This window comes from Glutamicibacter sp. NPDC087344 (assembly GCF_044744225.1).
Taxonomy (GTDB): Bacteria; Actinomycetota; Actinomycetes; order Actinomycetales; family Micrococcaceae; genus Glutamicibacter.
Genome location: NZ_JBIUXY010000002.1, coordinates 132,652 through 189,818, shown reverse-complemented (window position 1 = coordinate 189,818; position 57,167 = coordinate 132,652). Strand labels below are relative to the sequence as shown.

Sequence of the window (57,167 nt, the reverse complement as noted above, 5' to 3'; positions counted from 1 at the left end):
GGTGCGCAGGTTCTTCATGGCGACCACGGTCTGGACGGTGACCGCGCCGAACACGGCGGCCAGGATGTACAGGCGTGCCACGGTGATCATGGATTCTGGCAGCAGGCCCAACAACCAGGTGCCCAATATGCCGACAAAAATGATCAGTGTGATGATGTGGACCGTTGCGGCGCCAATGATGGCCGCTCCGGCAATCAGCTCGGCACGGCGGGTGCCTGGCTTTTCCTTCAGGTCGGTCTGCGCGATGATGGCCGCCGGCAGCAGCTTGTTGGCGATATTGCCGATCATGAACGCCTGGTACATGGCCGAGCGTCCAAGAATCGGATAGTAGGAGATCGGTTCAACAATGGCGATGATGCCGAAGGTGGCGAACACAATGGCGAAAGCCTGCCAGACTTCCTGTCCGGTAATACCCAAGCCGGTACCGAAGGCGGCAAACAACGCCGCCGCAAGGGAGATCAGGAAACCGAGTCCCAGGGTAATAGGCCCCCAGATGGAGGTGGTGCGGTCGAATTGGGCGAGCCCGGACAAGTTTGAGTTCTGAGTAGACATGAGTTTTTCTCCAGGGCTCGGTTAGGCGGTAGCCAGGAAGGCGGCGGCAAGGGCAACAAAGATCGCGATTCCCAGGCCCCATTCACGCAGCCAGGGTTTGTTCAGGTACTTGGCTCCGAGCAGGCACAGGGCCATGACGGCGCCGGAGACCAGCACCGTGAGCAAGTGATTTCCGGACTTGACGGTTTCGGCGAACATCAGGGTGAAGAAGGCGGCAAGGATCGCAGCGGTTGGGACCACCGTCATGATGGCTGGATTAACCTTGCGAAGGGTTTTGTCGCCCTTGGCCATCAGCGGGGTGAGCACCAGCGCGGTGAGCATCCACACCAGGCCGCCAAGTGTCATCGCCGCGAAACCGATGGCGAAAACCTTCTGGGTGTAGGTCGGGCCGCCCAGCTCGGCGCCCAAGCTCTGCGCCGCCAGGCCAGCGGCGGCCACGTCGAATGCCGCGGAGCCGACCAGGCCGATACGAGTCAGTACCGCCGGGGTGCCAAACAGCGGAAGAAGTGAAATGGCAACAAGGGCCACGGCCAGCGAGGGGCCAATGGCGGCGATGCCGCCGCGGCGTACCGAGCTTTTGATCTGCTCATCTGTGAGGTCTGCCGCGGAGGCCGCCTTGCGGATGGCGCGCAGGTAGATGATCGATTGGAGTGCGATGACGGCGAAAACCGCGACGGCGCAGATCCAGAGAACAGGATGAAAATACACTGGGCCGAGGTCAGTGGAACCCGGGTCTACGGCGAAGCGTTGCATTCGCACTCCTTGAGCTTGTGATTTATTTGTAACACGACGGAAACAATATGTGATCTACGTCATTTCCGATTAACCCAATGAAATGCCGCTCAGTGCCCATAAGTCAAGATTACGAGCGTAATAATGTCGATTTTTTCTTTTTTGAGCTGATTTGAGGGCCCGGTGAGATCAGCCGAAGACCGCAAAAACTCTTTAGATCCGCGTCATCTCGGGGTGTGGAATCGGGTTCCGTGCTAGAAGATGGATCTGCACGCCAACACACCCCTTGGCTACCATGGGAATGACTCCGTCTCACCGGGCCCATCCCTGCGACAGCGCTCACCGCATCCACCGCATCCCCCGAGGTCCATGAAAACCATCCGCTCACGCCTTGAAATTCCAGTCCTGCTCGGAACTCAAACCCTGTTCAACATTGGTTTCTACGCGGTGGTGCCGTTTCTGGCGGTGGTGCTCACCGAAGATTTCCTGCTGGCCGCCACAGCGGTGGGGCTGATCCTCGGCATCAGGACCTTTGCGCAGCAGGGATTGTTCCTTGTGGGAGGCAGCCTCGCGGACCGCTTCGGGGCGCGAAGCATGATCCTCATTGGCTGCGCGGTGCGCGCAGCCGGGTTCTTCACGTTGGCCGCCTCATTATGGCCGGCCACCCCGAAACTGTGGATGTTCATCGTAGGAACACTGCTCACCGGCTTCGGCGGTGCGCTGTTTTCACCGGGCCTGAACATCCTGGTTGCCACGGCCCAGAACAACCGCGACAGCCAGCTGCCGACAGGTGCCAGAAGGGCGACACTATTCGCCTGGTTGAGTATTTGCGGAGAGCTCGGCGCGGTCACCGGTCCGCTGATCGGCGCAGCCTTGTGGGGCTGGGGCTTCTCCACCGTTGCAAGTTTTGGCGCGATATTCTTTCTTGCGGTGGGTCTTTTCCTGGCCGTGACCCTTCGGCGTCGCACCGGCCCGAACCATCACCGGCAACACGACACGGCTGCATCCTCCCACCCGGGAAGCCTGCGTCGATGCCTGTCCGACCGGAAGTTCGCGGCGTTCTGCGCACTGCATGCCTCGGATTTACTGGCCTACAACCAGCTGTACCTGGCTATCCCGTTGGAGCTGGCGCGGTTGGGGCAACCAACCCAGTGGCTAGGGCTGGTTTTTGCTTGGATTTCCATCCTGACCTTGGGACTGCAGTTACCGGTGGCATGGCTGGCGGCCCGGCTAGGTGCTGCCAGGACCTTGCGGTGCGGTTATCTGCTCAGTGCTACGGGTTTCATGGTCATTGCTTTTGTCCCGCCAGCAATCTTTGGGCGGCTTGACGCACCAGTTCACCTGCTGGTCGCCATTACGTTCCTGACGTTGGGGCATATGAGTGTGCATCCCACCGCATTGTCGCTAGTCCCCAAATTCGCTGGTTCCAACGCCACCGGTTCCTATTTCGGCCTGCTCTCCAGCTGCGGCGGCCTGGCAGTATTGCTGGGAAATATCGCCATTGGCTGGTTGCTGAGCCAGGCCGCGCTTGGCACGGTACCTGGCTCGATCCCCTGGCTGGTTCTCGCCATCCCCTTGGTTCTGGCCGCGTGGGGCGCAGCCCGGATAGTGCGTCACCGTGAGTTGGCTTCGGCGCCCGGGCTAAAAGGCAATATATGACATCAATGTCAGAGCAAACTTCCATGCGCCTCACCAACTGAGCACTACTCACCGGCGGGTCTTAAACCAGGACGCGCTGGCAGGGTTAGCGCCCCGCGTTAGCCTCCACACGTACTGGATAAATCAATACTCACTTAGGGTACGCTTACGAAGGCTCTAACGCTTTAGTAGCCGCTTCATCACGTAATACCTAAGGATTTCCATGAACACTGGACGTTTGAGTGTCGCCGCCGGCATAGCGGCCGTCGCCCTCGCCCTGACCGCCTGCAGCTCGTCCACAACGAGCGCTGCTCCCTCGCAATCCGCGGATCCGGAGGCCCGCGCAGTGGTGGCGAATTTCCGTGCGCCGGTGTCCAACTGGGCTTTGGAAAGTGATGACGCCTACGTGCTGTCTATCGCTGGATGCTTGGAAACCCTCGCGAAATACGACCAGACCGAGCAAAAAGTCGAGCCAATGCTGGCGGAATCGTGGACCCAGTCCTCGGATACCGAATGGGACTTTGAACTTCGCCAAGGTGTCACCTTCCAGGATGGCACCGCCATGGATGCCACCGCCGTAGCCGCCTCGCTGAACCATGTGCTGGAGGCAACCGCTCCGGCCCGCGCGGTTAATCCGAAAACCATCAGCAGGGTTGAAGCACTGGACGCAGATACCGTCCGGATCACCACCCCTGCAACCGACCCGTTGCTTCCCTACCGGATGGCCAGCGTCAATGCGGGCATCCTGGCTCCTGCCGCCTACACCGCCAAGGGTATCGACCCCTTCGGCAAGTGCACCGGCCCCTTCACTCCGATCTCTGAAAAAGCCGGTCAGTCCTTGACCCTTGACCGCAATGAGAACTACTGGGATGGCGAGGTGAAACTGGCTGGCGGCGAAATCCGCTACATCACCGAGGGCGCCACCCGTGCAACCCAGGTCCAGACAGGTGAAGCCGACATTTCAATGTCCATCCCGGCTACCAGCTTGGCCACCCTTGAGGCAGATGACGCAGTGAACGTGCTCAAGGCCGATTCACCGCGTACCGCTACGCTGTACCTGAACAATTCCCGCGCTCCATTCGACAACGTGGATCTGCGCAAGGCCGCAACCATGTCGCTGGATCTTCCGGCCATCGCCGCCAGCATCTACGAAGGCGCCGCCCAGCCGGCCACCGGCCCCTTTGCTCCCACCGAGCCTTGGGCCAACACCGAGCTGAGTGTTCCAGCGGTCAACATCGAGGAAGCCAAAAAGCTGGTGAGCGAGTCCGGCTACCAGCAGGAGAAGCCGTTGGAGATCATCGCCATCACCGAGCGCGCTGAGTTCGCCGGGGTAGGCGCCATCATCCAGGAACAGTTCAAGCAGATCGGGCTGGAAGCCAACGTGGTGACCAAGTCCTACGGTGCGGTCGAGCCCGAGGTCCTGGCCGGCAACTACGACATGATCCTCAGCCAGCGCAACCGGATGATCGATATCGCCGATCCGATTGGATTCCTGCAGGCCGACTACACCTGCGACGGCGGCTACAACCTGAGCCACTACTGCAACAAGGACTACGACGCGCTGATCGCCCAGGCACTGGTGGAAGGCGATCAGGCCAAACGCCACGATCTGTACCGCCAGGCCGGAGACATCCTGGCCGCAGATGCGGCCAACGTCTGGCTGGTCAACGAGCAGGCAATCGACGGGGTGGGCAATTCGGTTCAGGGGTACGTGCAGGACCCGCTGACCCGCTACGTGCTGACCAAGGATCTGGCGAAGACCCAGTAACTTGTTGCCCGTCACCGCTGTGCTGCGCCGAATCCTGGGACTCGGCGCAGCAGTCCTCGTGGCATCCCTCGCGGTTTTCCTAGTCCCATTCCTCTCCCCCGGAGATCCGGTGCGCTCGTTGCTGCGCGCCCGCATGGATATTGGGGCGGCGGATGAGGAAACTGTTGCGGCCTATGCCGAGCAGTTCGGCCTGCACGACCCCATGCTGGTGCAGTTCGGCCGCTGGCTCGGCCGGTTTTTCAGCGGGGACATGGGGATCTCCCACATCAGCGGGACGCCGGTGGCCGACCAGGTACTGCCTGCCATCGGCGTCACTCTGGCGCTGGCCGGCAGCGCGCTGCTGGTAGCCGTGGTGGTTTCCATCTTCTTGGGAGTTCTTGCCGCCACCCGGGCCGATCAGTGGCCGGATAAGGTGATCACGTCTGCAACCCATGCACTGATCGCCATCCCCGAATACGCACTGGCGCCGTTGCTGGTTCTGCTCTTCGCCGTGAGGCTCTCGCTGCTGCCTTCGGCCGGTTTCGATTCCCCGGCCTCATTGGTGCTTCCGGTGTTTGTGCTATGCCTGCGCCCCATCAGCTTTTTCACCGTTGCCGTGCGCTCCGGTGTGCGTCAAGCACTGGATTCCGAACATGTTCTGGCGGCGCGTGCTCGCGGGCTGAGCAGCACCCGGACCCTGATTCGGCACGTCATTCCGCACGGCTTGCTGCCCCTATGGACCATGGTGGGTGTGTGGTTTGCCGGCCTGCTGGGCGGCTCGGTTATTGTTGAAGTCATTTTTGCCATTCCGGGAATGGGACGGTTGATCTTCGACTCAATCGTTGACGCCGATATTCCGGTGGCCCAGGGCGGGGTTGTTGTGGTGGTTGCCTGCGCGGTCCTCGCCACCGGATTGATTGATCTGGTGCACAAGCTCAGTGATCCAAATGTGAGAATCGGAGCACGCCATGACTAGAAAAGCCGTCAAAGGCATCCTTCTCTCCGCTCCGGCACTCATCCTGCTGGCAGTCGTGTTCCTGACCATCGCAGCACCCTGGATTTCACCCTACGACCCGGATGCGCAGAGCCTGGTTGACCGGTTGCAGGGTCCCAGTTGGGCGCACTGGCTGGGCACCGATGCACTGGGCCGCGACACCTTGAGCCGAGTCTTGCATGGCGGCCGTTTCTCCTTGTCGGTGGCCCTGATCACCACACTGTTTTCTTTGCTGGTTGGAACACTTCTGGGTTTGCTCAGTGCGCTGCGCGGCGGGTGGCTGGATGAGTTTTTCCTGCGTATCAACGACCTGCTGCTGGCCTTGCCGGAAATCGTGATTGCGCTGTTGATCATTGCAGTGATGGGCCCGGGCTTTGGCACCATGGTGCTGTCCGTGGGAGTGGTCTCGTGGACCCCCACCGCCCGGTTGGTTCGCTCCATGGCGGCCCAAGCCCTATCCACACACCACGTTGAAGCCTCGCACCATGTGGGTGCCTCCCGCTGGTTTATCCTGCGCCACCACGTGCTGCCCTTTGTGGCCGGCCCGGTGCTGGCCCAAGCGGCGCTGCGTTTCGGCCTGCTGCTGGTGCTGCTCGGATCATTGTCCTATTTGGGAATCGGCGTCCAGCCGCCGCAGTCGGACTGGGGTTCAATGCTTGCCGAAGCCCAGCCGCACGCTATCCGTTCTCCGTGGGGACTTATTGCTCCCGGGGCGGCGATCTTCATGGTGAGTTTCTGTGTCACCCTGCTGGGCAACCGGATTACCCAGTCGCTGAACGGACAGGATGTGCTCGCCACCGAGGCCAAGGCGGAAACCCATGACTAGAGAATTAGTATTCACCGACCTTTGTGTCACCAGCGCCCGCAAGTCCCTGCTGTCCACGGTGAGCGGCAGCCTGCAAGCTGGCGAGCTGGTGGCCGTTGTGGGTCGTTCTGGCTCCGGGAAAACCATGCTCACCAAGGCGATCATGGGGCTGCTCCCAGCCCAGCTGGAGTTGACCGGACAGGTAGTGCTTGATGGCCAGCGGATAGACCAGCTCAAGAGCCAAGACATGGATCAGGTACGCGGTCAGCGGATCGGCATGCTTTTCCAGCAGCCCAAACGGGTGCTGAATCCTCGCCTGAGCATCAGGGCGCACATGCTTGAAGCCTTGGGTGCCTACGGCTGGGGCAAGTCGCGTCTCCACGAAGCCAAAATCCATTCGCTTCTTGAAGAAGTGGGCCTGTTCCCCGCGGCGGAGATTGCCGGCAAACTCCCGGACCAGCTCTCTGGCGGTATGGCCCAGCGGGCCATGTTGGCCATCGCCCTGGCCGCGGACCCTGATTTCATCTTGGCCGACGAGCCGACCTCGTCGCTGGATTCCACGTTAAAGGCCGAGGTGCTTCAGCTGCTGCGCAGCAAACAGCAGGAACGGTCCTTGGGTGTCCTGCTGATTACCCACGACATCTCCAGCATCCGTTCAATTGCTGATCGTGTGGTGATGGTCAGCGACGGCGCAATCGTTGACCAGTGCTCCACCACCGAATTATTTGCCGAGGACCGGCACCCGTTGACCCAAGAATTGGTTCAGGCAAGCCTGCCCGCCACGCACCCTGGGCGGGAGGTTTCCGCTACCGCCCTCCTGCAATCGGTGGAAGCGGGGAAAAACTACACCCGCAAGGCCAAGGGACCGGCGGCCCTGGCCCCCACCACCCTGACCCTGCACACCGGCGAAATCCTTGGTGTGGTGGGCCGCTCCGGCTCGGGAAAAAGCACCTTCGCAAGGTTGCTGGCAGGCCTGGAAAAGCCGAGCACCGGGCAGATCATTGCCCCCGAGGGGACAACCGAAATTCCTGCGGTCCAGGTGATTTCCCAGGAACCTTATGCGTCTTTTGATCCGCGTTTGCCCCTGCGCACCGGGTTGCTGGCCGCGGTGCACCGATTGCCGGCCGAACAGGCAACGGATGAGATCATGCAGGCGCTCGCCAAGGTTGGCCTGCCTCCCGAACTGCTGGAGCGTAAACCCGGCCAGTGTTCCGGTGGCCAGCTGCAGCGAATGTCCATCGCCCGAGCGCTGCTGGTCAAGCCGCAGGTGCTCATCTGCGATGAGTCGACGTCCGCCCTGGACTCGGTGGCGCAGCGCCACATCCTGGATCTGCTCCTCGAACTGCGTGAGCAACTGGGTGTGGGGCTGGTGGTCATTTCACATGACCTGGAAGTGATCCGTTACGTCAGCGACAGCGTTGCGGTGTTTTTCGAGGGCAGGTTGGTGGAGCACCGGAGCTTGGGAGATTTCCTGTCCTCCCCCGAACACCCGCACAGCAAGGACCTTGTGGCGGCCTTGGACCGGTCCGGCCCGGTGCAGCCAGCACGCTGAGCATCACCGGCCGGCCCGCCCACCTCCATTGGCTGTTTTCCATCTAGTGCATGTGGCTGCCGCCGTTGATGTCAATCGTGGTGCCGGTCAGGTAGGACGCTCCGTCCGAGGCAAGGAATCCAATCACCGAGGCGATCTCGGCAGTTGTTGCGGTGCGCCCGATCGGAATACCCGCGGCGATGGCGGCTTCCTGCGCATCGGTGCTCCCCACCCGAATGTTTGTATCCACCGCACCGGGGGCAACGGCGTTGACGGTGACCCCGGATGCCGAGATCTCGCGAGCCAGCGCCTTGGTGAAACCAAGAATTGCGGCTTTCGCCGAGGAATAGGGCACCTTGCCGAACACTCCGCCGCCACGTTGCGCGGAGACCGAGGACATGTTGATCACCCGGCCCCAGCCGTTGTTGATCAGCTCAGGCAAAAATGCCTTGGTTACCAGGTAGGTACCGGTCGCGTTGACCGTCATGATCTTGTTCCAGATCGCCAAGGTGGTGTCGAGGAAATCCACGGGAGACGTAATCCCGGCAATGTTGATCACGGCACCGGTAGGCGGCAGGTTTCCCAAGGCCACCTGGGCCGCGACCGCCTCCTGGGCGCTGGCAACAGAATCTTCATCAGCCACGTCGATCTGATGGCCGAAGGCCGGAACGGCAAACTCTTCGGCGATCTCGCGGGCGACCCGTACCGAGGCTTCCTGATCCAGGTCCAGGACGACGATCCCCCATCCTTCGCTGGCCAGGTGGCGTGCGGTTTCCAGGCCAATCCCGGAGGGAGAGGTGGCGCCAGTGAGAACGGCGGTGCGCTGGGTTTGATTCATTGGTTTCCTGCTTTCTGCTCAACTTCCCGTCCGGTGAATCGGGTAAGTTCATTCGCTGCGTTGTTCAACTCCGAACAAGCACCTCAAAAAAATCTGTGGTGCACACCACCATAGTAATGTTCACTGTTAACAGTCAACTGTTAAATTTCTCTTGACAATTGTTGTGCTGGCGCTCACACTTCTATTAGTGTTGACTGTCAACAATGAAAGTTCATTTGATCCACCAACCTACGAAGGGATCCACTCATGAGCAGCGAAGCTTTAGAAATGCGTGGCCCGATCCACGGCACCAAGGACGCCAAACGCGTCGCGGTCGGTTCCAGCGTCGGAGCCACCATTGAAACCTATGACTTCATCGGCTTCGGTACCGCCGCAGCACTCTATTTCGGCCACGCATTTTTCCCCGGCACCGATCCGCTGATCGGGACACTCGCGGCCTTCGCCACCCTGGGTGTCGGCTTTGCGGCCCGGCCGCTGGGTGGCATCATCGGTGGCCACCTGGGTGACAAGATTGGCCGCAAACCGGTGCTGGTCACTTCGCTGATCGTGATGGGTCTGGCAACGTTTTTCATCGGCCTGTTGCCAACCTATGACCAGGTCGGAGTTCTGGCCCCGATCCTCCTGGTGATTGTCCGCATTGTCCAGGGTCTGGCGTTCGGCGCCGAGTGGGGCGGAGCAATCCTCATGACCTACGAACACGCACCGTGGAAACAAAAGGGCAGGTTCACCGGCATCGTCCAGTCCGGCTTCCCAGTGGGGCTATTGCTGGCCAACCTGGTATTCCTGGTCAGCGTGCAGCTGCCTGGCGATTGGGGATGGCGTGTGCCATTCCTAGCCAGCCTGCTGCTGGTCATTGTGGGTCTGATCATCCGCTCGAAGGTCCCCGAATCCCCGGTCTTCGAGGACGTGAAAAAGTCCGGGGACATCGTCAAGTCCCCCATCAAGGAAGTTATTCGCACCGACTGGCGCAATATCCTGCGCGGCATTGGACTTCGTATCGCCGAAACCGCAGGTTATGCGGTTTCCGTGACCTACATGATCTCCTACCTGCACACCACCGGCCTGGCAGCCAACTGGGAAACCCTGACGGCCCTGAGCATCGCCTCGGCCATTGGCATCTTCGCCACCTACGGATGGGGACGGCTCACGGACAGAATCGGCCGGCGCAGCGTGTACCTGTTTGCCTGCACCTTTGCGGCCCTCTTCGGAATCCCCATGTTCCTCATGGTGAACACCGGATCATTCTTGATGATCATCGCGACCATCATCGTTTCCTACGCCATCTGCCAAAACTCGATGGCAGGGTCCCAAGGGGCTTGGTTCCCGGAACTATTCCAGGCCAAAACCCGTTCTTCCGGGGCCTCGCTGGCCTACCAGATCTCGGCCATGGTCTCCGGATTCACCCCGTTTATCACCACCTTGCTGTACATGCAGTTCGGCTGGATGGGCCCGGCCGTGTTGTTTATCGCTTACGCGCTCATCGGCCTGTGGGCAGCGCTGCTCACCAAGGAAACCTGGGGCGCACGGGAGAGGAAACTGGCAGATCAGGCCATCGCCGCCGATGCCCAAAAGTGCGACGCCTAAACGGCCCAACCGCATTGACCCCTGTGAATCATTGAAAGGACCCACCGTGGCAACCACCGCCATCAACCATCAGAAGCTGGATCTCACGCAGCGAACTGCGAAGGTCCGCGAGGCCGCCTACCGCATCCGCCACCATTCCTTGAATATGGGCGAAGTCCAAGGCCAAGGCTACGTAGGCCAAGCGCTGGGAGCAGCGGATATGCTCGCCGCCGTATTCACCGAGCAACTGAACTACCGCCCGGCTCAACCAGAGTGGGAAGAGCGGGACCGCTTCCTGCTCTCCACCGGGCACTACGCCATTGGGTTCTATGCGGCATTAGCCGAAGCAGGCATCATTCCGGTTGAAGAGCTGGAAACCTACGGTTCAGATGACTCGCGGCTACCGATGTCGGGCATGTCCACCTACACCCCGGGCATGGAAATCTCCGGCGGCTCGCTGGGCCATGGATTGTCCATCGCGGTAGGAATGGCGCTGAGTTTCCGCTATCAACACAAGAACCAACGGGTGATCAACTTCCTCTCCGACGGCGAGCTGGATGAAGGATCCACGTGGGAAGCGGCCATGGGCGCCTCGCACCACCAGCTGGGGAATCTGACCGCCTTGGTGGACATCAACGCGCTGCAGGCCGACGGGGCGACCGCCGGGGTGCTGCGCACCGAACCGGTCAGTGAAAAATGGGAAGCCTTCGGCTGGTACACCCAACGGGTTAATGGAAATGACCCCGAGGCGTTGCTGCAGGCATTCGATAATATCTCCGCGCAGTCCGCCAGCACCGGGAAGCCTTCGGTCATCCTTTGCGACACCAAGGTAGGCCGCGGGGTCCCGCTACTGGAGCAACGCGAAAAAGCTCATTTCATGCGCATTGAAGAAAACGAATGGCAGATCTGCCGAGACCAACTGACCGAAGGATTCCAAGGGAGCAACTCCTAATGTCTACCACCGCAAAACCACGCCTGAAGACCTCGGCCATGATCGCCTCATTCGCCGAGCCCGGTCAGAAAACCGCCCCGGCACCCTTTGGCCATGCCCTGGCGAAGGCCGCTGACGAAGATCCACGCATCGTGGGGTTGACCGCTGATCTGGGCAAGTACACCGATATGCACATCTTCGCCGAGCAGCACCCGGACCGTTTTTTCCAGATGGGGATGGCCGAACAGCTGCTTTTCGGGGCCGCCGCAGGTTTTGCCGAGACCGGGATGGTTCCCTTCGCCTCGACGTACTCGGTCTTCGCAGCCCGCCGTGCCTACGATTTCCTCTGCCTGGATATCGCCGAGCCAAACCTGAACGTGAATATTGTCGGCGGTCTGCCCGGATTGACCACCGGCTACGGCCCCAGCCATCAGGCCACCGAAGACATGGCGATCTTCCGGGGGATGCCCAACCTGACGATCGTGGACCCCTGCGATTCGATCGACATCGAGCAGGCAGTACCTCAGCTCGCCAAGTCCGAAGGACCGAGCTACCTGCGCCTGCTGCGTGGCAAGGTTCCCACGGTCTTGGATGAGTACGATTACACCTTTGAACTGGGCAAGGCCAAGGTTTTGCGCGGCGGGACCGACGTGGTGTTTGTCTCCAGCGGGCTGATGACCATGCGGGCGCTGGATGCCGCAAAACAGCTGGCCAAGCACCACGTGGATGTTTCGGTAGTGCACTCGCCCACCATCAAGCCGTTCGACTCGGAAACCGTCCTGAAGGAAGTAGCCGGCGACCGTCTTGTGGTGACCTTGGAGAATCATTCGGTCATTGGCGGGTTGTTCGAGACCCTGGCTTCAACCATGGTTCGTGGCGGAATCTCCAACAAGGTGGTTCCCATTGCCTTGCCTGATGAATTCCTTGATGCTGGCGCGCTTCCAACCCTGCACGATCGTTACGGTCTGTCGATCAACGCGATTGTCGCCAAGGTTCTCTCAGAGCTCGGCTAAGGCCTGGCGTGAACTTTGATGCCCGGTTCAAGGTGAGGAACTCAAACCCTCATCCCTGAACCGGGTATTCCCGTCTGATCCTGTCGACACGCTAGAATCAACTGTTAACAATCAACATCTGAATCTACTTCTTAGGGGCACGCCATGGCCATTGCCGATTCCTCCCTCGTGGGACTTCGCAAGAAAAGCCTGCGCGAACAGGCCTTGATCGCTCTGCGCCGGGCCATCACCACCGGTGAACTGGGCCAAGGCACCCACCTGGTGGAGACGGAGTTATCCGCTTCGATGCAGATCAGCCGCGGGACCTTGCGCGAAGCCCTTCGCCAGTTGGAGCAGGAAGGGCTTGTTTCCGCCGGCGAGCGCGGGCGTTTGTCGGTTCGGCACCTGGATAACAAAGAAATCCAGGATATTTTTGCCGTCCGGGCATCACTCGAAACCCTCGCGGCCATCACCTTGCTGCAGCGTGATGATCTCGACAGCGCGCTGGCTCAGCTGCGTGCCGCGGTGAGCCGCATGGATGACCTGTCCGGCAACGACATTGAGGAACGTATCGAGGCAGACCTCGAATTCCATCGCACACTTTGCCGGCTCTCGGAAAATGACACCTTGCTCCATTCGTGGGAGCAGCTCGAAGGCTCCATCCGGATGTCCATCATGTTTGGCGGTTTCGAACGTGGTGTCAAGAATATGGATGTCGCACGGCATTTCAAGCTCGTGGATACCATTGAGTCCGGGGACAGCGCCGCGGTGAACACGGAAATTGCCGAGCATATGCGTATCGCCGCGGAAACCCTCATGACTCCATAACCTGGACAGCCCGCAACAGCGAACAAAACCATCGGCTGCCCTCCACACGCCTGAAAGCGTGCGGAGGGCAGCCGATGTCAGTTGAGAACTGAACGGTTCAGTGGCTTAGTTCTGCCAGAAAGGGTAGTCCGTGTAGCCCGGTGCTCCCTCGGTGTACAGGGTAGAAGCATCCAGCTCATTCAACGGCAGCTCGTCGCGCCAGCGGCGAACCAGATCCGGGTTGGCAATGGCTGGGCGGCCAACCACCACGGCTTCTCCCCAGCCTTCGGCAGCCACGTTTCTGGCTTCTTCATACGTGGTGATGCTCTGGAAACCGGTGTTCAGCAGGACCGGGCCGGCAAAGGTCTTGCGCAGGGACTGCACCAGTTCTCCAGACGGGTCCTTGTGCAGAATGCTCAGGGCGGCCAGGCCCAGCGGGGCAATGCCTTCCAGCAGTGCGGTGTAGGTGGCGGCCACGTCCGCGGCATCCAGTTCCAGGACGTCCTGGATGTTGTGTTCCGGCGAAATGCGCAGCCCGGTTTTGCCCGCTCCAATGGCATTTGCCACCGCGGTCGCTACCTCGATCACGAAACGCGCACGGTTCTGCGGCGAACCGCCATAGGCATCGGTGCGGGTATTCGAGGTTGGGGCCAGGAATTCATGCAGCAGGTAGCCGTTGGCTCCGTGCAGCTCAACACCGTCGAATCCGGCGGCGATGGCGTTACGCGAGGCGGTGACAAACTGCTCGATGATTTCCGGCAGCTGTTCTGCGCTGAGTGCCCGAGGCACCGGATACGCATGCTTGCCGGTGTAGGTGTGGGATTCGCCGTTGATGGCGATGGCGCTTGGAGCCTCAACATGATCGACGCCGGTGGTTTCCGGGTGGGTCACGCGTCCGGCGTGCATTACCTGGGCCACGATCAGCCCGCCCTCGGCATGGACTGCGTCGGTGACCTTTTTCCAGCCGGCAATCTGTTCTGCGGTGACCAGGCCTGGCTGGCGAACAAAACCCTGTCCGGTAACGCTGGGGTAGGTGCCTTCGGTGACAATCAGACCCATGGAAGCACGTTGCCGGTAGTACTCGACAACTTCTGCGGTCGGCACACCGTCCTTGGAGGAACGGGAACGTGTCAAGGGTGCCATCACCAGACGGTTGGAGAGCTTAAGATCGCCGAGGGTCAGCGGGGAGAACAAATCCATGGGTGGTGCCTTCCTGGGGGTTGCGGATGCTTGGTGCAACCGGACTGGACCCTCAGGTATTCCACCATGACCTCGAAGGTGAGGTGGCTAACTGATCTCGGGGCAGCTCCGCTTCCCCAAACTGGGCTTAAAAACAGACACGCCACGGTACCGGGTTGCGGTCCGTGGCGTGCCTGAAACCCTGCTAGATTGCGGTGTAGCCGCCATCAACCAGGTGGTAGCTGCCGGTGATGAAGGAAGCGGCATCGCTGACCAGGAAGGCTACCAGCGCGGCAACCTCTTCTGGCTGGCCCAGTCGGTTGATTGGGTGCTTGCTGACCAGTGCGTCATAAGCCTCCTTTGGCATCTTGCGAAGCAGCGGGGTGTCGATGAAACCTGGAGCAACGCTGTTCACGCGCACGCCTTCGGTGGCGTATTCAATGGCGGCGTTTTTGCTCAGGCCAACCACTGCGTGCTTGGTGGAAACGTAGGCAGAGCTGCCGGCGAAACCCACCGAGCCGAGGATCGAAGCCATGTTCACGATCGATCCGCCACCGTTTTCGCTCATGACGTTAGCCTGTGCGCGGGTGCCGCGGAAGACTGCGTTGAGGTTGACCGAGACAACCTTTTCCCAGTCCGCGTCGGTCAGCTCGCCAACCTTGGCCGAACGACCGCCGATGCCGGCGTTGTTCACGCCGATCTTCAGCGGAGCCATGGCGGTTGCCGCCTTGATGGTTTCTTCAACAACTTCGGTTGAGCTGGCGTCACCGGACACGGCAACTGCCTGGCCACCGGCGGCGTTAATGGTCTCAACGGTGGCCTGAGCGGCATCAGCATCTAGATCCTGGACAACAACCTTGGTGCCATTCTCCGCCAAGAGAATAGCAATAGCATGTCCGATTCCGGAGCCAGCCCCGGTGACGATTGCTGAACGATCCGCTACATCATACTGAGCCATGATGAACCCACTCTCTGCTGGAAGTTAGTCACGGTGTTTCCGTTGACCTCTGATCTTTGACGTTACTCCGATTTAGCCAAAATATCGATGACGCGTCAATCAAAAGCGTGTGCGGTTGGCCACAAGAAGTGAGCAGCGCTGTTCTGCACCTGGAATCACGTTTATTTCCTTGAAGGTTAACAGAATGCTGCTGCTCGATGCGTTCATCCGCACTAACTCAAGGCTTCATTGGGTCGTAGATAGTCGAACAAAGCTGTGTCGATTCCTTCTTCAAAGTGCAGACTCATATGAACAACGTCCAGCGCTTCACCGTTTTTCCCTGGCATAGTGCTTTGAATTGCGTTCCTCGCTTCTGCCTGCCCTAGGTAGAAAAACTCTGTTCCTTCTGCATCGTCTTTCTTCACGAATACGTGTAGGTCGACGCTGTTGGCAACGATGGCTTTCACTTCGCCACTCTGTAAAGTGCGGCGCGAACGAGTAAACCATCTCATTTGAGAAGGGTCGATAAGTTCGTCTTGATACGCGGTGCTCGCGGACACCTCATCCGATTTGTGAAGCGTGACAAAGATTGGACAAACCGCTAGCTCTTCAACAACCCTGTATCCATACAACGTAGATGTCCATTTGCGTGGAAGGTCAAGAAGCCGCGTTACTTCCTTACGCGAATACTGAGCACCAACTACGAACGGTTTATCACCCGGATACCGGTCTTGAACTATGGCCAAGCCGGTTTGAATAATGTCGTCAACTTCGACGGTGAAATCTCCGTTACCTTGGTATGCATCGAGAAACCTCTCATCACCCAGGATCTCGTCACCCTCGCAATCTATAAGCGAGATCTTGTACCTTTGTTGATCAGTCTGCCCATGTTCTGCCAACGTGAAAGTATCAATGGCGCTTTGAATCTGAGAATCGGATGCGGGGTAGCCTTCAAGCTCGATCTGTTGCTGCAGATACTCCCTTGTTATCACTCGATGCTGAACTAGCTCTCGCAACAAAATGAGTTCATGCGGACGCTTCGCCGGCAGTACTTCGTGAGACAGCAACGAAAGCGCACTAAATTCAAACGCATTGAATTGATGCTCAGATTTCAAAAGCGTCTGAACCAGTGCAGGGTAGTTCTCTTTCTTAGTCGCAAGAAGTATCGGGTCTACCGATTGGAACCTGTAAAAGTCAAAGAGCCTAGGCACCTCCCCTACCCGGTTACGCATTGCCTGCATAGCACCCTTGAGTCGCAGGATACTGTCTAACGATGTAGTCCGGATAGATTCAAGCACACGTTGCTGCGATATCTTGTCGAAACGAACGCTCGACAAACCAGCCAAGACGCCAGCTTGCTCACTCGCAATCATCTTTTCTTTGAGGGATTCCTTGTTCAAAGACTCATCACCAAACAAAGCAATCGGAATCATGTAGTTATTCGTGTAGTTGCCTATGAAGTCGATGACTACCAGATAATCTTTCCGCGGCGCCTTGCGCAGCCCGCGCCCTAATTGCTGAACAAACACAATTGCGGACTGCGTCTGGCGCAGCATCACAACCTGATTGACGCTGGGGATATCTACACCTTCATTAAAGATATCGACAGTGAGTATGTAGTCGATTTCCCCGCGTTCTAACGCAGCAACGACCTTTTCCCTGCGCTCGATGGAATCTTCACCACTGAGGCTAACCGTTCGAAGTTTTTCTCCCCAAACCCTATGCTCGTTAAGCGCTACAGATAACTGACGGGCTTCTTCCTTTCGCGAACAGAAGATTAGACCCTTCGTTTTAACCCCGGCCTGTCCATACTTTCCCAATGCGTCAACTACGTGCTCGATGCGATCAGCCGAAACCAGATGCCGTAGATCATCAGTCGCGTCTAGGTTTGTCAGGTCATCCAGTTCAATATCGGCAATCCCGTAATAGTGAAATGGGCTAAGCATATTTTCTTCGAGGGCGTTCCCAAGCCGAATTTCGTATGGAACGTTGTAGTCAAAAAACTCAAAGACGTTGAACCCATCGCTACGCTCAGGAGTCGCGGTCAGACCCAGTAAGAAATTAGGTTTTAGATGATCCAGCACCTTTTTGTAAGTTTCAGAACCAACGCGGTGTGCCTCATCGATGATGATGTAATCAAACGATTCTGCGGGGAATGTGCCAAGCACGTGTGACTGCGACAGAGTCTGGATGGTCGCGAAAACATATTTACGGTCGCTGTCCTTGGAAGATCCGGCTAGTTTGCCAAATTCCTTATCATTTCCACCAAGCACTCTCCGGTACTCGTTTATCGTCTTGTCAAGGATCTGCTCACGATGCACCAGGAACAGAAAGCGGTGTGGTTGCGCCGCACGTACTTCCAACGCTGAGAGAATAGTTTTTCCCGTACCTGTGGCGGAAATGACGATAGCTCGTGATTCTCCACCTAGACGCGCTTTCTCAATTTGTTTCAGCGCTTCCTTCTGCATCGCATTCGGTACGATGGGCATCTGCAATTCAGGGATAGCAGGGTTTTCGGGTAGCACGTCCTGTGGATCACGTTTTGCATCCGATAAGACTTCTACCAGTGCCTCCAGCGATTCTTTCTTAACTGAACCTCGTTGTTCAGGCGAAACATAGCTCACTGCGTAGGCATCGATCCACCTTTGAGACAACTCGACAGAACCCACTATTTGGTTTTCCACTAGCGCGGATAGCTGTAAAGCAAGATCACTATCATCAGCAGCTGAAACTTTCAGATTCCATTCATGGTTCCGGACAATCGCGTTACCAGTGAGATTAGAGCTTCCCACCATTGCGGTGACAACTTGGCCACTTTTGAACACATACCCCTTAGGGTGGAACGCCTTGGCCTCGTGGATCCGAACATCGATACCAAGACTTCTCAGGTTGAGAAGCTCACTGAACGCTTGTGGCGAGTTGAATCCCAAGTAGTCTGAAGTGACGATAGTACCTCGACCAGTGAACTCCACGAGTTCTTGCTTAAGCAAAGCAATCGCGTTCGGCGTTACAAATGCAACAGAGAAAATGAATTCGTCACACTGCACGATCTCTTCGCGCAGAATGCGCAAGACCGTACTGCCGTCAGCGTTCAATACGACACGTGGATGATGCTGTCTCCTAGACTGCTGCCGCCCATCGAGGAATCCGAAGGTCACATCTCCGGTGAGGTCACCAGTCAATACCAAATCTTGTGGATTGCTCACTATGCCCCTCGGATCAACTCGACAGCCGGAATATCTGCAGGTGCCCAATCGATCTCAAGGAGTCGAGACTTTGGCAACCACACAGTTTCTTCGTGTTCGGTAAGTTGTGGCTCTCCAGCAACGAGCTCACAGTAGAACGTTGTCAGATAAACGATTCCAAAATCATATTCATGAACAGTTGTCGTTACTTCGCTTCCAACGCTCACTTCGCACAGCAATTCCTCTCGGATTTCACGTTCCAATGCTTCTCGAGGAGTTTCGTTGGCCTCAATTTTTCCGCCTGGGAACTCCCACATTCCGCCGAGACTTCCACCGAAACCTCGTTGCGCACACAAAATCTCTTCGTTTCGTACAATAACTGCGCCGACTACGTTGATCCGCTTCTTCAAACTTTTGCCCCCGAAATTTTTTAGTTTAGGTCTCGATCGTCCAAAACGATCCTATCTACCGAGCCCGACGCTTTCGGAATTTCGCAGCAGGCGATGACAAAAATCAGAACGGAACGCTATATTCAGTCTCTTTCGTTCTGAACGGCCAGCGTTCGATGAGTCTCATGCTTGATGAATTCCTCGTCATGGCTGGTCAGCAGCACCGAGCTTCCCTGCTCAAGCGTGAAATCAATGATTTCCTGCAACCGCAGCCGGCCCTCATGGTCAAGCCCCTCGGTGGGCTCGTCCAGGAGAAGCACCGCCGGCTTGCGAACAACTACCGTTGCCAAGGCAAGCAGCCTGCGGCCGGAGGCAGAAAGCTCGTACGGATGGCTATCGCTCAGGTGTGAAAGCCGAAGCACATCGAGCACCTCTGCCACCGCACCGCGTTCAGCGCGGGACAGGCCGAAGCTCACTTCGCGCAACACGGTGCGTTCAAAAAGTTGATCAGACGAATTCTGCAAGAGCAGGCCCGGGTTCACCACACTCAGTTGCCCGGCCAGCGGTTTGATCAAACCAGCTACCGTTTTGAGCAGGGTGCTCTTTCCTGTTCCATTAGGGCCAGTGATCCCCACGCATTCACCGGCATGCAGGGTCAGATTGAAGTTCGCAGCAAACGCTGTGTCATAACCGAGACTGACGTCCCGTAGTTCAAGATTGATCTGCTCGGTTGGCGTGTGAGGTGCACGTTCTGCCAATGTCAGCAAGCTCCGGGAATGAGTTTGGCTCGCATCAGCCCTGCTCAGATACACGACGTCATCAGAACTTTCCTGATCCACCCGGTCAGAAAGAATAACAATCCCCGTGCCCTTAGCGCGCAACCGGCCAATCAGGCTGTGTACACGTTGTTTCACGTGGACATCAAGCCCCGCAAACGGCTCATCCAACACCATTACATCGGGGTTCGTGATGGCCAAGGCAGCCAGGGCGACCAAACGCTGTTGCCCGCCAGAAAGATTCTCCGGTGCGCTGTCCAGAAGGTGACCTATCGAAAACTCTGCAGATGTTTCCTGGACGCGGTCGTGCATGAGTTCTCGCGCTAGACCTTGATTTTCCAGCGAGAAAACCAGTTCTTCGCGAACCGTTTCTCGGATACCTGAAAGGTAGTGCCTGGCGTCCTGGGGCAGCAATGCCACGTGTTGAGCCCAGCGGGCCAAATCAATCTCCGGCTGGCTCTCGGTGGTGAACTCGACCTGTTGGCTTCCAACACTGACGGTGCCAATCAGCCGATCCATTCCGCGTCGAGGAAGCATTCCGGCGAGCACCATACCCAGCGTGGACTTTCCGCTTCCAGATGGCCCGGTCACCGTGACCAGTTCGCCTGGTGCCAGCCAAAGGCTGATCTCCTGCAGTGAGGAGTCCCGCACCCCGTCATAACGAAAGCTCTTGAGTTCAAGACTCAGCGTCACGGTTCCCTGGTTGCTTTTCATACTCCGGCTTTCTGAACAAGAAGCAAGGTCAGCGGGCCGAGCACGGCAACACCCAGCGCCGTGAACCTCATGGCGCGTTGCCAACCTGAGTCATGCAGCGTGCGCAGCCTGCTGGTTGCCTGTTTCGCAGGAAAACCACGCGCGGCCAGGTGCGGTGCACGAAGCGAAGCATCTTCAAGCGACCCCAGCACCAAGGGAACTGCACGCAAACGAAGCCGTTGAAACCACCCACGCACCCCGCTGCCTGTGCCCGCGTGACGCAGCTGCTGTGCCTGCCCAATCGTTTTCTGTTTACGCGCCAGTTGCGGGAGCAAAAACAGGGTCGAGGCCAGGAGATAACCCAGCTGCGGTGGAGCCTTAGACATATCGATGGCGGCCACCAGATCATGGATGTCAATCAGCAAAACACACAGCAAACCCACCACCACCAGTACCGCGGTACGCAATCCCAGCAGCAACGCAATTTCCAATCCAGCGGCAGTGACCCGCACCGGACCGGCCTCGAACAATGCCGGCACCTCGGAGCTGGCGACCAGTCCATGAATCAACAGCTGGGATCCCATTGTGGGAACAATCAGCGCCGCGGATAAGGCACTGAGTTTGCCAAGCTTTTTTTGCCACCCTGCGACGGCAAAACTTACGGCAATCACCGCGCAGCTCAAAGGCCACGAGCCCACCGCGGTGGTGACCACGACGCCGGCAATTCCAAGGCTGAGTATGGTGAAGGGATGAAGGGTTGCTTCACTGCGGGACATACGTGATTACCGGTTGTCTGTCCGGCGCCCCAAGACCCGGTAACGACGAACAAATTCGAAGCTGCCGCTCAATCGTTTGGGCAGCGCGTAAACCAGCAAGGCCGCAATCAGGAAAACAATTGCCTTGTCTCCCGGATCGGAAATGAGCGCCTGCTTGGTCACGGCCGAGAACAATGAATCCCCCATGGCCCGGAACGCGGCGACAACCGCGCCGGTTCCCACACCGGCGGTGCCACCGTAGACAAAGGCTGCTACAGGGGCTGAAATCACCCCGGCCACCACACCGGCGAGCGCACCAGCAATGGGTGCAAGGTACACACGGCGCAACGCACCGAACCGTGCGGCGGTTCCGGCCAAGAAACCTACCAAGGCGGCCCCTGCGGCGAAAGGCAAAACGGTGGGCGCGAAGAGCGACCAGATCAGGGTGCTCAGCACACCGGTGGCAGCTCCTGCACGGCGTCCGGCCAAAAATCCGATCAGCACGGTTCCAATGGAATCCAGATACAGCGGGAGCAAGACCGATCCGACAAACTGGCCTAAGAGGATATTCAGGGCCAAGGCGACGGGGATCAAGGTCAAGGTGGAAACGGGGATTTCCGGAAGCACCGCTGCCAAAAGCAGGATGGCGGCTACGAGGTACGCGGCAAAGGTGGCCAGTGCGACGCCCTGCCCCAGCCCTTCGGCCAGTTCAACCGGCTGGGTGATCACTAGGGTCAGATAGGTACCGACAAGCAGGACGGTTCCGGCGCTTGCCAGCAGCCGGTTGCGCAGAACGTGCGCGGGTTTGGTCTCGCTCACGAGCAGATTTGGTGACATGGTGGGAATATTCCTCGGTCGGTTCTGGGGCCGACAACGGGAATACCGTCAGCCGACAAGTTCCGGGTCTATGTCACCTCGACCCGGTAGAAGAGTATAGCCGATTAACGGTTTGCAAGTTCCTTTGAGATATCCCTAAGGCTCCCGGACCTCCCAAGCGCCTACACCTGTTGGGCCAAGGCGGAGAGTTTTCTTTTCAGCTCCGCGAAGCCTTGAACGGGGTCATTATCCGAGACCACCCAGGCATTGGATTTTTTGCCCCATAGGTGACGGAAGTCCGCCACGGTGGTGCCGAACAGCAAGGGCGACTCGGTTTCGACATCCACGGAAGCAGGGCGGACAGAGTATTCCAGAGTGCCTGCTGCGACCCCTGCGGCAAAGTAGTCATGCACGTGGGCGATGTATCCCTGATCGTAAGCACGGTGGAACTCAAAGTAGAATCGCAATGCGTCAGACAGGTATCGGATCAGTTGATTGCCTGACTGGCTTCGGGTGCCCTCCGGGTCTTCGGGGAGGACAGGTTCTGGTCCGTACCCGGCGGCTTGGGACAGTTCGTTGACGAACTCCGGCTGCATCTCGAAGCGCTCGGTGGTGTCCAGCGAGCAGACGATGGGCAGTTTGTTTTCATCCAGCCCGGCTTCGGCCGCCGCGGTGTAGGCGGCAAAAACCTCGGCCGCGGCGTGCGGGTCCACGTGGGTGTTCCATTCCGCGGTTGGGGTGGTGTTCCCCTGATAGTAGAAGGCTCCGCCCATGATCACCACCTTGCGCAGCAACCACGGCAGGCGCGGTTCTTTGCGCAGTGCCAAGGCAAAGTTTGTCAGTGGGGCACACAGCAGGGCCGTGAGCTCACCCGGTTGTTCTCTGGCGGCCTTGATCCAATAGTCCACCGCGTCCTCAGCACCCAAGCCATTGGAAGGTGCAGGGTCCGGCAGCGTTGCATAACCGACACCTTGCGGGCCGTGGGTTTCCTCCGTGGTGGTCAGCGCGACCTGTAGCGGGGTACGGGCACCAATGAGCACCGGTACCTCCGGCCTGCCGCACAGGGCCAAGAGCGCACGGTTGTTCGCCGCGACGCGGTCCGCATCAACGTTCCCCGGAGTACTTGTCACCGCCACGATCTCCACATGCTCACAGGCGCACAGATAGGCCAGCGCCAGCGCATCATCAATGCCGGTGTCATTATCCACCAGCAACCGGACACGCTCCGCAGTTGTCCCATCCATGTTCACTGGCTAACTCCTCGCATTAGGTGTGACGGTGTCTTTGGTAGTCACGGCTGTAACCCCTCACCTCACCAAATGCTACCGGGCTTTGGGTATGGCGCGTTTTGAGCCAGATTTTTGATCAACTCTGCGTTCTGAAAAGCACAAAGCCTAGATGGTGGGATCAGATGAAACAGATCCCACCACCTAGGCTCACGCACCCGCCCACTTTGCGCGGGTCAGGAGAGATTATTTGGAGGTAGCGGAGAAGTCCTCGAAACCTTCAACGTCCTCAACAATGTCATCCACCAGGCTCTTGTACGTCAGGGCGAAACCGAAACGCTGGGCCAGGTTGCCATCAATCCAGTTTCCTTCCTCAACGGCAGGAACACGCTTGAGCACTGGGTCCAGGTCAGCGCCTTCGTCAGCCTTGTACACCATGAGCATATCGGCATCACCAAGAGCCTTGACCGCATTCTCGTAGCTCAGCACGTGACCGGTGCCGGTCTGCGCTGCCGGGGCATCGTTGATGACGTCGTTTTCCAGGATGCTGAAGCCAAGGGCCGGCAGTACTACCTCGTAGATCGCTTCATCCGAAATCACGTTGAAGTTGTCCACCGGAGCGTGGATGACGCTCGCGGTTTTGCCTTCGGTGTAGGCGCCAATCTTTTCCTTGGCTTCGGCAACCGAGGTCTCGTAGGCGGCAATTGCCGCATCCGACTGGCTGGTGCGCTCAAGCAACGCCAGCTGATCGGTCATGGCCTTGAACGGTTCCTTCGCCGGATCTTCGCTCACATCGGTTCCGCTGTTAACCTGGAGGACCGGCGCGATCTTGCCAAGGTCGAAGCCCTCGCCGTCGTAGTATTTGCCCCAGCCGTCACCCACCACAATCAGGTCCGGGTTGTAGGAGGCGATTTCTTCACGGTCCAGTTCAAACGCGGTGCTCTTCAAGTGCTTCGCATCCGCGGAAACCAGCGGTGAGAGCGGTCCGTCTTCGTCATAGGCGGTGGCAACAATTGGGTATCCGGCAAGCAACGCCATTTCCAATCCGGCGCGGCTGTCCAGGACCACCACTCGCTGCGGGTTGCCCGGGATTGTTGCCGTGTAGTCCTCGTAGCTGAAGTTGATCTCTTCAGAAGGAGTGGGGGTAGCTGCGGCCTCGGGCTCTGCGGATGCGCCACAGCCGGTGGCCAAGCCGGCCACAAGCAACATGCTCACGGAAGCGAGCAAGGTTCGGGAAGCCGAGAACCGGCGTACCGGTAGCGAGGTTAGAGACGACATGAAATGAATTCCTTGACTGATTGCGAGACCCATCCTGGCAGGACGGGTGGTATGGGTAGGACGCCATAGCCCAACTTCAACGTTAGGGCTCATGGGCAACGCTGGGCAGACGAAGCACGTCGCCTACCGGACACGTTGAAACGAGAAAACTTAACGGACACCGCTGCGGTCTCGGCCCAACGGAATTACCGAAGGAGTGCCGGTCACCGGATCCGGGACTACCCTGCAGGCAAGACCAAAGGTATGTTCAACCATTTCTTCGGTGACGATCTCTGCCGGCGGTCCCTGTGCCACAATTTTTCCGTCTTTCATGGCAATCAGGTGAGTGGCATACCGGGCCGCATGATTCAGATCATGAAGCACGGCGACCAGGGTGTTTCCATCAAGGTAAAGGTCGGTGAACAGTTCCAGCAGGTCAATTTGGTGGGCAATATCCAAAAATGTTGTTGGCTCGTCCAACAGCAGGATTGGTGTTTGCTGGGCCAACACCATGGCAACCCAGACACGTTGACGCTGCCCGCCGGACAGCTCGTCAACCAGTCTGGTGGACAGTTCGGTGACGGAGGTTGCATCCATGGCCTGGGCCACGGCAAGTTCATCCGAGTCGGTCCATTGGCGAATCAATCCCTGGTGCGGGTACCGCCCACGGGCCACGAGGTCTGCCACGGTGATGCCTTCGGGAGCCACGGAGCTTTGCGGCAGCAGCCCCAACGCGCGGGCAACTTCCTTGGCCTTGATGGAGCTGATCGATTTCCCATCCAACAGCACTTGCCCTTGGCTCGGCTTGAGCAGGCGCGACAAGGCACGCAGCAAGGTGGATTTTCCGCAGGCGTTCGGACCCACAATTACGGTGAATGAATGCTCCGGAATCTGTACGTTCAAATGCTCGGAGATGATCTTGCGGTCATATCCAAGCCGTACGTCTTCGGCTTGAAGCCGGTGACCGGTCGTTTGGCTGATCGGTTCCAGACCCATTTTTGTCATCAGTTGTTTTTCCTTGCTTCCCTGACCAACAGCCAGATCATGTATCCGCCACCAATCACCACGGTGACGGTTCCCACCGGTAGCATCATGGGCAGTGCGTGTTGAGCCACGTAGTCCGAGGCAGCTAATAGGACCGCCCCCATGAGCGCCGAAGGCACCACGGAGTTTCCTGCCGTGGCGGCCACCCGTCGAGCAATCTGCGGCGCCGCCAGCGCCACAAAGGAGATCGGTCCGGCAGCCGCGGTCACCACGGCGACAAGCCCCACCGAGAGCAGCATCATCAGCAGCCGCACCGGTTCCACCCGGATTCCCAGTGCGCTGGCTGCGTCGTCACCCATTTCCAGTTGGCGTAGGGTGTGGGCCAGCAGCAAAATTACCAGCAGCAGGCCGAGGGCCAGCAATGACCCAACCCCGGCCTGGGTCCAGGTTGTTCCGTTCAGCGACCCGGCGCCCCAGACCGCCGCCATCATGGCGGTGTCCAGGTCGGTGGTCAACAACAGCCAGGTGTTGATGGAGCTCAGTGTCGCGGAGACTGCGATACCGACAATGATCAAGCGGAAGCCCTGAACACCTCGTTTGAATGCGAGCAGATACACCAGCGCAGCGGTGATCAGTCCCCCAACCAGTGCACCTGCCGCTACCTGCAAGTAGTTTCCGGAAATCACAATGATCACCAGCAACGCTCCGGAGTAGGCTCCGGCCGAGAAACCAATGATGTCCGGGCTGGCCAAGGGGTTGCGGGTCAGCGATTGGAACACCGCGCCACTGGCCCCCAGAGCCGCGCCGAAGGCCAGCGCAGCCAGGGCTCTTGGCATACGCCATTCAACAACCACCGTTCGGGTGAATGACTCGGTGCTGTCGGTTAGTGCTTGCATCAGCTGCGGGAGTGAGATTCGATATTCGCCGCTGGCTAGGCTGAACAGGAAAACTGCAATCCCAACCGCGGCTAGGATCAGGCAGACTCCGACTACACGCAGGTCGCTTTTGAACCACAGTTTGCCTACGCGCCACCGCACCACGCGGCGACCGTAGTTCACCGGTGCATAGTGTTTAACTTCAGTTCCTTCGACTACTCGCTGTGTCATAGTCCACTAGCCTTTCTGCGACGGACCAAGACAATTAGGACCGGGGCTCCAACAATGGCGGTCAGAATGCCAACGGGGATCTCCATGGACGGAATGATCAACCGGCCAACCACATCCGCAGAGAGCAACAACAGCGGCGAGAGAACCACGGTATACGCCAGGATCCATCGTTGGTCTGGGCCTACCAGCCACCGCGAAACGTGCGGGATCATCAAGCCAACAAATCCAATAGGGCCGGCCACCGCGGTAGCGCTGCCGGCCAGCAAGGTCACAGCGATAATCACAAGAATTCGAGTGCGCAACACTTGCGTTCCCAACGCCTTGGCGAGGTCGTCTCCCAGGGCAATCGAGTTCAGCGAGCGTGCGCAGAATGCCGCCAACAGCAATCCGACAACCATGAACGGTACCGTGGGCCAAAAGACATCAAGGCTGCGGCCCACAATAGAGCCGGCGCCCCAGCCGCGCATTTGGTCAAAGGCCTTGGGATTAAACAAGGTCATAGCGCTGGTCAACCCGCCGAGCACAGCGCCCAGGGCCACACCGGCCAGCACCAGTCGCAGTGGATCCGCTCCCCCGCGCCCGGATGACCCAATGGCGTAGACGACCACCGTGGCCAGCAGCGCACCGATGAACGCGAACCAGATGTATTGCTCGATAGCCGAGATCCCGGCCACCGATACTCCAACGGCCACGGCAAATGCCGCGCCAGAGTTCACCCCGAGGATTCCGGGGTCGGTCAGTGGATTGCGGGTCAAAGCTTGGATCAGGGCGCCAGCAATACCAAGCGCACATCCGACACCCAGCCCCACGATGGTTCGCGGGATGCGCAGGTCCCGGATCACAAAGTGTTCGTCGATTTCCTGGGGGTTGGTCATTGCTTCCCAGACCACCGAGAATGCGATATTGCGGGCTCCGACCATGATGCTCAGGGCGGTCACCACGGCCAGCAAAACCACAGCGCAGATAAGGATTACCAGCCGGTTTCGGTTATTGGCGGCTACTCCACGGACCGTGACCGGCTTGCCGCTGGTGTCTGTTGCGGTCGCCGTGGGGCTAGAAGAGCTCAACGTGGTCACTTTCCAAACATTCTGCGGGCATAACTTAATCCACGCTATGCGTTGCGGACGGTTTTGGGCAGACAGTGCGTATCTCACGCCGGACAAGATCCGGATTGATCCCCTTTTCCGTGGGGATTAATCCAGGCCTAGCTGGTCATACATGTTCCCGGGGGTATAACCGGTGACTTTGCGGAATGCCGCGACAAATGCACTGGTGGTGCTGTATCCGACCCGGCGGGACACCTGTTTCACGTTCATTCCGTCTCCCAAAAGAGCCATGGCTTCGCGCATCCGCACGAGCCTGCGCCACCGGGTGAAGCTCATTGAAATCTCCGCAGCGAATACCCGGGATAACGTCCGTGAGGTCATATTCAGATCTACGGCCCACTGTTCCAGTGGCCGGTCATCTGCCGGGTCATAAAGCACAGTGTTCACCAACGGGGTCACCCGTGGGTCGCGGAGCAGTGGGACATCAAGCTCAACGGTATGCGCGACATTCAGCATGTCGATGCAGACCTGCTGCGCTCGTTGGCGGTCCCGTTCGGAGAGTTGCGCGGTTTTCAGGTGGACCAACAGCTCGCGCAATGCCGGGTGAATGGTGACCGGGCAGGGAGACGTCCAGTCTTTGCTCCACATTTCTGGGCTGAAATAGGTGATCCGTACAGCGGTGTCCCGTTGGGCATAACCTTCATGGACCATCCCGCCAGGAATCCACAGGCCGACACCGGGGGTGACGCTCCAACGGCGTCCTTCCACGAACATGGTCACGGTACCGCGCACGGACCAGATGAGTTCATGTTCAGCGTGGCGGTGAGAATCCCAATGGGTCTGCCGGCTAAGGTCCCGGATGTCCGTAGCCAAGAGGTAGGATTCGGGCACCTCACGATCAGGTCTAAACACGGCGGGTACCTGAGGCAGGACCTCTCGCGGCGACGAACTCAACAGTGACATGCGATTCCTAGCAAACAAACATTAGGGCAGGCTAATCTTATCGCATCACGGAAAATCGGCTATGAACATGTCCTCAAATGCCATGGCGTTGCCGGCTAGCCAGCGGCAACGGCGGCCTCAGCCAACGCGCGCGCCTGCAGTCGAAGGTGCTCCCGGCGGGCTTGCACACCGGCCGGTCCGAGAATGAGCTCAGCAGCGTGGCTCAACGTGCACGAGCTGACCGCCAGCGCCACGATACTGAAGAGCAATTGGGCGGCAGGCTCCGAGCTTGCTCCCGGCAGCGCTTGCTGCATCTCGTCCACTCGGGCTGCGCACCCCAAGGCCCTGGCGTCAGCGTTTGCCGGTCCAGCAAGTTCAAGACTTTCCCATGCCAACAGTCGTGCCAACTGTTCATATTGCTCCAACTGGTCAAAGACTGCCACAGCGTAGTCGCCAACAGCTTCGACCCCACGGCCTACCGGGCCGCTGCCCTGGAAAAAATCACCGAGGGAGTCGGATAGCACCGCATCAAAGAACCCTTGTTTGTTCCCGAAGTACTGATAGATCCGCTCTTTGTTCACCCCGGCGTCGCGCCCAATGGCCTCCATATGCGCGCCGGAAAATCCGCGGGCGGCGAACTGCCGGGCACCAGCGTCCAGCAAGAGCCTTTTTGTCTTCTCGGTATCCCATGCCATGACTCAAGCGTAGCCGATTCCAAACGATCGTTTGTAAATTTCGTTTCAACGGGTTAGATTCTTTCCAAACGAACGTTTGGAAATCTTCCGAGCGTTGCATCCCACCAAGCAGCATCGCGAAATGGAGAGTCCTACCAAATGAAAATTCTTATCCTCGGAGGAACGGGAGCCGTTGGTTCCGGCATAACTCAGGAGCTCCGCAAGGAAGGTCATCAAGTTGATATCACCGGACGCCGTCAAGGTATCCGCGTAGATCTGGCAAGCACTGCTGGCTTCTCGCAGCTGCGTACCTTGGCGCCGGAATACGGGCTCATCATCAACGCTTCAGGGGTGGAAGACCCAGATCTCTTGACGGCAGTTTCGCCCGTGCCTTTTGTGGAGGTCTCTGCCACCGCGAGCTACTTGGCCCAGCTTGCAGATCAGGCGACAAAGGGACACAGCGTACTCTTGGGTGCTGGACTCATCCCCGGGCTCAGCACCTTGATGATCCATGAACTGCCGCATGAACCGGGGGACGATCTAGATCTTGCGGTCATCCTCGGAACCGGAGAACATCACGGGCCGGCAGCTGTCCAATGGACAGCTTCCCTAGCTGGGCAAGAAATCTATGCTCCACCGGAGGGCGGGAAGATCCGGAATTTTACTGAGACACGAACCTTGTTTTCGCCTACCGGGCCACGGACATATCTACGGACAGACTTTCCAGACCATCTGCTCACCGGTGATCAACTTGCCGTCAATGTTCGCAGTTATCTCGCGGTAGGCGACCGATTGACCACCTTTGCCCTGCGGATGGTAGGGAAGATCCCTTCCCTGTCTTCGCTTATGCAGCGGGTGCCAGCCATGGGCTCAGATCGTTGGAGCCTCACCTTGCATAACCGACGCAACGGCATGCAGCTGCACACCAGCGGACATGGCCAATCGCGTGCCACCGCCTGGTTTACCGCTGCCGCGGCGTTGGCTCTTCGTGAACACAACCCGGGCACGGTTGTGACCACCGGTTCGCTCATGCGGCTAGCTGATCTTACGGATCAGCTCCAACGCCTCCAAGCACCTGCCTGACCTTGGCTGGCAGGTCAGAAACGGGATCAGTCGACGTGGCCTTCACGGCCGGCGGTCCAGTAACCCACCGCGCGGTGGCTGTCCCGGGGCATGCCGTGCTGCTTGCGCAAGGTGCTTCGAATACGCCGTGCGGCTGCGGCCTCACAAGCGACCCAGGCGTACCCGTCCCCTGCAGGCAACTGCAGCTGGGCGACTGCCTCGGGAAGCTGAGAGTCCAGTCCACCGGATCCCACAAGCCACGTCCACTGGATAGTGGCCGGAGATTTCAAGGGCAATTGGTCTTCCTCGGTTGGCACCTCGGCAACAGCCTGAACGCTTAGCCCGGCGGGAAGGTCTTCAAGAATACGTGCCAGGCCGGGCAGGCCTGTCGCGTCCGCGACCAATAGCTGCCAATCGTGCTGGGCCGGGGGCGCATAGTAGGCGCGAGGGTGCTCCGATCCGGCAAAGAGCCCAACAATGTGTCCGGGCTCAGCCCGCTCGGCCCAGCTTGAAGCTATCCCACCGTCATGAAGGACAAAATCAACATCAATTTCTTTGCCGCCGTCATGTACCGCGCGCACGGTGTAGTGCCTCCATGGTGGCCCCGGCTCGTCAGCTGGCTGACCATAATCCGGCCGGTTGAAGTACTCAAAATCTGCAACAGTCTCCCCCGGTAGCGGGAAACTGATATCTATCCGTTCGTCGCCAAGACCATTGACGTGCCACTTCCAGTTGCCGACAAGACGCAGGCGAATCCGTTTGAGCGAAGGGCTCAGCTTTTCGCTCGAAATCACCTGAGCTGGTTTGCAGAATGTCATGTACTGCTCTTTTCGGGACGTCGCTTGTGGCGCATCAATCCCCTGAACAATTCATGGAGACCTACGCGGGGTACATCAGTGATGCTAGGCGAGCATCCGACTCCCGGCCTACCCTTATACCGTGGCTGCGCAAGAATTGTCCGCCGTGCGACATATTTTGTCTTGGCATGTTCTACGTGCTGACGCTCAGACACAAATTCTTATTCAATGACACCTACACCAGAGTGTCAGTCAATGCATGGAACAATCCCATGTGGCCGTATCGTCATAAATTCTGACGCAGGTCATGCGTGAAGGAGGAATTCTGCAGGTGTCCGCAGCAACGTCATACGGTCAACAACGCACAAATATCGCGTGGATCATCATTGTGCTTTCCGGGGTAGTTGCCGGCCTGCATATTTGGAAACTGTCTCCGGCGCTCCCGGTGATCCAAGAACAATTGGGCTTCTCTCTACTTTTTGCTGGAACGTTGTTGGGTGTAGTTCAGGTAGCCGGCATGGTCGGAGGCTTGGCGGTCTCGCTGCTTTCAGAAGTCATTTCACAGCGCAGAACCCTAGTGTTGGGCCTGTTGTTACTTGCCCTCGGCTCGGCACTTGGCGGTGCGTCACAAGATGCCTACGTGCTGCTGGCTACCCGCATGCTCGAAGGCGCCGGAGTCATCATGACTACGGTGATGGGTCCTGGACTGGTACGCCTGCATGCTCCACTGAAAAACCTCAACATGGCCGTCGGCTGGTGGGCGGCATACATGGGAATGGCCACGTTCATCGGAGTCTTCAGTACAGCGTTAGTCTTGCAACACTTGTCATGGAGCACCTGGTGGTGGCTCCTCGCCGCACTGACACTCGTACCCATTCCGTTGGTTTTCAAGTTCGTGGGTCCAGATGCTCCGGCAGGAGCATCTGGCATGCGCGAAGCCGCACAGCGTATCGGCATCACCGCAAATTCCGGACGTGTCTGGGTCAGCGGTCTGATCTTCGGCTGCTACACCGTGCAGTGGATGGCGGTTGTCGGTTTTCTTCCCACCATCTATGAGGGTTTCGGACTCTCTCCTGTTTCCGGTGGACTGATCACTGCGGTGGTTGGCGGCCTGAACGCGGTCGGTGCAATCATCAGCGGTTCACTGCTTCACCGCGGAATCAACGGCAAAACTATGCTGCTGGTGGGCTTTGTGCTGATGGCAGTCACTTCCACGCTGACCTTCGTTTTCGACTACCCGCAACACTTGTTATGGATTCAGATGATTGCCGTTGGGCTATTTTCTGTTTGCGGCGCAACAATCCCTACCACCATGACCCGAGTCGCCGTTGATCTGGCACCGGCCGGCGGTTCTGCACCTGCCTCCATGGGCCTCATCCAACAAATCTTCAACATCGGAAACTTCACCGGCCCAATGCTCCTGGCAAGCGTTGCAACGCTCACCGGCGGCTGGAACTTCACCTGGATACTGACATCAGCGTTCGCGGGGCTCGGCATCCTGCTCACGGTCTTGCTGGCACGGCGAAATTCGCCTTTCGGTTCCACCACTGCGCACTGATGAATACCCGATGCTTGCCGGAATCGGGACGTTCTTGATATATCCCTAGAGTAAGAGGTTCCGTGTTTGTTCCTACGACAGCCCTACCGCGTCACCGTACTCATCCACGTCCATATTCATCGCCGCCGGCACTTTGGGAAGTCCGGGCATGGTGGTGAGAGCTCCGGTAATGGCCACGATGAACCCAGCACCGGTTTTAGGAATCAGCTCCCGGACCTGCAAAGTGAATCCACCGGGATCACCCAAAAGTTTCGGGTCATCAGAGAACGAATACTGGGTTTTGGCTATGCATACCGGCAAGTTGTCCCAACCGTTGTCATGGATCTGCTCCAGCATGCGTTTGGCGCTGGTGGAGTATTCAACTCCGCTGGCACCATACATCTCACGCACCACGGTGGAGACCTTTTCTTCGATAGGAAGTGCCAGCTCATACAGCGGAGAGTACTCAGCCGGTGCCTCAATAGCCCGCAAGACGGCGGCAGCCAGGTCCTCCGCTCCGGCACCGCCCTGGCCCCAAACGTCAGCCACGGCACACTCAATGCCATGCTCAGCAGCCCAACCAGTGACCACAGACAGCTCAGTCTCGGTATCCGTAGTGAAGCGGTTGATCGCAATCACCGGCTGAATTCCGAACTTTGAAATGTTCGCGGCATGCCGTGCCAAGTTCGGAAGCCCTGCGGTAACCGCGTCAACGTTCTCTTGTTGCAACAGGTCCTTGGATACTCCCCCATGCATTTTCAGCGCACGTATGGTTGCCACAATCACCACGGTCGCAGGCGCACATCCAGCATTTCTTGCCTTGATATCCATAAACTTCTCGGCACCTAAATCGGTGCCGAACCCTGCTTCGGTCACCACCACGTCGGCGAGCGCCCGGGCGGTATTAGTTGCAATCACCGAGTTGCATCCGTGGGCAATGTTGGCGAACGGTCCACCATGGATAAAGGCCGGGGTACCGCCAATGGTCTGAACCAGATTGGGTTTGATTGCTTCCTTGAGCAGCAGGCTCATGGCACCGGCAGCTCCCAGGTCGTCAACGGTCACCGGGGTTTTGTTGTACGAGTAGCCTACGGTCATTCGGCCAAGCCGAGCCCGTAAGTCTTCAAGGCTGGTCGCCAGGCAGAAGACCGCCATCACCTCCGAGGCGGCGGTGATCTCGAACCCTGTTTCTCGTGGAATCCCGTCGGCTGGAGTGCCCAGACCGATCACCACATGGCGCAGCGCGCGGTCATTCATGTCCAGGACTCGTTTGAAGGTGATACGTCTCGGGTCGATCCCCAACGCATTTCCCTGGTGCAGGTGGTTGTCAATCAGTGCCATGAGCAGGTTGTTGGCGCTGGTGATGGCATGGAAGTCGCCGGTGAAGTGCAAGTTGATCTCATCCATCGGCAGCACTTGGGAGTACCCGCCACCGGTGGCTCCTCCCTTCATTCCGAAGCTTGGTCCCACCGATGGTTCGCGCAGGGCAATCATGGTTTTTGTCCCGGTGGCCGCCAGTGCATCCCCCAGTCCCACCGTCACCGTGGATTTGCCTTCACCTGCAGGTGTTGGGGACATGGCGCTGACCAACACGACTTTTCCCAAGGTTTCGTTGCGTGCAGGTAGCAACGACGGATCAATCTTGGCTTTATACCTGCCATAGGGTTCTACTGCGTCGTGCGGAATTCCGGCCGAACTGGCGATCTGCATGATTGGTTTGAGCACCGCACGCGAGGCTATCGCAAGATCGCTCATATCTGATGCTGTGGTTTCAGACATCGTATGTCCCCTATCTGGCTTCCAGTACTCCGGGAAATGATCAAAAACAAACCTGATGGTTTTTCCCGATCATGCTTCAAGCTACCATCACCCCGATGCCGGATGCTTGCAAACCCTCGTGCGCATCCCGTGTCCGTTTGATCTGTACGGTTAGGTGTGGAGCTGTTTGTGCAACACGATATGCTCAGTGCCGGAGAAATCAATCGTGAAAGAGTGAGCACCATGCCCCTGAACAAAAACGCAACCATCTTGGTTGGCTTCCTCGCCTCATGAAACTTTCAATCCTTGACCAGGTTCCGCTCACCCAGCACACATCCACCCGGTCTGCCGCGCTGTCCAGCGGCTTGCAACTGGCTCAAGATGCCGAAGCGTTGGGTTATCACCGTATCTGGTTTGCCGAGCACCACAACTCGACATCGTTTGCCAGCGCAGCCCCGGAAATGATGGCAGCGCTTGCCTTGGAACGAACCAGCAGGATCAGGGTTGGCACCGGCGCTATTCTTTTGCCGTATTACCCGGCGCATAAGGTTATCGAAACGATGGGACTGCTTTTAGCAGTGCACCCGGACCGGGTTGATACCGGGGTGGGCCGTGCTGCACTGAGCGATCCGAACTACGCAGCGAAAATCGCCTCGCTTGTGCAAGAGCTTGGAGCGTCCCACGCAACCTCAAATGACGAGCCGGTGGGAGGTGTCTGGGTGCTGGGAGCCGGCGGGTCCAGCGCTCCGCTTCCGGGCACCTTGGGAGCAGGGTACGTCCATGGCCACTTTCTGCGACCTGCCGGTGGCGAAGCGGCAACTGCCGCATACCGTGAAGCCGCCGCACACGCAGGCCACCGGGCGCATACAACCTTGGCGGTACGCTTCGTTACCGCTGAAACTGAGGGACGCGCCCACGCGCTGGCCGAAGCCTTGCTGCTCTGGCGTGTGCGCAAAGACTTCGGTCAGGATGGACCGATCCCGTCGTTGAAGGCCACTGCCGGGTACCACTGGAGCGATTCCGAGCGCGCACGCGCCGAACAGCGTAGCCAATCTTTGGTTGTTGGAACGCCTGCCCGCGTTCGCACCCAACTGCTAGCTCTTGCCGAAACACACGGTGCCGATGAGCTGATGCTAAACACCTTGACCAGCGACCCGGCAGACCGCTTGAATGCCTACCGGCTGATAGCAGACGAGCTGATCAACTGATTTTGGCGAGCTATTTAGAGAACGCAGGAGTGTTCGCAGCGCACTGAACCCGCTCGCCCGGCGCCGAGGTCTCGACTGCTATTTCCTTGACCCCATCAAGCAGAATTCGGCACGTCGCGGTGGCTCCCTTGCCTGGAACCGCTGAAATCGAGGCATCCTTTTCTGCGGTCACAATGCTCTCTAGGCTCCAGACCGCCTTGCCTTGACCGTCAGCTGTCGTTTGTCCCGAAGCCAGAGACAGCTCGGTGCCAGCTTCTCCACGCTTTTCGGATTCAAGGTATCTAACATCGGTGATCTTGCTGGTGTCTCCTCCGGCGACTGACACTTCATAGGTCACGGCCCATGAATCAGACGTCGACTTGTTGAAATCCTCAACCGCGCTACAGCCTGTTGCTCCCACGATGAATACCAGTGCTGCACTGCCAATCATCATTTTCTTCATCGATGACAACCGGTTTGCAGCTGCTGTGTCCGACATTCGTTGGTGCTCCTCAAATTGGTACTCATTTTGGTAACTGTTGGTGATCGGTTCCAGCCTACGCATCGGGCAAGACAGACACCTCGCCCCTGCGCAGTAATTACCCGGGCCAACAGCTCAGCCCAGGGTTCTAGGAAGCAGGTCACACCAGCATGCCGCGCGGCATAATTCCTGGGTGCCCAACCGGCTAATCAAGCCTTCAACGGACAATGCCATCCATGATTGGAGGACAACATGGCGGGAGGCAGCTCGCAAGCCGGGAGGAGTGTCACCTCCAAAATCCTGGCGATACTCTTCGCCTCTGAAACCTCGCGCCGGGCGCTGAATCTCACCGAAATTTCCAAGTTTGCAAGTCTTCCACTGTCCACCACGCACCGGCTGGTCGGAGAGCTGGTTGATGAAGGAATCCTCAGCCGCAACGGCAACGGCGGAATCCAGCTCGGGCTGCGGCTGTGGGCCATCGCCCAGAACACCGGTCGGCAGCTGCGCGACACCGCTCGGCCCTTACCTCGTTCAGGACTTGTTTTCCTTGACCGGTGAAACCAGCCCGGAGTTATGGCCGGATGGACGCCTTCATCCTGCTACTGAACGGAGGCCTATCGCGCCCAATCTTGTCTCTAAGGTTGGAAACGCAACTGCTTCGGAAGGTCCGTTGATTCATGCAGAAGCCTCACTACTTGTGTAGCTTCCGGTTCGATCCGATAGAAAAACAGGTGGCGCGGAGACCCTACGACTTTTACATCATTCGGAACGTGAAAGCGACTGATTTTCAGATGACAGCTTCGAATATCTGTTCCAAGTTCAGGACGATTTTGGCTTCCCGGAAATTAAGGATTGTCAACCATCCTCTTAAGCGCGGCAGCAATTAGTGCCTCGTATCCGTCCTTGGCGGTTGCCCCGAAATATTTTTCAGACCACGACAATACATTCACTATGTCGGCTCTCGCCGTGTCGGCGAGGATGAGAGAACGCATGGTTACAGAGCTTCGTGAGCTTCGTTTCCTAGATTGGCAACAAGGTCCAGAATCCCATCTGGTGGAACCTCAGTAAAACGTCCTTCTTCGAGGTCTGCCACGCCAGTGTCAATGGCGCGGCGAAGAGCTTCAAGCTTCAATGCCTGTAGTCGCTCGCGCGCTTCAACGAGCCGTAGACCTTCTCGCAATACCTCGCTCGCGTTCTGGTACCGCCCGGAAGCGACCAGACCATCGATCAGCTCATGCTGATGTTCGGTGAGTACAACATTTCTAGTCGGCATGAATTCTCTCCTTACCTGGAATCCCCATGCTAGAACGTATTGGCATAATCTGCCATCGCTTTTCCTGATCTCACAATCTCAGGAAACTGTTGTGCGTTCCGATGCCGGTTTCACAAAGTTCACCAATGAGCGCTCAACCAACTTCCGTCAGTCCCGCTGTACAGACCTGCGCGTGAACACCTAGGTTGGAAGTGCGCTTCATCCAGCGTTCCGCCGAGTACCTATGCAGCAGTGACGAGGACAGACTTAATGAAAACCCCAATTCCTGACTATCTGAACGAGGTGCTCGACAGCCTCCGGGCGGACACCAGCGGCAACACCGCCCAGTACATTCCCGAATTGGCTCAGGCGAATCCCGACCTCTTTGCGCTCTCGGTGACCACAGCCACGGGAAGCACCTATTCTGCCGGGGACCACCTCACCGAATTCAGCATCCAATCCATCTCCAAACCGTTTGCTTACGCGGCGGCCATCATGGACCGGGGGCTGGAACGGGTGCTTCAGTCAGTTGGGGTGGAAGCCTCGGGCGAAGCCTTTAATGAGCTGTCGCTGGAAGACGGAACCCACCGCCCCAAAAACCCGATGATCAATGCCGGCGCCATCACCACCCACGGCCTGTTGGTCAGCCAGACCGCCAGTGCAGAAAGCCGAGTGTCCCGAGTCTTGGAGCTTTTCTCGCACCTGGCAGGGCGCGAGCTGCGGATCGATGAGAAGGTCTACGCCTCCGAGATTCAAACGGCAGACCACAATTTGGCCACCGCCCACATGCTGCGCAGCTACGGAATCATTGATGCCGACGCCCACGAGGTTGTCTCCGGCTACACCCGGCAGTGCTCCATCCTGGTCACCGTCGAAGACCTCTCGCTGATGTCTGCCACCCTGGCCAACGGCGGCATTCAGCCACGCACCCGGGAACGGGTGCTCACCGAAGATGTCGCCCGGCAGGTCATGTCCGTCATGGCGGTAGCCGGGATGTACGACGGGGCCGGAGACTGGCTCACCAGGGTGGGCATCCCGGCCAAAAGCGGCGTTGCCGGCGGTTTGGTCGGGGTGCTTCCCGACCAGGTGGGTATTGGTGCGTTCTCGCCACGGCTTGATGCCCACGGCAACAGCCAAAGATCCGGCCGAGTTTTCGAACGGCTCTCCACCGATATGGGCTTGCATCTCTTCGCACCCAGCAGCGGCCAGCTGGACGTCGTCGATGTTCGCCAGGAAGCCACCCATGAAGTCTTCACGCTTCAGGGCAACGTGCAGTTCATGGCGGCGGCCGAGCTGCTTGACCTGATGGCAGCCTCCACCTCACGCACCGCGGTCCTGCTGGACATCTCGCGAGTCTATTCGTTTACCTCGGTAGCCCGCCGGATGGCTTTGGAAGGGCTGCGCCGCTTGCGCCTGGATTCACGCCGCGTCATCCTCAATGACCCGTTGCAGGTTTTGGCGAACCCGGATCTGGGGGACGGCAGTTACCCGGAATCCCCCGCAGATGAACACCATGAAGTCTAAATCTGACGGCCTCCGTCACCCAGGATATTTACTTGGCGCTGCTGGGCCTCGAAGTTCTGCGGACATCTTGCCTTCATCCCGAGTTCACCACGCACCGCAATATTTTAGATAGCATGGGAATATAATTGACACGTCATGTGTTTGCATGAATATCCGGCACGGAAACCCCGATGCCGTAGAAAGGGAATGCATTATGGAACGTTTTGAAGGCAAATCAGTCATCATCACCGGCGCCGGTTCAGGCCTTGGTCGCGCTGCGGCGCTCCAGGTTGCCAAGGAAAAGGGCAAGCTGGCACTCGTTGATCTCAACGAAGCAGGACTGAAGGAAACCGAGCAGGAAATCCGCGCCTTCGCACCCGACGCAGAACTGATTTTGGTCACCGCGAATGTCGCCAACGAGTCCGAGGTGGAAAACTACGTCACCGAAACCCTGAACGCATTCGGCCGGATTGACGGATTCTTCAACAACGCCGGTATCGAAGGCAAACAGAACCTCACCGAAGAATTCGGCGCTGACGAATTCAACAAGGTTGTCGCAGTTAACCTCAACGGTGTGTTCTTCGGCCTCTCGCACGTCTTGAAGGTCATGCGCACCCAGGGTTCCGGCGCAATCGTCAACACCGCATCGGTTGGCGGCATCCGCGGCGTAGGCAACCAGTCCGGCTACGCCGCTTCGAAGCACGGTGTTGTTGGCATGACCCGCAACTCGGCTGTGGAATACGGCCAGTACGGCATCCAGATCAACGCCATCGCACCAGGTGCAATCATGACTCCGATGGTTGAAGGTTCCCTGAAGCAGATTGATCCCGAGAACTGGGAAGAGGTTGGCAAGGGATTTGTCGAGCCAAACCCCATGAAGCGCTTCGGCAAGCCAGAAGAAGTTGGACAGCTTGTCGCCTTCCTGCTCTCCGGTGACGCAGGATTCATCAATGCAGCTGTCATCCCAATCGATGGCGGCCAGTCCTACAAGTACTAAGGCCTCGTGCCCTGACCGGCGCCATCAATAGGAGAAATACGTCCGTGGAATCCGTTGGGTTCCGCGGACGTTTTTGCTGTTCGGCAAATTCTGGTGCACCCGGGATCACCATGCGGGGCTATCGATCTGCCATGCTCCGCAGTCATCACTTCTGGCCATCATGCCGGCGGTAACGGATTACCAGAAGCAATTTGCCAGCGCCAGATTCCTCAGCTCAGATTGGGTGTCCGCCTCAGGGATGAGAACCGCAACCGCGAATTCGTTGGCCCGATCATCCATATCGTCACCACTATAGTGAACGTGCATAACTAAGTGTCCAAGCTCATGAATGGTAGACAGGCGCTTACGGTCCGTTGGCACATTGGTGTTGAGGATACTCCCCTGCACAGTGCGAAAACCCATCGACTCGTGGGGTATCAATATTCCAAAGACACAACCAACGCTGAGGTTCGAACCAACGGGCATCGGATAACTGCGATGGCCAAATGATCGGTGTTGAAGGCCGCCACCGGGCGCTTGATAAACTTATCAAGCAAAATCGAGCTTGATAAGTTTATCAAGCGGGTCTGATGCCACCGGCTGGACCAAAGATTTTTCTGCTTCGTTCCAGTTTCCACACGTGGCTAACCGCATCGGCTACGGCAATTAGAAAGATCTGGACTACAGGCTTGTTTGGGCCGATTCATCCCTGTTCAGCCATGGCATCCTGCTGAATACACCACAGCGCTTGGATCCGTGCCATTACTCGGCTCCAAGCGCTGCGGCTAGACGAACCCCGGGTTATGCTTCGGAAGCAACCGCCCGAGTCTGGTCCCTCATCTCGCCCACCAATTCGGCGAGCATATCCTCCAAGGTCACAATGCCGGTGACCTCACCGCTGTCTGCATCCTTCACCAAGGCCAGGTGGGCACCGCTGCTCTGCATCTGCAGCAGCGCGGTACGCACCGATTGCTGTGCGGCGAACTCAGGAAGCTCACGCACCACAGCCTGTTCCAGCGGCTCTAACCGTTCTGATTCGCTGCGTCCCAGCACATCCTTGATGTGCACATAACCCACCGGCTTGCCACCCTCCATCAGCGGGAAGCGGGAGAAGTCCTGCGCGGCGGCCTCTTCGACCTGCGCGGGGGTGCTGTCCCGGGGCAAAGTCCGCACCTGGGCAAAGTCGATTGCCACCGAGCCGACGCTGCGTGCGTCGAAGGTCAGGGCACCCATCAGCAGCTGCTCGTCGTGGTCATCCAGCACACCGCCGGCGCGCGACTCGGCCACCATATCGGCAACTTCGTCACGGGTAAACGCACTGGCCACTTCGTTTTTCGGGGTAACCCCCAGCATACGCAAAAAGAGGTTGCCTAATGCGTTCATGCTCCACAGCACGGGGCGAAGGATCTTCACCAGCACCACCATGCTCGGGCCCAAAATCAGCGCCATGCGCTCCGGGCCTGCCAGCGCCATGTTCTTGGGAACCATCTCGGCCAGCACCACGTGCAGGTAAGTCACCAGAATCAGGGCAATGGCATAAGACAGCGGGTCGATCCAGCCAGCCGGGATGCCGATTGACTCAAACGGCCCGGCCACCGCGTACTTCACCAATGGTTTGGTGACATAACCCAGCGCCAGGGAACAGACGGTAATACCCAGCTGCGCGCCGGCCATCACCAGCGAGACGTTTTCAATGGCCCACAACGTCATCTTGGCGTTGCGGCTGCCTGCCTGGGCCTTGGGCTCAATGATGCTTCGGCGAGCGGAAATGAGCGCGAATTCGGCGCCCACAAAGTAGAAGTTCGCCGCGAGCAACAGCACGGTGAGAATGATTCCGGTCAGATCACTCATCGGTTCTCCTCCTCATCGGCCAGCTCTACCGCGGTGAGATACACCGAAGCGATCCGCGGGCCGTCAAGCTGCCGGATGGTCATGCTCAGTTGCAGCTGCGGTTTGCCCACGGCTCCCGGGACAACAAGCTGCACCTCATCCCCCAGTTCGCCAAGGCGTCCCAGGTGCAAGGTGATCAACCCGGCCAGGGTTTCATAGTCCGCGTCATGCGGAATCTGCGAACCGATCAGTTCATCAACCTCATCCGGGCGCAGGGCACCGTCCAAGATCCAGGTGTTTTCATCCAGCACCTGCACGGTGCCGTCTTCCGGGTCGTGTTCGTCGCGAACCTCACCGACGATTTCCTCAACCAGGTCTTCCAAGGTGAGCAGGCCTGCCACGGCACCGGATTCATCAATCAGCACCGCCATCTGCAGATCATCTCGGCGCAACTGGTCCATCAACTCATCCAGTTCCACGGTGTCCGGAACCAAGGTGGCTTCTTCCACCAAGGTGCCCACGGCGGTATGCGCTCGCTGGGCATAGGGAACCGAGAGCAGAGTGCGGATCCGCACCAGCCCGTCAACCATCTTCGAGTCGGCGCTCAGCACCGGGAATCGTGAATGGCCGGTGTCCGCGGACAAGGCGAGTACCTGCTCGACACTCTGTTCCGCGCTCACCGTCACCATGCGCGAGCGTGCAGTCATGGCATCATGACCACGTCGGTTGCCGAAAGCGACGGTGCGGCGCATCAGCTCTGCGGTCTGCGAGGGCAGCACCCCTTCGCGGGCCGAGTGCCCCACCAGTGCTACCAGTTCCTCGGAAGAGCGGGTCGAGGCAAGCTCTTCTTGGGGTTCAATACCAAAGCGTCGCACAATCCAGTTGGCGTTGCCGTTGAAGAAGATCAGCAGTGGTTTAGTCACGGCGCTAAACCCGCGCTGGAAACCGACCACGGCTTTGGCCGTGGCAAAGGGTTTGGCAATGGCCAGGTTCTTGGGGACCAGCTCGCCGAAAACCATGGTGAGGATCGTTGCCAGCACCAGGGCGATGGCCACGGAGACCGAGCGGGCCAGCGTCGCATCCAGTCCGGCATCCTGCAGCGGACCGACCACCAGGGCCGCGATGGCAGGTTCGGCAAGGAAGCCGATACCCAAGTTGGTGAGGGTGATACCGAGCTGCGCTCCTGAGAGCTGCGTGGACAACGTGCTCATGCCCTTGAGCACACCAGTTGCGCGACGGTCGCCGGATTCGGCCGCCTGCTTAACCTGGTTTCGGTTAACTGTGATCAGCGAGAACTCGGCGGCCACAAACAGTCCACATCCTGCAATCAGGACAAGGGCTAGCAGCAATGACAACCACTCCATTATTTACACCCCCTGCCGCAATGCGTCCGAACGGCATTCTTGCCGGGCAGAGAGTTAGGCTTGTGACATCTACTGTCGCCTGAAGCGTCCATCATTCCCTTCCGACCGAAGTATCTTCCTCCGGTCCGACTAAATTGAATATTAATTATGCTGGATCAGCGGGCGGAATGTCGCCGGATTCTCAAGAGTTTGCCAGATCCCCTACCTACTCACAGCGGATTCAAATATTGACTCACGGATTCAGGCAGATAGCGCAACGGCACCCCAAAGGATTTTTGAGGTGCCGTGGCAGGATCCCGGGCTTAGAGCTCGACAACCTCGAACTCCATCAATTCGGCGCCCGTGGCGACCGGCTTCTTGGCATCGCCGCCGGCATGGGCCGCCCCCGAACGCTTGTCGCGCCAGTTCTCAAAATCTTCGCGCGTAGCCCACTGGGTGTACACGAAGTAGCGATCCCCGCCATTGACCGGGCGCAACAGCTTAAAACCTTCGAAACCCGGTTCCTGGTCAACTGAATGCTTGCGCGCCGCGAACCGCTTCTCCAGTTCCGGGCCGGCCTCACCCGGAATCGACAGTGCATTAATGACAACGATCGACATGTTCCACCTTTCGTGACCCGGCAGAATCCGGGAATGAATGCTACATTTCTCAGCCTACGCTCGCCGCCGCACTTTCCAATGACGCATGACATCGCAAGAATCAAAACCCGGCGGCTACAGTGCCGCTACCGCTTCGGCAAGCAGTTTTCCATAGGCGGCGCTTCCATGCGGTCCTGGATGGATCCGGTCACGTGCCAAATCGTCAATCGTTGGCGCCGTAGCAGCCCAGTCCACCACGTGGGTTTTGGGATCAGCTGCGGCGGCAGCTCGTAGCTGGGTGTTGGCACTGTCGATCCACCGCCGTGGAGCGTAGGCCGTGATCAGCATCAGTTCCCGCTTCGGCCCGATAATTTCCCTCACCTCTTTGAGTGTTACTCCCGATACGTCCCCGTTGGTTCCCAGACCCAGCACCACCACGTGGCGTAGGCTTCCGGCACTCTTCAGTTCACGCAATCGTGCCGGGGCATCCCAGATTTGGGCACCGACGTTTGCCTCGATGGAAATTCCCGGAAGTTGTTTGAGCAGCTGCTGCGACGAGGCAAGCATGACCGAATCACCCAACGCGGTGACATCCCGGCCCGTCAATGTCCGAGCGGCATGTTCTCCTTGTGCCATATCGGTTTTCTTGCCCGTTGCGGTTTTTCCGCTCCCTTCCTCAGTGGATTTTTCAGCCGGGGCGGGCTGTGATGGCTGTTCGGCCAGGATCTTTTGGGCTTGGGTGAGCTGCTGCTCCAAGGGGGATTCTCCCGGCGAAGCAAGCAATACCGCCATGGAGCAGGCCGGGACAAGTATCAGCGCCGTGAGCGGCAACAGGGAGGCAAAACTTCCTGAAGTCCCATTCCAAAATTCACTGATTTTTGTTGAAACTCGTTTGGCAGATTCAGCTGCGGTGCTTCTCCAACCGTTCGCGAGGATGGGTACTTCGACAAAGCGCCAGGACAGCTCCGCCGCAAGCAGCACCAACGGCACCGTACACAGCACTGCCGCGGTGGCGGCCTGCGGTGGAAAGACCGTTTTCGCCAGCATCAGCAAAGGCCAATGCCACAGGTACAGGCCATAACTGCGGTTGCCGAACCACCGCAGAAGCTTGAGGCTCAAGAGGGCATCAACAAAACCGCCGGGCACCTGCAGCAACAGGATCAGAAGCGTTCCAAGGGCACAGAATAGTGCCATGCCTCCTTGGTAGGCCACGGCGGAAGTGTCGGGGAGCAAACCTACCGCCGCCAGCATGATCACCAGCAGAAATACTTGGGCAAGCCCGGCGAGTTTCCCCGTTCGCAAGCCAGGTTGCCGGGCGCGGGATTTCATCCGTTCGGCCGCCACCGCACCGGCGGATCCAAACAGCAGTCCGAATCCGTGAGTCCACGTTCCGAAATACAGCACGCTCGGGTCGGTTGCCGGCTCGAAACCCCAGAACATGCTTGCCGCCGAGGCAACCGCCAAGAGCACGATCCCCCACATCAAGTTCCGGCGGGTCCGCAACACCCACGCCAGCCCGGCCAGCGCGAGCGGCCACACCAGGTAAAACTGCTCTTCCACGGCAAGGGACCACAGATGCTGGAAATACGGCGGATCCATGGAGGCGAAGTAGCTGTTCCCGTGGGCAATTTGCATCCAGTTGCTGGAGTAGGTCAGCGCACCGAACCATTGCCAGCGCAGGCCAGCCGGAAGATTTTCGGCAGCCAAAAGAGCCAAGGCAGTGGAGCACACCAGCACAAGGAGCATGGCCGGCAAGAGCCGCCTTGCCCGGCGCACCCAGAAGGTGCGCAGCGGAGGGATACGTTGAGACTGCATCTGGCGAAGGAGTCCGCCGGTGATCAGAAAACCGCTGAGAACAAAAAACAGGTCCACCCCGAGAAAACCCCCGGGCAACGCCTGGGGCCAAAAGTGATAGGCCAGCACCGCCAACACCGCGATACCTCGCAGCCCATCCAAGGCCAGGTTGCGCGGCGGGACGACGGAAAACAGCGAGGTGCCCCGTGGCAGGGGCTCGGCGAAAATCATTGGGCGGTTCACACAGATCATGCTTCCAAGCCGCTTAGACGGAGAACTTTCGAACGCCTAACGGAAACTCGTCAATTTTGTTACACAATCGACAGATTCGCCGTGGGCAGTTCTGGACTTTTTCATTGACGTTCCCGGGCATAATTGGCAGTGCCGGACCGCGGACCGCGAACACCGGCAGGCAATCGAAAGGGACCCACGTGGATTTACGGCGTGCGCTGGGCATGCTTTGTGCACTGTTGTTCTGCCTGGGAACAACTGCGTGCAGCACCGCGGATGCGCTGCGGGTCGAATCGCCCGTGGCCCAAGCCAGCCCTGGCGCAAACTCGACTGACCCGGCAAACGGTGATGAACAGGCCTGGGAACAGCCGTTTTCTCCGAGCCAAGTTCGACAACTATTGCTGGATACCGATCTGAGTGTGGTGAGCACCCAGGATAACTCCGCCGCGGACATCCGCGAGTACCTCGCTGAGTGCGATAAGTGCTTGGTCTCCCTTCCGAGTTATGAAACGGCCGGCGAGAAATTCCAGCTTTATTCCATCAGCACGGCAGGAGATGCGTATAGCTTCGCCTCGTTTGCCATCAGAAATGCCGGCGGGACCCCCAAGGTAGCCCTGGCCGTCGGCGGTTCTGACGTGTATCTGAGCGCTGGCAAGGAAGGAAGCCTGGTGGCGCAGGAAGCCATCTATGCTCCCGATGACCCCATGTGCTGCCCCTCGGGCTGGTCCGTGCGGATGTTCCGGTACCAGGATGGCCAATTCATTCAGGCAGATTCATTCTCCAGCCCGGTAGATCCCTCCCAGGATGGAGACACAGATCAGTGAACAGCACCTCCATGCGCATCCTGATGATCGAAGATGACGCGGTCATTCGCGAGGCGACAAGTATCGGCCTTGAACGGCTGGGTTACCAGGTGCTCGGCGCCGAAGACGGTTTGGAAGGGCTGGAACTTTTCCGGAAGCTTCAACGGGAGAACCCCGTTGATGCGGTTCTTCTTGATGTCATGCTGCCGACCATGAACGGCACCCAGGTGTGCCGAGAACTGCGCAACGCCAGCAACGTTCCGGTCATCATGCTCTCCGCCCGGGGTGATGGCCTGGACATGGTCACCGGTCTGGATGCCGGGGCCGACGACTACCTCGCCAAACCATTCGATCTCCAGGTGCTCGACGCCCGGCTCCGGGCTGTGCTGCGCCGAACCAAAATGCACACCGCGCCGGTGGCGCCCGCGCCAGACCGCGTCGCTGAATCACAACAGCTGAACATTGATCCGTACCGATTGGTGGTTTTGCTTGATGAGCGGGAAATCCATTTGACCCCCACCGAGATGAAGATTCTACTGATGCTCAGTGAAGATCCCGGAGTGGTCGTTCCCCGCAACAATATCCTGACCGAGGTTTGGGGCTATACCTGGGAAGCGGATCATCGAGTGATCGATGTCCATGTGCAACGCCTGCGCCGAAAAATCGGCGCATTCCGGATCGAAACGGTCCGCGGATTCGGCTACCGGCTGCGGGATAAAAACTCATGAGTTTGCGTTGGAAGATCACCGGCATGACCATCCTTTCGGTGCTGCTCACGTTGATCGTTTCCGCGTTGCTGGTTCGCCAAATGATCACCATCACCGAGGAACAACGCCTTCGTGACGAAGCGACAACCTCGCTCAAACAAGCCGTGCATATTTTGGACGAAACCGGCATCAGCATCCTTGGCGCCAAGGTAAATGACCCGCAGCTTCCGGCCGAGGCCCGGGATGCCGCCAAGGCCGGCCAATACATCACCTACCGGGCAACGCTCGATGGCCAGGAGGTCATCTACGCCGCGGCTCCCGTCACCCTCGGCACGCAGCCGGCGGTCCTGTCCCTCTCGGTGTCCTGGGCCAATAGCCAGCAGATGCGGGACAGCGTGGATACCGCGCTGATCTGGGCAGGTATCGCGACCTTGGTACTAGTCTCAGCGTTTGGCACACTCATCGTTTCCCGGCTCGTCACTCGCCTGTCCAAGGGCTCCCACGCCGCGCGAGCCATCGCCGCCGGGGAGCGCCGGGTCCTCGTGGAAGATGCAATTGGCAAGGCCTTCGGCGGGAAAGACGAAGTTGACCAGTTTGCCGAGGCGGTGGATGCCATGGCCAAGGAGCTCAACGCCAAAATCGTGTTCGAACAACGGTTCTCTGCCGATCTGGCCCACGAGCTGCGCACACCGCTGACAGGACTGGTGACGGCCGCGAGCCTGCTTCCGGAGTCGCGCCCGACCGAACTTGTCCAGGACCGGGTCGCTGCCCTGCGGAACCTCGTTGAAGATCTTTTGGAAGTTTCGCGGTTGGAGTCGCGGGTTGAGCCCACCGAACTTGTGGCACTTGAGCTTGATACCTGTGTTCGCCAGATCTTAGGGCGCATCAAAACACGACGGCCCGAACAATGCGCACAGCTGAAACTGCAGCTCAATTCCGGTGACGGCAAGGTGCTTGTCGAACCGAAACGCCTTGAACGTATTTTGGAGAATCTCATCAGCAACGCCTCGACGCATGGCGCCGGGCCCGTCATCCTCGAAACAAGTTCTGGTTCCCTAAGCCTCCAGGATCAGGGGCCCGGCTTTCCGCAAAGTGTCCTTGAAACCGGCCCGGAACGTTTTGTCTCCAAGGGTGGCGGCATCGGCTTGGGGCTGACAATCGCCAGCGGCCAAGCACAGGCCATAGGCGCCCGAATGAAGCTTTCAAATCGTGGTGGCGCGCGGGTGCAACTCACCTTTCAGGTGCCCGACACCCCATAATTCAGCCGGGCCGTTAACAATCAATCAATTCGAACCCGAGTACGGCAAAACTCTGAAGCGTAATGCGTGAAGTCCGCCCAAATACCTGACTTCTTTCGGGTTTGGCCTGCTCAGCAATAATCCACGAACTGTGAATAAAATTCAGCGTGTCTTTCGCAAATGCTTGGTCTTGGTTGAATTTTGCGCTAATGATTAGAGAATGGAAAGTATTGCCCTATGAGCCAACGCCGCGTCTTCAGACGTTTTGTCCTTCCGATTGCCTGGTTGTTAATCGGTGCGGTGATCGCCATCAGTCTTGTTAATATTGCCTTTAACGAAAACGCCACAGCCAATGAGGATCAACTGTATCCCACCGGCGAGATTCCGGCAGAAACCATCATGGTTGAGACCGCCACCGTCAAAAACAATCTGACGCTTGCTGGAAGCATCAAACTCGACGAAGCGCAGACACTCAACGCCTCGGTTGACGGCGTAGTGAACTGGGCTTTCGTGAAACCCGGCGACAATGTGAGCAAGGGCGACCGGATCTTCCAGATCCGCGCCGAGACCCTGCCGGAAAGCACCCCAACGGACACCTCATCCAACACCGATCAGGACGCTTCGGACGAGCAGCAGTCCCAGCAGTCGAGCGCACCGGTGGTGACCTATCACGACGTGCTGTCTCCGATCGCCGGCAAGGTTGGAAAATTCGCCATTGAATTATCTGACGAAGTCGCCAAGGGTGATGAACTAGCCAAGATCCAGCCCCAGAACTTCAAGGCAGTCGCCGCAATCAATCCGCTTGACCGCTATCGGTTGATGGAAGGAGCTCTGGAAGCGGAGATCACCATCGAGTCCGGGCCGGAACCTTTCGACTGCAAAAACTTGTCGGTGGAAGACACCGCCACACAATCCATCACCGCCGAGTCTTCGACCCAGGAATTCGACCCGATGCTCACCGACGTTGAAGGCCAGGGGGCCAACGAGACCTCCGGCAATGAGATCTCCTGCGATGTCCCGGATGATGTTGTTGTTTTCGACGGTTTGGTCATGAGCATGGCCGTTGATGCCGGCTCCGCTGAAGACGTCCTGACGGTGCCGGTCACCTCCGTGCGCGGACAGGTCGGCCAGGGCACCGTGTGGGTACTGAACGACGAGGGCAAGGAAATCCGCACCGAGGTTGAGCTTGGTGTCACCGACGGCAAAATCATTGAGGTGCGCTCGGGCCTGAAGGCTGACACCGAAGTACTGCGTTATGTCCCTGGTTCCAATCCCGTGCCGGAAGAGGAACCGGGAATGGAGTACTACCCTTGAGCAGTGACTCCCAGCTTTTGACGCTTGAAAACGTCACCCGCAGCGTCCTCTTGCCCGATGACAGCGACCTGCATATCCTGACCGGCATCAACCTCAGTGTGAACGAAGGTGATCACATTGCGATTGTCGGCCGTTCGGGCACCGGAAAATCAACCCTGCTGAACATTCTCGGCCTGCTGGATCGCCCCACCTCGGGAACCATGACGTGGCGAGGCAAAGATGCGACCCGGCTCAGCGCGCGCCAGGCCGCTGGAGTTCGCGGCCGGGATCTGGGTTTTGTTTTCCAGCAGTTTAATCTGCTGCCCGGGCGCACCGCCCTGGAAAATGTCATGGCCCCGCTGATGTATTCAACCGGCCGCGACTTTTGGCAACGCCGCAAGCTGGCCTCCCAGGCCCTGGAACGGGTGGGGCTTGGCTCGCGCCTTGATTCGATGCCGCAGACCCTATCCGGCGGTGAACAGCAGCGTGTGGCCATTGCCCGTGCGTTGGTGCGCCGGCCTCGGGTGGTACTGGCCGATGAACCGACCGGCGCGTTGGATGTGACCACGGGCCTGGCCGTGATGCAGTTGCTCGACGAAGCCACGGTGGAATCCGGAGCCGCGCTGATCACCATCACCCACGATGCAAATGTCGCGGCGTTGGCCCGCGAACGTTTCCGCCTGGATGGCGGGCAACTGCTTCCGCTGAGACAGGAGGTGGCCCAATGAGTTTCTTGTCGCGTCTGGGCACAGGATTTGTCGCGGCTCTCCTGGAAGCCTGGCAAGAACTTCGGATCCACCGCCTGCGGGTGCTGCTCTCCCTGATCGGCGTCACCATTGCGGTCGCTTCGCTGACCACCGCGGTAGCCGGTGCGGGGATGGCGCAACAGCTGATGACCGAGCAGCTTGAACGCTACGGGCGTCCGGCCATGATCAGCACCTACGTGATGAACCCGGGAGTGCAACCCACCACTCAGGGCAATATCCAGGTCTCCGAAGCCTTCGAGAAAACCGTAGAGCGTTTTAACATCAGCTACTCGTCGAAGATCGGTAGCATCTACGGACCGGTGGCATCCAACCAAGGCATGCGTGTCGATACACAAATCCAGGTGGTGGATCCCGCCTATGCGCCAATGCACCGGATCTTCGCCCAGCACGGGCGCTGGCTTGAAGCCGAGGACGCCCAGAACCTCTCCCCCGCGGTGGTGGTGGACCGAACCGTAATCAGCCAGCTGGGCCTGAGTGATGCCAAACTCCCGGCAACCATTGAGCTGGCAAGCGGCAGCGACAGCGTCTCGGTCACCGTCATCGGCGCCACCTCAACCCGGGATAACGGGATGCAGGGGCAATTGTGGATGCTGCCCGAAACCTATGAGCGCTGGTTTGCCGCCGGGACACCGCTAAGCGATATCACCTACGCTACCTGGGTGCCGATTGAAGGATCAGAAGAATTAGCCGCACAGTTTGCCAAACAAATGCAGGCAGAGCTTCCGGGGTACTTCGTTGAGTCCAGTCGCCAGGACTACTTGGCGTGGGGGCAGGATGAGAGCCTGAAACAGGTGGCCTGGGTGGTTGCCGGAATTTCAGGGATTATCTTGTTGCTTGGTTCGCTCAGCCTGCTGAACGTGGCCATGGTGACCATGAAACAGCGGATCCGTGAGGTTGGCATTCGGCGTAGTTTCGGTGCGACCACCGCGCGGGTGTTCTTCTCGGTCATGATGGAAAGCGTGGTGGCTACCGCCGTGGCCGGTGGGCTGGGGGTTCTCATTTCCATGGCCATCGTAACTAATCCAAAACTGATCAACACGGTGTTGTCCACCGGGCTCGACCAGATGCCGGGCTTCCCGCTGGGGGCCGCGCTGCTGGGCATGGGGGTTTCCATTGGGGTGGGCGCCCTGACCGGCGTTTTGCCGGCCCTGGTGGCGGCGCGAGTGCGTATTGTCGACGCAATCCGCGTTTAGCCGCCAGTAAAAACACTCACCCATATGATGGTGATATGGCCGCGATAGCTACCGAGGTAGCACCGTTACGCGGGGAATCATGGCAAAGTCAATAACATGGCCCTTGATGAACCACAACGAACAAATATGTCGGCAACATCCGCAGCTTCTTCGGCTCCTGCCAGCACGCAGCTGAAGACGTCCGGCACAACACATTTGAGTGGTTATCTTCCCGGCATCATCCTGTGCCTGGCCGTGGGCGGGATCTCGCTGGCAGCGGCGAAGCTGCTGCCAGCGATGAGTCCGCTGTTGATCGCTATCCTGCTCGGTGCGCTGTGGCGCAACCTTGCCCCCGTTCCGGCGGTTTTTGATACCGGGGTAGCCTTCTCCGCGAAAAAGTTGCTGCGCGCTGGCATTGTGCTGCTGGGTTTGCAGCTTTCGCTGGGTTCGGTGCTCGCGTTAGGCCCCGGGGTGCTGGCCATTGTGGTGCTGAGTGTGGGAGTCACGTTTTTGTGTACCGTGTGGATCGGCGGACGCCTTGGAATTGAATTGCCTCAACGTCTGCTGATCGCCGCCGGCTTTTCCATCTGCGGCGCGGCGGCTGTGGCCGGCGCGGAGGGCGCCACGGGAGCCAAACAGAACCAGGTAGCCACCGCGGTGGGTCTGGTGGTGCTCTTTGGAACGCTCATGATCCCGTTGACCCCGGCGCTTGGCGCGCTGCTAGGCCTGGACGAAACAAGCACCGGCGTGCTGATCGGGGCATCCACCCATGAAGTGGCCCAGGTGGTCGCCGCAGGCGGTACCGTTGGCGCGACCGCACTGGGTGTCGCAGTGACCGTAAAACTTGCCCGGGTAGCGATGCTCGCCCCGGTGATGGCCGGACTGTCCCTCTACATGAGCCGCAAGCACAAGGTTGAAGGCGGCAAAAAGCCGGCGATACTGCCGCTGTTCGTCGCCCTGTTCCTGATCGCCATGATGATCCGTACCACCGGTGTCCTGCCGGAATCGGTGTTGCAGCTGGCGACAACGGTGCAGAGCATCCTGCTCGCGGCCGCCATGTTTGCCCTCGGTTTAGGTGTGCACCTCAAGTCAATCGTGAAGTCCGGCGGACGAACGGTGGTGCTGGCATTGCTCTCCACCATCATCATCCTGCTCATTGCCACGGTCGGCGCGTGCCTCTACGCATAACTTGCGAAGCTGATCCGTAATGATCCCCGTGGGGCAACCGTTTGTCAGGACGCGGATTGGTCTGCGTACTCCGGCGGCCAGCAGATCTCATTGTGCTCCAGGATGAGTTCTTCACCGGCCTCGGTGGTTTGTTCCGGTGCCCAGTCCCGACCGATGGCCGCTTGGGTTCGTGTCCAAAACTTCTTGTGTTCCCGGCGCCAGTATTCCAACGACAGGTCTCCTTCGCCTTCTGCGGCGGCAAATTCCGCGGGCACCTCGTAAAAACTTGATCTCTTGATGGCTACCACTCGCTGAATAATACGAGGCTGACCGGACCCGTCGCAGACTACCCAATGATCGCCAACACGAGGTTCCTGTATTCCCTCATAGGCATATTCATTGGCCAGTGACGACGTTGCACGTTTTGTCCCGAACATCACCTCGTGAAGCAATTCATCCGCCAGCTCGGCCGAATCTCCATAGCATTCGACCACGTAGGGTGGTGCGTCGACGAGGTCGATGGAACGCGAGGACAGGTACTCCTGCCACATTTGATTGGCGGCGGTCAGGTTCAGCTCAGGCAATTCGCTCATTGGGCAATACTACTAGTCGCGCCCCAGGGTGAATTCCTTGAGGAAGTCCGGGTTAGACGGCATGGTGAATCGAGCAGTCTGCTTTCCGAATTCAACCACCATGTTGACGCGCACAACCGCAGGACCGGTGCAGGAGAACTTCATTCCGAGCAGGTTGGCTCCTGTCACACGGCAATTACGCGGTGCATCGACCAAGGTGACGCTGATGCGCTCGAACCCAAGTTCCAGCACGTACTCCTGGTCATCGTCCTGGGGATCGAACGTGAAATCATAGGCCGCAAATGGCAGGCCCTTAACAGAATTCATCGAGATCCCTACTGGATCAGCGTTTTCCTCTTCTCCGGGGTCTACCGGCTCGTCGGTAGGCTCCGGCGTTGGTTCAGCAGTCGGCTCAACCGAAGGCTCAGTCGGCTCAACCGAAGGCTCAGTCGGCTCGACCGAAGGGTCAGTCGGCTCGGCAGTCGGCTCAACCGAAGGCTCAGTCGGCTCGGCAGTCGGCTCCGGCGTCGGCTCAACCGAAGGCTCAGTCGGCTCGGCAGTCGGCTCCGGCGATGGCTCAGCAGTCGGCTCGACCGAAGGGTCAGTCGGCTCCACCGTTGGCTCAGCAGTCGGCTCCGGCGTCGGCTCGACCGAAGGGTCAGTCGGCTCCGGCGTCGGCTCAGCAGTCGGCTCGACCGAAGGGTCAGTCGGCTCGGCAGTCGGCTCCGGCGTTGGTTCAGCAGTCGGCTCGACCGAAGGGTCAGTCGGCTCGGCAGTCGGCTCCGGCGTTGGCTCAGCAGTCGGCTCGACCGAAGGGTCAGTCGGCTCCGGCGTTGGCTCAGCAGTCGGCTCGACCGAAGGGTCAGTCGGCTCCGGCGTCGGCTCAACCGAAGGCTCAGTCGGCTCGGCAGTCGGCTCCGGCGTTGGTTCAGCAGTCGGCTCGACCGAAGGGTCAGTCGGCTCCGGCGTCGGCTCAACCGAAGGCTCAGTCGGCTCAACAGTTGGTTCCAGAGTCGGCTCTACCGAAGGCTCAGTAGGCTCCGGTGTCGGCTCAGCCGATGGTTCAGGAGTCGGCTCCACAGAAGGTTCGGCGGAGGGGTCAGAGGAAGGTTCAGTCGGTGCTGTTGGAACTGTCGTTTCAGCAGGCGTCGCTGAAGGGCCCGCTGATGGTTCTGCGGAGGAAGATGGTTCATGCGTCGCATCCGGTTCTTGGCTCGACTCGTCAGAATCGTCCAGAGTGCCTTCAGGATTCAGTATCTGGGCAGGGCCCGGTACGGCCGGCTCCCTGCCAAGCAGCTCTGAGACAAACTGATCGTTTGGCGACTGGCTGGAGCCCACCTCTGTTGGTGTCTCGAAGATCGCGTCACCAGAACCGTTATCCCGTCCCAAACCGATACGTTCGCCGAACATCTTACGAGCTGCTTCTGATTTCTCCCCAAGCACAGCCCGGTGGCTAGGTTCTGGAGATATTTGTTCTTCTCCCACAGCGGCAACAGCAGCCTGCGGTTCGTTGCCGAACATTGAGGGCAGTAAACCCGCAGCAGAGACGGCGACTGCAACAACCGTTAAGCCCACACCCACGCTGACGCCAACAGCCGCGACACTACCACCGGCAACTCCGGCTCCTGCCCCGGCCACAGTGGTTGTTGAAGAGGTGCTGGAAGCCGCACCAGCGGCCACAGAGCCTTGAGCAGCTACAAGTGACCCTGCCGCTATGCCTCCGGCTGCAGGAATACCCAGCGCAGTAACTCCGCCAAGCACCAAGGGAAGAATGTATGCGTGGAGTTTGTGGCCCACTTGGTTGAGTTCGCCAAATACCGCCGTGCATTCATCACACGTAGCAAGGTGTGCGTTCACCTTGCGCTGTTCGCGAGCGCTTGCACTCTCGCGGATCAAAGATGGCAGAAGTTGACGGATCTCGGCACAAGTTGGCGATAAATCACTCTGCGCGTTCAGGTGGGCGGCCAGATAAGCTTCGCGTAATCCCTCACGTGCGCGAACGGCAAGAGCGGAAACAGCGTTGGGAGTCAGCCCCAATATGGGCGCGACCTCGCGCGGCCGCATATCTTCAACTTCGGTATGCCATAGGACAGCACGCCAACGTTCCGGCAACGATTTGTAAGCGTTGATGATGAATGAAGCTTCCGTGCGCTTTAGTACATCATCAGCATGAGGATCGCCAGGTTCGAATTCCTTGACATCCTCGGTCGAAATCTGTTTGGATGCTGATTCGTTCCGCGCAAATGCCTCCCGCGAAACAACTGTCAGAAGATAGGCGCGAAAAAATTCGTCCGGTCCGGTTCCCCGACGCAAGGCGTTAAATACGCGCAGAAACGATTCTGAGACAACGTCTTCCGCTTCCCACCGCATATCGGTATGACGGTAGGCCACAGCCAGCGCCATTTGCTTATGGCGCTTGTATAGTTGGGCTTCAGATTCACGGTTCCCGTTTCGGACACCAAGAATGAGGTCCGCGTCGCCTACATCAGCAAAACGCTTTCCCGAATCAATCGTCATGACACCCCAATCGCTCACGTGTCCGTAGCCGGTTGACCAACGCCAAAGAGCGACACAGCCCACTATTTACGACTATATCGAAGTTTGGCTAGCGTCCCTAGCGATCTGATCCCCGTTTATGTGATACTGCGGACAGTTCAGCTAATCAATCACATCGCCTTCTACGGTCTGAAGCATTGCATCCCCCATGTTTTGAAGCAATCCGTCAGACCGTATCAGCGACATCTACCATTGCGAATGGTGTTGTAGGTGCCAAACACAATGTGCTGTTTGTTCCCTACACACGTTAAGAGCAGCGCATGCGGGTTTCATGACGCGAAAAGTCGAAAGTTTTTGAAAATATTTTTTGACAAACGAAAAGCACTGGATGATCAGACCCGTAGCCCTGTTCGTCCGGCGCTCGGTCAGCCGTTAGCTACGACTAGCTATGGCGCCTGCGGTTGCGACATGCAAGCATCACGCCCGCAGCGACCATCAGGACTAGCATCAATGCCGTGAAAGTATGATCCGGCATCTCCCATCAAAGTTCATGGCATTTACAACAGCTGAAATTCAACATTGATCAAACTCGAAGCCCGCTACGGCCAAGAAGCTCGCAACTGCTAACGAGACGCTTCACCGTTCGCGAACCACTACGTGTCCTTCGAGACGGTAACATCTGATTCCTAGTCCTGGCGCTTAGCCGACCAGTCGACCTAGCGACTGGTGTCTAGCAGCGGACGTGGCCACCGACATGCGCTAATTCTCAGATACCTCGGCGGTGCGAAACCCCTGGTTGGCTGATGAGAAAATCAGCGCCTGCATCAGCGATGCATGCGCGCACTGTGCATTGGTTGCTTGAGCTCTTCCGTCGACAAGATTCAAAAGATGGTGTGGATGCAGCGTGCCTCATTTATGGAACTGAGACGCTGGGATATTCCTAGGTTCGGACCTGGCATAGCGGGGTCAAACGCAAAAGGCAGAACGCGTGGTTGAAGTTTTCAACCAAACGTTCTGCCATTTTGCCGTTACGGGTTACACCGAACAAGTTTTAGCTTGAACCATATCACCCGTAATGACGCAGGGTTTGCCTAAGTTAGGCCTTCCGCCTGCGTGCAATGAGTAGGCCCAATGCACCCAAGACAATTGCACCAGCGCCAGCCGCAATCAAACCGAAGTTGTTTGCACCGGTCTGCGCTAGGTCATCCTTCGGATCCGCTGGATCAGACGGCTCTGCCGGAACGGTCGGTTCCGCAGGATCAGTCGGTTCCGCAGGATCAGTTGGCTCCGCCGGAACGGTCGGTTCCGCAGGATCAGTTGGCTCCGCAGGATCAGTCGGCTCCGCAGGATCAGTCGGCTTCACCGGATCTGTGTAGGTGATAGTCACGGTAGCTTCGACCGAGTTACCGTTCTTGTCCTTCACGGTGTAATCAACCGGAGTTGGATTACCCTCGAAGCCATCCTCAGGAGTGAACGTGATGTTGCCTTCTTCATCAACAGTCCAAAC

Annotated in this window: 51 protein-coding genes (1 of these 51 running past the window's edge); 22 read left to right on the top strand and 29 right to left on the bottom strand. The window is 58.5% G+C overall.

Annotated elements, in window-relative coordinates; all coding sequences use genetic code 11:
- On the bottom strand, positions 1-552 hold the 5' portion of the coding sequence (locus ACIOWL_RS03810; RefSeq protein ID WP_400381856.1) for a hypothetical protein. Its footprint begins 180 nt before the window's first position; 552 of the gene's 732 nt are visible here — the first part of the coding sequence; its start codon is at positions 550-552; its stop codon lies beyond the left edge, outside the window.
- Between the two features lie 21 nt (positions 553-573).
- Positions 574-1,305: a DUF5058 family protein gene (locus tag ACIOWL_RS03805; protein ID WP_400381854.1), complete on the bottom strand. Its 732-nt coding sequence runs from the start codon at positions 1,303-1,305 to the stop codon at positions 574-576.
- Positions 1,306-1,653: 348 nt separating this feature from the next.
- Between ACIOWL_RS03805 and ACIOWL_RS03800 the strand changes: the two genes are divergently transcribed.
- The 5 genes from ACIOWL_RS03800 to ACIOWL_RS03780 all read left to right on the top strand — a co-directional run bounded on the left by ACIOWL_RS03800 (position 1,654) and on the right by ACIOWL_RS03780 (position 8,020).
- On the top strand, positions 1,654-2,943 hold the full coding sequence (locus ACIOWL_RS03800; protein ID WP_400381852.1) for an MFS transporter: 1,290 nt from the start codon (positions 1,654-1,656) through the stop codon (positions 2,941-2,943).
- A gap of 202 nt (positions 2,944-3,145) precedes the next feature.
- Positions 3,146-4,690: an ABC transporter substrate-binding protein gene (locus ACIOWL_RS03795; protein WP_400381850.1), complete on the top strand. Its 1,545-nt coding sequence runs from the start codon at positions 3,146-3,148 to the stop codon at positions 4,688-4,690.
- A gap of 4 nt (positions 4,691-4,694) precedes the next feature.
- A complete protein-coding gene (locus tag ACIOWL_RS03790; protein ID WP_400381848.1) occupies positions 4,695-5,645 on the top strand; it encodes an ABC transporter permease in 951 nt (316 codons plus the stop codon).
- Complete coding sequence (locus ACIOWL_RS03785) at positions 5,638-6,489, top strand: ABC transporter permease (protein WP_400381847.1); 852 nt, start codon at positions 5,638-5,640, stop codon at positions 6,487-6,489. Before ACIOWL_RS03790 ends, ACIOWL_RS03785 begins: the two co-directional genes overlap by 8 nt.
- Positions 6,482-8,020 carry an ABC transporter ATP-binding protein gene (locus tag ACIOWL_RS03780; RefSeq protein WP_400381845.1) on the top strand — a complete coding sequence of 513 codons (1,539 nt, stop codon included), beginning with the start codon at positions 6,482-6,484 and terminating at the stop codon, positions 8,018-8,020. The genes ACIOWL_RS03785 and ACIOWL_RS03780 overlap by 8 nt, the downstream gene beginning before the upstream one ends.
- A gap of 43 nt (positions 8,021-8,063) precedes the next feature.
- On the opposite strand, the gene ACIOWL_RS03775 is transcribed toward ACIOWL_RS03780, so the two are convergent.
- Complete coding sequence (locus tag ACIOWL_RS03775) at positions 8,064-8,837, bottom strand: SDR family NAD(P)-dependent oxidoreductase (protein ID WP_400381843.1); 774 nt, start codon at positions 8,835-8,837, stop codon at positions 8,064-8,066.
- A 246-nt stretch (positions 8,838-9,083) separates the two neighbouring features.
- Here ACIOWL_RS03775 and ACIOWL_RS03770 point away from each other — a divergent pair, with 246 nt between their 5' ends.
- The 4 genes from ACIOWL_RS03770 to ACIOWL_RS03755 all read left to right on the top strand — a co-directional run bounded on the left by ACIOWL_RS03770 (position 9,084) and on the right by ACIOWL_RS03755 (position 13,151).
- On the top strand, positions 9,084-10,421 hold the full coding sequence (locus tag ACIOWL_RS03770; RefSeq protein ID WP_400381841.1) for an MFS transporter: 1,338 nt from the start codon (positions 9,084-9,086) through the stop codon (positions 10,419-10,421).
- A 46-nt stretch (positions 10,422-10,467) separates the two neighbouring features.
- Positions 10,468-11,352: a transketolase gene (locus ACIOWL_RS03765; protein WP_400381839.1), complete on the top strand. Its 885-nt coding sequence runs from the start codon at positions 10,468-10,470 to the stop codon at positions 11,350-11,352.
- On the top strand, positions 11,352-12,344 hold the full coding sequence (locus ACIOWL_RS03760; RefSeq protein WP_400381838.1) for a transketolase family protein: 993 nt from the start codon (positions 11,352-11,354) through the stop codon (positions 12,342-12,344). The genes ACIOWL_RS03765 and ACIOWL_RS03760 overlap by 1 nt, the downstream gene beginning before the upstream one ends.
- A 144-nt stretch (positions 12,345-12,488) precedes the next feature.
- A complete protein-coding gene (locus ACIOWL_RS03755) occupies positions 12,489-13,151 on the top strand; it encodes a GntR family transcriptional regulator (protein ID WP_400381836.1) in 663 nt (220 codons plus the stop codon).
- Positions 13,152-13,256: 105 nt separating this feature from the next.
- Here ACIOWL_RS03755 and ACIOWL_RS03750 read toward each other — a convergent pair whose 3' ends face one another.
- The 14 genes from ACIOWL_RS03750 to ACIOWL_RS03685 form a co-directional block, all read right to left on the bottom strand.
- Positions 13,257-14,330 carry an alkene reductase gene (locus ACIOWL_RS03750; RefSeq protein WP_400381834.1) on the bottom strand — a complete coding sequence of 358 codons (1,074 nt, stop codon included), beginning with the start codon at positions 14,328-14,330 and terminating at the stop codon, positions 13,257-13,259.
- Between the two features lie 184 nt (positions 14,331-14,514).
- Positions 14,515-15,267 carry an SDR family NAD(P)-dependent oxidoreductase gene (locus ACIOWL_RS03745; RefSeq protein WP_400381833.1) on the bottom strand — a complete coding sequence of 251 codons (753 nt, stop codon included), beginning with the start codon at positions 15,265-15,267 and terminating at the stop codon, positions 14,515-14,517.
- Positions 15,268-15,479: 212 nt separating this feature from the next.
- Positions 15,480-18,452, bottom strand: a complete 2,973-nt coding sequence (locus tag ACIOWL_RS03740; RefSeq protein WP_400381831.1) for a DEAD/DEAH box helicase — start codon at positions 18,450-18,452, stop codon at positions 15,480-15,482.
- Positions 18,452-18,841, bottom strand: a complete 390-nt coding sequence (locus tag ACIOWL_RS03735; protein ID WP_400381829.1) for a (deoxy)nucleoside triphosphate pyrophosphohydrolase — start codon at positions 18,839-18,841, stop codon at positions 18,452-18,454. Before ACIOWL_RS03735 ends, ACIOWL_RS03740 begins: the two co-directional genes overlap by 1 nt.
- Positions 18,842-18,963: 122 nt before the next feature.
- Positions 18,964-20,310 carry an ATP-binding cassette domain-containing protein gene (locus tag ACIOWL_RS03730; protein ID WP_400381827.1) on the bottom strand — a complete coding sequence of 449 codons (1,347 nt, stop codon included), beginning with the start codon at positions 20,308-20,310 and terminating at the stop codon, positions 18,964-18,966.
- On the bottom strand, positions 20,307-21,065 hold the full coding sequence (locus ACIOWL_RS03725) for an energy-coupling factor transporter transmembrane component T family protein (RefSeq protein WP_400381825.1): 759 nt from the start codon (positions 21,063-21,065) through the stop codon (positions 20,307-20,309). The genes ACIOWL_RS03730 and ACIOWL_RS03725 overlap by 4 nt, the downstream gene beginning before the upstream one ends.
- 6 nt (positions 21,066-21,071) lie before the next feature.
- On the bottom strand, positions 21,072-21,881 hold the full coding sequence (locus tag ACIOWL_RS03720; RefSeq protein WP_400381823.1) for an ECF transporter S component: 810 nt from the start codon (positions 21,879-21,881) through the stop codon (positions 21,072-21,074).
- Between the two features lie 161 nt (positions 21,882-22,042).
- Positions 22,043-23,104, bottom strand: a complete 1,062-nt coding sequence (locus ACIOWL_RS03715; RefSeq protein WP_400381822.1) for a nucleoside hydrolase — start codon at positions 23,102-23,104, stop codon at positions 22,043-22,045.
- A 228-nt stretch (positions 23,105-23,332) separates the two neighbouring features.
- Complete coding sequence (locus ACIOWL_RS03710) at positions 23,333-24,364, bottom strand: hypothetical protein (protein WP_400381820.1); 1,032 nt, start codon at positions 24,362-24,364, stop codon at positions 23,333-23,335.
- Between the two features lie 150 nt (positions 24,365-24,514).
- Positions 24,515-25,339 (bottom strand): ABC transporter ATP-binding protein, encoded by an 825-nt coding sequence (locus ACIOWL_RS03705; protein WP_400382390.1) that lies wholly within the window; start codon positions 25,337-25,339, stop codon positions 24,515-24,517.
- A gap of 8 nt (positions 25,340-25,347) precedes the next feature.
- The gene (locus ACIOWL_RS03700; RefSeq protein WP_400381818.1) at positions 25,348-26,433 is read right to left on the bottom strand and encodes a FecCD family ABC transporter permease; all 1,086 of its coding nucleotides are present in this window, start codon (positions 26,431-26,433) and stop codon (positions 25,348-25,350) included.
- The gene (locus tag ACIOWL_RS03695; RefSeq protein ID WP_400381816.1) at positions 26,430-27,509 is read right to left on the bottom strand and encodes an iron chelate uptake ABC transporter family permease subunit; all 1,080 of its coding nucleotides are present in this window, start codon (positions 27,507-27,509) and stop codon (positions 26,430-26,432) included. Before ACIOWL_RS03695 ends, ACIOWL_RS03700 begins: the two co-directional genes overlap by 4 nt.
- Positions 27,510-27,626: 117 nt before the next feature.
- Positions 27,627-28,442, bottom strand: coding sequence for a helix-turn-helix domain-containing protein (locus tag ACIOWL_RS03690; RefSeq protein ID WP_400381814.1), 816 nt, complete (start codon positions 28,440-28,442; stop codon positions 27,627-27,629).
- Positions 28,443-28,537: 95 nt separating this feature from the next.
- Positions 28,538-29,116, bottom strand: coding sequence for a TetR/AcrR family transcriptional regulator (locus ACIOWL_RS03685; protein ID WP_400381812.1), 579 nt, complete (start codon positions 29,114-29,116; stop codon positions 28,538-28,540).
- 138 nt (positions 29,117-29,254) lie between these two features.
- Between ACIOWL_RS03685 and ACIOWL_RS03680 the strand changes: the two genes are divergently transcribed.
- Complete coding sequence (locus tag ACIOWL_RS03680) at positions 29,255-30,178, top strand: hypothetical protein (RefSeq protein WP_400381810.1); 924 nt, start codon at positions 29,255-29,257, stop codon at positions 30,176-30,178.
- Positions 30,179-30,204: 26 nt separating this feature from the next.
- On the opposite strand, the gene ACIOWL_RS03675 is transcribed toward ACIOWL_RS03680, so the two are convergent.
- Positions 30,205-30,975: a siderophore-interacting protein gene (locus ACIOWL_RS03675; protein ID WP_400381808.1), complete on the bottom strand. Its 771-nt coding sequence runs from the start codon at positions 30,973-30,975 to the stop codon at positions 30,205-30,207.
- A gap of 310 nt (positions 30,976-31,285) precedes the next feature.
- Between ACIOWL_RS03675 and ACIOWL_RS03670 the strand changes: the two genes are divergently transcribed.
- Positions 31,286-32,512, top strand: a complete 1,227-nt coding sequence (locus tag ACIOWL_RS03670) for a CynX/NimT family MFS transporter (RefSeq protein ID WP_400381807.1) — start codon at positions 31,286-31,288, stop codon at positions 32,510-32,512.
- A 72-nt stretch (positions 32,513-32,584) separates the two neighbouring features.
- Here the strand turns inward: ACIOWL_RS03670 and ACIOWL_RS03665 are convergent, their stop codons facing one another.
- On the bottom strand, positions 32,585-34,270 hold the full coding sequence (locus tag ACIOWL_RS03665) for a formate--tetrahydrofolate ligase (protein ID WP_400381806.1): 1,686 nt from the start codon (positions 34,268-34,270) through the stop codon (positions 32,585-32,587).
- A 269-nt stretch (positions 34,271-34,539) separates the two neighbouring features.
- Between ACIOWL_RS03665 and ACIOWL_RS03660 the strand changes: the two genes are divergently transcribed.
- On the top strand, positions 34,540-35,457 hold the full coding sequence (locus ACIOWL_RS03660) for an LLM class flavin-dependent oxidoreductase (protein ID WP_400381804.1): 918 nt from the start codon (positions 34,540-34,542) through the stop codon (positions 35,455-35,457).
- 10 nt (positions 35,458-35,467) lie between these two features.
- Here the strand turns inward: ACIOWL_RS03660 and ACIOWL_RS03655 are convergent, their stop codons facing one another.
- Positions 35,468-35,935 carry a hypothetical protein gene (locus ACIOWL_RS03655; RefSeq protein ID WP_400381802.1) on the bottom strand — a complete coding sequence of 156 codons (468 nt, stop codon included), beginning with the start codon at positions 35,933-35,935 and terminating at the stop codon, positions 35,468-35,470.
- Between the two features lie 234 nt (positions 35,936-36,169).
- On the opposite strand from ACIOWL_RS03655, the gene ACIOWL_RS03650 reads away from it, so the two are divergent.
- Positions 36,170-36,475 (top strand): helix-turn-helix domain-containing protein, encoded by a 306-nt coding sequence (locus ACIOWL_RS03650; RefSeq protein WP_400381800.1) that lies wholly within the window; start codon positions 36,170-36,172, stop codon positions 36,473-36,475.
- Positions 36,476-36,911: 436 nt separating this feature from the next.
- On the opposite strand, the gene ACIOWL_RS03645 is transcribed toward ACIOWL_RS03650, so the two are convergent.
- Positions 36,912-37,190, bottom strand: coding sequence for a type II toxin-antitoxin system ParD family antitoxin (locus tag ACIOWL_RS03645; RefSeq protein WP_400381798.1), 279 nt, complete (start codon positions 37,188-37,190; stop codon positions 36,912-36,914).
- Positions 37,191-37,439: 249 nt separating this feature from the next.
- On the opposite strand from ACIOWL_RS03645, the gene ACIOWL_RS03640 reads away from it, so the two are divergent.
- Positions 37,440-38,693 carry a glutaminase gene (locus ACIOWL_RS03640; RefSeq protein WP_400381797.1) on the top strand — a complete coding sequence of 418 codons (1,254 nt, stop codon included), beginning with the start codon at positions 37,440-37,442 and terminating at the stop codon, positions 38,691-38,693.
- A 193-nt stretch (positions 38,694-38,886) separates the two neighbouring features.
- The gene (locus ACIOWL_RS03635) at positions 38,887-39,669 is read left to right on the top strand and encodes an SDR family oxidoreductase (RefSeq protein WP_400381795.1); all 783 of its coding nucleotides are present in this window, start codon (positions 38,887-38,889) and stop codon (positions 39,667-39,669) included.
- Positions 39,670-39,846: 177 nt separating this feature from the next.
- Here the strand turns inward: ACIOWL_RS03635 and ACIOWL_RS03630 are convergent, their stop codons facing one another.
- From ACIOWL_RS03630 to ACIOWL_RS03610, 5 genes are all read right to left on the bottom strand, one after another.
- A complete protein-coding gene (locus ACIOWL_RS03630) occupies positions 39,847-40,071 on the bottom strand; it encodes an ImmA/IrrE family metallo-endopeptidase (RefSeq protein ID WP_400381793.1) in 225 nt (74 codons plus the stop codon).
- Positions 40,072-40,449: 378 nt separating this feature from the next.
- Positions 40,450-41,499 (bottom strand): hemolysin family protein, encoded by a 1,050-nt coding sequence (locus tag ACIOWL_RS03625; RefSeq protein WP_400381791.1) that lies wholly within the window; start codon positions 41,497-41,499, stop codon positions 40,450-40,452.
- A complete protein-coding gene (locus tag ACIOWL_RS03620; RefSeq protein ID WP_400381790.1) occupies positions 41,496-42,842 on the bottom strand; it encodes a hemolysin family protein in 1,347 nt (448 codons plus the stop codon). Before ACIOWL_RS03620 ends, ACIOWL_RS03625 begins: the two co-directional genes overlap by 4 nt.
- A 302-nt stretch (positions 42,843-43,144) precedes the next feature.
- Entirely contained in the window at positions 43,145-43,441 is a 297-nt protein-coding gene (locus ACIOWL_RS03615) for an antibiotic biosynthesis monooxygenase family protein (protein ID WP_400381788.1), read from the bottom strand.
- A gap of 114 nt (positions 43,442-43,555) precedes the next feature.
- Positions 43,556-45,457 carry an acyltransferase family protein gene (locus tag ACIOWL_RS03610; RefSeq protein ID WP_400381786.1) on the bottom strand — a complete coding sequence of 634 codons (1,902 nt, stop codon included), beginning with the start codon at positions 45,455-45,457 and terminating at the stop codon, positions 43,556-43,558.
- 188 nt (positions 45,458-45,645) lie between these two features.
- On the opposite strand from ACIOWL_RS03610, the gene ACIOWL_RS03605 reads away from it, so the two are divergent.
- The 7 genes from ACIOWL_RS03605 (at position 45,646) to ACIOWL_RS03575 (ending at position 52,613) form a co-directional block, all read left to right on the top strand.
- Positions 45,646-46,269 carry a hypothetical protein gene (locus ACIOWL_RS03605; RefSeq protein WP_400381784.1) on the top strand — a complete coding sequence of 208 codons (624 nt, stop codon included), beginning with the start codon at positions 45,646-45,648 and terminating at the stop codon, positions 46,267-46,269.
- Positions 46,266-46,976: a response regulator transcription factor gene (locus ACIOWL_RS03600; protein WP_400381782.1), complete on the top strand. Its 711-nt coding sequence runs from the start codon at positions 46,266-46,268 to the stop codon at positions 46,974-46,976. Before ACIOWL_RS03605 ends, ACIOWL_RS03600 begins: the two co-directional genes overlap by 4 nt.
- Positions 46,973-48,214 (top strand): ATP-binding protein, encoded by a 1,242-nt coding sequence (locus tag ACIOWL_RS03595; protein ID WP_400381780.1) that lies wholly within the window; start codon positions 46,973-46,975, stop codon positions 48,212-48,214. The genes ACIOWL_RS03600 and ACIOWL_RS03595 overlap by 4 nt, the downstream gene beginning before the upstream one ends.
- 216 nt (positions 48,215-48,430) lie before the next feature.
- Positions 48,431-49,507, top strand: coding sequence for an efflux RND transporter periplasmic adaptor subunit (locus tag ACIOWL_RS03590; protein ID WP_400381778.1), 1,077 nt, complete (start codon positions 48,431-48,433; stop codon positions 49,505-49,507).
- Positions 49,504-50,214, top strand: coding sequence for an ABC transporter ATP-binding protein (locus ACIOWL_RS03585; RefSeq protein ID WP_400381776.1), 711 nt, complete (start codon positions 49,504-49,506; stop codon positions 50,212-50,214). Before ACIOWL_RS03590 ends, ACIOWL_RS03585 begins: the two co-directional genes overlap by 4 nt.
- On the top strand, positions 50,211-51,446 hold the full coding sequence (locus ACIOWL_RS03580; protein WP_400381775.1) for an ABC transporter permease: 1,236 nt from the start codon (positions 50,211-50,213) through the stop codon (positions 51,444-51,446). Before ACIOWL_RS03585 ends, ACIOWL_RS03580 begins: the two co-directional genes overlap by 4 nt.
- Before the next feature lie 96 nt (positions 51,447-51,542).
- Positions 51,543-52,613 carry a YeiH family protein gene (locus ACIOWL_RS03575; RefSeq protein WP_400381773.1) on the top strand — a complete coding sequence of 357 codons (1,071 nt, stop codon included), beginning with the start codon at positions 51,543-51,545 and terminating at the stop codon, positions 52,611-52,613.
- Between the two features lie 44 nt (positions 52,614-52,657).
- Here ACIOWL_RS03575 and ACIOWL_RS03570 read toward each other — a convergent pair whose 3' ends face one another.
- The 3 genes from ACIOWL_RS03570 to ACIOWL_RS03560 all read right to left on the bottom strand — a co-directional run.
- Complete coding sequence (locus ACIOWL_RS03570; RefSeq protein ID WP_400381771.1) at positions 52,658-53,185, bottom strand: ASCH domain-containing protein; 528 nt, start codon at positions 53,183-53,185, stop codon at positions 52,658-52,660.
- A 12-nt stretch (positions 53,186-53,197) separates the two neighbouring features.
- On the bottom strand, positions 53,198-55,681 hold the full coding sequence (locus ACIOWL_RS03565) for a sigma-70 family RNA polymerase sigma factor (protein WP_400381769.1): 2,484 nt from the start codon (positions 55,679-55,681) through the stop codon (positions 53,198-53,200).
- Positions 55,682-56,756: 1,075 nt separating this feature from the next.
- On the bottom strand, positions 56,757-57,167 hold a 411-nt coding region (locus tag ACIOWL_RS03560; RefSeq protein ID WP_400381767.1), incomplete at its 5' end, for an Ig-like domain-containing protein.

What these genes read in the sequence shown, in the direction of transcription:
- ACIOWL_RS03805 (WP_400381854.1), bottom strand. Translation starts at nt 1,305, where the DNA reads ATGCAACGCTTCGCCGTAGACCCGGGTTCCACTGACCTCGGCCCAGTG.
- ACIOWL_RS03800 (WP_400381852.1), top strand. Translation starts at nt 1,654, where the DNA reads ATGAAAACCATCCGCTCACGCCTTGAAATTCCAGTCCTGCTCGGAACT.
- ACIOWL_RS03795 (WP_400381850.1), top strand. Translation starts at nt 3,146, where the DNA reads ATGAACACTGGACGTTTGAGTGTCGCCGCCGGCATAGCGGCCGTCGCC.
- ACIOWL_RS03785 (WP_400381847.1), top strand. Translation starts at nt 5,638, where the DNA reads ATGACTAGAAAAGCCGTCAAAGGCATCCTTCTCTCCGCTCCGGCACTC.
- ACIOWL_RS03780 (WP_400381845.1), top strand. Translation starts at nt 6,482, where the DNA reads ATGACTAGAGAATTAGTATTCACCGACCTTTGTGTCACCAGCGCCCGC.
- ACIOWL_RS03775 (WP_400381843.1), bottom strand. Translation starts at nt 8,837, where the DNA reads ATGAATCAAACCCAGCGCACCGCCGTTCTCACTGGCGCCACCTCTCCC.
- ACIOWL_RS03770 (WP_400381841.1), top strand. Translation starts at nt 9,084, where the DNA reads ATGAGCAGCGAAGCTTTAGAAATGCGTGGCCCGATCCACGGCACCAAG.
- ACIOWL_RS03760 (WP_400381838.1), top strand. Translation starts at nt 11,352, where the DNA reads ATGTCTACCACCGCAAAACCACGCCTGAAGACCTCGGCCATGATCGCC.
- ACIOWL_RS03755 (WP_400381836.1), top strand. Translation starts at nt 12,489, where the DNA reads ATGGCCATTGCCGATTCCTCCCTCGTGGGACTTCGCAAGAAAAGCCTG.
- ACIOWL_RS03750 (WP_400381834.1), bottom strand. Translation starts at nt 14,330, where the DNA reads ATGGATTTGTTCTCCCCGCTGACCCTCGGCGATCTTAAGCTCTCCAAC.
- ACIOWL_RS03745 (WP_400381833.1), bottom strand. Translation starts at nt 15,267, where the DNA reads ATGGCTCAGTATGATGTAGCGGATCGTTCAGCAATCGTCACCGGGGCT.
- ACIOWL_RS03730 (WP_400381827.1), bottom strand. Translation starts at nt 20,310, where the DNA reads ATGAAAAGCAACCAGGGAACCGTGACGCTGAGTCTTGAACTCAAGAGC.
- ACIOWL_RS03725 (WP_400381825.1), bottom strand. Translation starts at nt 21,065, where the DNA reads ATGTCCCGCAGTGAAGCAACCCTTCATCCCTTCACCATACTCAGCCTT.
- ACIOWL_RS03720 (WP_400381823.1), bottom strand. Translation starts at nt 21,881, where the DNA reads ATGTCACCAAATCTGCTCGTGAGCGAGACCAAACCCGCGCACGTTCTG.
- ACIOWL_RS03715 (WP_400381822.1), bottom strand. Translation starts at nt 23,104, where the DNA reads ATGGATGGGACAACTGCGGAGCGTGTCCGGTTGCTGGTGGATAATGAC.
- ACIOWL_RS03710 (WP_400381820.1), bottom strand. Translation starts at nt 24,364, where the DNA reads ATGTCGTCTCTAACCTCGCTACCGGTACGCCGGTTCTCGGCTTCCCGA.
- ACIOWL_RS03705 (WP_400382390.1), bottom strand. Translation starts at nt 25,339, where the DNA reads ATGGGTCTGGAACCGATCAGCCAAACGACCGGTCACCGGCTTCAAGCC.
- ACIOWL_RS03700 (WP_400381818.1), bottom strand. Translation starts at nt 26,433, where the DNA reads ATGACACAGCGAGTAGTCGAAGGAACTGAAGTTAAACACTATGCACCG.
- ACIOWL_RS03690 (WP_400381814.1), bottom strand. Translation starts at nt 28,442, where the DNA reads ATGTCACTGTTGAGTTCGTCGCCGCGAGAGGTCCTGCCTCAGGTACCC.
- ACIOWL_RS03685 (WP_400381812.1), bottom strand. Translation starts at nt 29,116, where the DNA reads ATGGCATGGGATACCGAGAAGACAAAAAGGCTCTTGCTGGACGCTGGT.
- ACIOWL_RS03680 (WP_400381810.1), top strand. Translation starts at nt 29,255, where the DNA reads ATGAAAATTCTTATCCTCGGAGGAACGGGAGCCGTTGGTTCCGGCATA.
- ACIOWL_RS03675 (WP_400381808.1), bottom strand. Translation starts at nt 30,975, where the DNA reads ATGACATTCTGCAAACCAGCTCAGGTGATTTCGAGCGAAAAGCTGAGC.
- ACIOWL_RS03665 (WP_400381806.1), bottom strand. Translation starts at nt 34,270, where the DNA reads ATGTCTGAAACCACAGCATCAGATATGAGCGATCTTGCGATAGCCTCG.
- ACIOWL_RS03660 (WP_400381804.1), top strand. Translation starts at nt 34,540, where the DNA reads ATGAAACTTTCAATCCTTGACCAGGTTCCGCTCACCCAGCACACATCC.
- ACIOWL_RS03655 (WP_400381802.1), bottom strand. Translation starts at nt 35,935, where the DNA reads ATGTCGGACACAGCAGCTGCAAACCGGTTGTCATCGATGAAGAAAATG.
- ACIOWL_RS03650 (WP_400381800.1), top strand. Translation starts at nt 36,170, where the DNA reads ATGGCGGGAGGCAGCTCGCAAGCCGGGAGGAGTGTCACCTCCAAAATC.
- ACIOWL_RS03645 (WP_400381798.1), bottom strand. Translation starts at nt 37,190, where the DNA reads ATGCCGACTAGAAATGTTGTACTCACCGAACATCAGCATGAGCTGATC.
- ACIOWL_RS03640 (WP_400381797.1), top strand. Translation starts at nt 37,440, where the DNA reads ATGAAAACCCCAATTCCTGACTATCTGAACGAGGTGCTCGACAGCCTC.
- ACIOWL_RS03635 (WP_400381795.1), top strand. Translation starts at nt 38,887, where the DNA reads ATGGAACGTTTTGAAGGCAAATCAGTCATCATCACCGGCGCCGGTTCA.
- ACIOWL_RS03630 (WP_400381793.1), bottom strand. Translation starts at nt 40,071, where the DNA reads ATGGGTTTTCGCACTGTGCAGGGGAGTATCCTCAACACCAATGTGCCA.
- ACIOWL_RS03625 (WP_400381791.1), bottom strand. Translation starts at nt 41,499, where the DNA reads ATGAGTGATCTGACCGGAATCATTCTCACCGTGCTGTTGCTCGCGGCG.
- ACIOWL_RS03620 (WP_400381790.1), bottom strand. Translation starts at nt 42,842, where the DNA reads ATGGAGTGGTTGTCATTGCTGCTAGCCCTTGTCCTGATTGCAGGATGT.
- ACIOWL_RS03615 (WP_400381788.1), bottom strand. Translation starts at nt 43,441, where the DNA reads ATGTCGATCGTTGTCATTAATGCACTGTCGATTCCGGGTGAGGCCGGC.
- ACIOWL_RS03595 (WP_400381780.1), top strand. Translation starts at nt 46,973, where the DNA reads ATGAGTTTGCGTTGGAAGATCACCGGCATGACCATCCTTTCGGTGCTG.
- ACIOWL_RS03590 (WP_400381778.1), top strand. Translation starts at nt 48,431, where the DNA reads ATGAGCCAACGCCGCGTCTTCAGACGTTTTGTCCTTCCGATTGCCTGG.
- ACIOWL_RS03580 (WP_400381775.1), top strand. Translation starts at nt 50,211, where the DNA reads ATGAGTTTCTTGTCGCGTCTGGGCACAGGATTTGTCGCGGCTCTCCTG.
- ACIOWL_RS03575 (WP_400381773.1), top strand. Translation starts at nt 51,543, where the DNA reads ATGGCCCTTGATGAACCACAACGAACAAATATGTCGGCAACATCCGCA.
- ACIOWL_RS03570 (WP_400381771.1), bottom strand. Translation starts at nt 53,185, where the DNA reads ATGAGCGAATTGCCTGAGCTGAACCTGACCGCCGCCAATCAAATGTGG.
- ACIOWL_RS03565 (WP_400381769.1), bottom strand. Translation starts at nt 55,681, where the DNA reads ATGACGATTGATTCGGGAAAGCGTTTTGCTGATGTAGGCGACGCGGAC.